Genomic DNA, 57,671 nt, shown 5'->3' with positions numbered 1-57,671 from the left:
GTGGTTGAGCGCGGCGCCTGCCGTGACGTGTTCGACTCGCCTCAACACCCCTATACCAAGGAGCTGTTGGCGGCGGCATTTGTGCAGTAAACCCTGATTCACTCAGGCGCCACGTCGTTGATCCAGCGCTTGAGTGAACTCACCCATCACCTCCACAACCTGCTGCGCGCCTCGATGAATATCCAGAATGACAGTGCCGGCCTGGTTAGCCAGTTTCACGCCCTGCTCTGCCTTGAGCGTGCTCGATTGCATGCTGCTCACCGCTTGCCTGGCCAATTCACGGTTCTTGGCGACAACCTGAGTAATGGCCACGGTTGATTGACTTGTCCGTCGCGCCAGGTTGCGCACCTCATCGGCCACCACCGCAAAACCGCGTCCCTGCTCCCCAGCGCGAGCCGCTTCGATGGCTGCATTGAGGGCAAGCAGATTGGTCTGTTCGGCGATGCCGCGGATGGCGTCGACGATGCTGCCGATTTCCTCGGACTGCGCACTCAGGGCCGCTATCCCGGCAGACACCTGCAGAAGTTCATCAGCGATGCTTTGCACCACCGTAACGGTTTGCTGAACCACACACGTGCCCAGCCGGGTTTGCTCATCGGTCTGCCGGGACGTTTCGAAAGCAAGTCCGGCCGCTCTTGATTCGCTTTGGCGCTGCTCGACTTCGCGAGTGCTGTCGGTGGCGAACTTGACCACTCCGTACAAACGCCCCTGGGCATCGTAGAGAGGATTGTAGGTCGCCTGCAGCCAGACAGTCGCGCCTCGATTGTCGACGCGTTCGAAAAGGCCGCTCTTGTACTCTCCGCGATTGAGCCCGGCCCAGAAGCCACGATAGGCTTCGCTCTGGACCTCGCTTGGCTTGCAGAAAATCCGGTGGTGCTGGCCCCGAATCTCTTGCAGGCGGTACCCCATGACGCTCATGAAGTTGCCATTGGCATTGACGACCTGGCCGCTCAGATCAAATTCGATAACCGCCATGGAGCGGTCGATCGCTTGCATAAAGCTGGTTTCGGCCTGGGCGCGCAACACCCGCTCGTTGATATCGCGAACGAACATGATGATGCGCTGCACCCTTGCATGCTGATCGAGCACGGGGACACAGCTCGCTTGCACCCACAGCCAGCTTCCATCACGCCGCAAATGCAGAAACTGGCTGTCGACAGAAGAGCCCTGACCCAGCTGCTGCCATAACGCTGAGCACTCGGCGCTGCGTGAATAGGCCGGCTCACAAAACATCGAATAATGCTGGCCGAGGGTTTCGCTGAGTGAATACCCCATCATGTGCAAAAAAGCCGGGCTGACCTCGAGTACCTCACCCGTCGGAGTGAACTCGATGATCGCCATGGCCTGATGCAAAGCCGTCCGTTCGGCTTCAAGGATGGCCTGTCTGGCCTGGGTTTCGTGCAAGGCGTCCTGATGCTTGCGAGTACGAATGAACATGGATGGCGCTCCCGGTGGCTTTGAATGCGTGGCCGTCACAACACGAAGGCAGAGATGCCCATCGCTAGATAGCCGCCATTAAGCCACTACTGCGGGAATACTTGTACAGATTTTTAATTATGTATAACTATCAACAACCATTCCGATCTCTATGACACCACCCAAGCCAATCAGCACCAGCCCATTTTCCAATGCTTGCTGTCGCGTAGCTCACGCCAGTCGAGCAGCGCCACACGACCGCTATACACAGCCTCAAGCTCAACCTTAACGGGCGTTCCCTGCTCATCACAGAGCAGCTGGGTGACGAGAAAATGCTTTTCCCGATCGGTTGGCTCGCAGGCCGTCCATTTGGAGAGCTTGAGCTTGTGTGGATTGATTTTATTCATAAATGCGCTCATAAAAATGTACAGACTTAAAACAACTGTACAACTTTATCGATCTGCCCACTACTGAGCAGATCCGCCGACGCTCAGGGTTTGACCTCAACGCTCGCCATGGCAAAGAATGCCGGCGGAGTATTGCCGGGGCAGCCCCTCCCGGCATAATGCCGCTCTTTGGCAACCCCTTTGATCGGAGGATGCCGGCAAATCCCACCTTCTGGAAATGCCCGATGAACCCCACCGAAAGCCTCAAGGATTACAAGCGCGTGCGCACGCTGGCGATCCGTTCGTTGTTCGAGATCATCGAGCAGTCCAGCGAAGGCACGGTGATTGTCGACCGTGACGCGAACATCGTCTGGATGAACGAACGTTATGCCCGGCGCTTCGGCCTGAACTCGGCACAAGAAGCCATCGGCCGAGCGTGCGAGAGCGTGATCCCCGGCAGCCTGCTGCGCGAGGTGGTGCGCACGGGCCGGCCTATTCTGCTGGACATGCAGGACACGCCCAAGGAGCCGCTGGTGGTGATGCGCCTGCCGATCCACGACAGCGCGGGCGCGGTGATCGGCGCCATCGGTTTTGCCTTGTTCGATGAACTTCGCAGCCTGTCGCCGATGCTCAAGCGCTACCTGAGCATGCAGGAAGAACTGGCCTCCACCCGCTCGCTGTTGCGGGCACGGCAGACCCGCTACAACTTCGCCCATTTCATCGGCACCAGTCGCGCCAGCCTGGAGGTCAAGCGTCGTGCCCGGCGCAGCGCCAGCGCCGATTCACCGGTGCTGCTGCTCGGTGAAACCGGGACCGGCAAGGAACTGTTGGCCCAAGCGATCCACGGTGCTTCGCCGAGGGCGCACAAGGCGTTCGTCAGCATCAACAGCGCGGCAATCCCGGAGGCCCTGCTGGAAGCCGAGTTCTTCGGCACCGCCCCGGGGGCCTTCACCGGCGCCGACCGCAAAGGCCGCGCTGGCAAACTGCAGATCGCTCAGGGCGGCACATTGTTCCTGGACGAAATTGGCGACATGCCGCTGCCGCTGCAAAGCAAACTGCTGCGGGTCTTGCAGGAAAAAGAATACGAACCGGTGGGCTCCAACGAGGTGCTGCAAAGCGACGTGCGGATCATCGCTGCCACGTCCATGGATCTGGAAGCGGCGATCAAACGCGGAGAGTTTCGCGCCGACCTGTATTACCGCCTCAACGTGTTACCGATCCAGGTCCCGCCGCTGCGCGAACGCCTGGATGATTTGCCGGCCCTGAGCGAGGCGATCCTCGAAGAACTGCGCAGCCAGCACGAACTGGACCGCGACGCACTCGAACTGCTGGCGCAGCACGCCTGGCCGGGCAACATCCGGGAGCTGCGCAATGTGCTGGAACGAACCGCGCTGCTCAGTGACGACCTGCTACTCACTGCCGCCGATATTCGAGCGGCCATTGGGACTTTCACGCCGGTCGCCCGTACGTTGAATCCAGATCAGGCACCGCTGCCGCAAGAAACCTTCAGCCAGGCGCGGGCACGATTCGACCGCCATTTGATTGAAACCACCCTGGCGCAATGCGGCGGCAAGGTGACCGAAGCGGCCGAGCGATTGGGGCTGGGAAGATCGACCTTGTACAAGAAGATGGTGGCGCTGGGGATTGCAGAGTCTCAATAAAGAGACTTACATCTCTATTTTGAGATAAAACAAGATCGCAGCCTTCGGCAGCTCCTACGCGGCATTTGCAAGCCTCTGTAGGAGCTGCCGAAGGCTGCGATCTTTTTAGTGTCTCAACTAAGAGAAAATTTTCATTATCTTTTTAAAAAAATATAAATAATTTCTTATATTTCAATAGCTTATACATCTGGCACAAAACTCGCTAAAGCCTCTCCCACCGTTTCACCACAAAAATAACAATCCAGGAGACACACCATGAGTGTGATCATTGCCTTGGCAGCCCTCACGCTGCTGATGGTCGCCGCCTACCGTGGCTACAGCGTTATCCTTTTTGCCCCCATCGCCGCCCTCGGCGCCGTCCTGCTCACTGATCCTTCCGCCGTCGCGCCTGCCTTCACCGGGGTGTTCATGGAGAAGATGGTCGGCTTCATCAAACTGTATTTCCCGGTGTTCCTGCTCGGCGCGGTGTTCGGCAAGCTGATCGAGCTGTCGGGCTTCTCCCGCTCTATCGTCGCGGCAGCGATTCGCCTATTGGGCACGCGCCAGGCCATGTTGGTGATCGTACTGGTCTGCGCTTTGCTGACCTATGGCGGCGTGTCGCTGTTCGTCGTGGTGTTCGCGGTGTATCCGTTCGCCGCCGAGATGTTCCGCCAGAGCAATATTCCCAAGCGGCTGATCCCGGCCACCATTGCCCTTGGCGCGTTCTCGTTCACCATGGACGCCCTGCCCGGTACGCCACAGATCCAGAACATCATCCCCAGCACCTTCTTCAACACCACCGCCTGGGCCGCGCCATGGCTGGGTGTGATCGGCACGATCTTCGTGTTCAGCTTCGGCATGCTGTTCCTGCAACGCCAGCGCAACAAGGCCCAGCGCGTCGGCGAAGGCTACGGCACCGAGCTGCGCAACGAGCCGGAGACCGCCGAAGACATCAAGCTGCCCAATCCCTGGCTCGCCATTTCACCGCTCTTGGCGGTCGGGATCATGAACCTGCTGTTCACCCAGTGGATTCCCCAGTGGTACGGCAAGACCCACAGCCTGGCATTGCCGGGCATGACTGCACCGGTGACCAGCGACATCGCCAAGCTCACCGCGATCTGGGCGGTGCAGGCCGCGCTGCTGGTGGGCATTGTGCTGGTGCTGCTGTTCGCCTTCAGCACCATTCGCAGCAAGCTGGCCGAAGGCAGCAAGAGCGCGGTGGGCGGTGCGCTGCTGGCGGCAATGAACACCGCCTCGGAATATGGTTTCGGTGCGGTCATCGCGTCCTTGCCGGGTTTTCTGGTGCTGGCCGACTGGCTCAAGAACATCCCCAATCCGCTGGTCAATGAAGCTGTGACCGTGACCCTGCTGGCGGGCATCACCGGCTCTGCTTCGGGCGGCATGAGCATCGCCCTGGCGGCGATGTCCGAAACGTTCATCAGCGCCGCCAATGCTGCCAACATTCCCTTGGAAGTGCTGCACCGGGTCGCGTCCATGGCCAGCGGAGGCATGGACACCCTGCCCCACAACGGCGCGGTGATCACCCTGCTGGCGGTGACCGGCCTGACCCACCGTGAAGCCTACAAAGACATTTTCTGTATTACGCTGATCAAGACCCTCGCGGTTTTCGTGGTGATCGGTGTGTTCTACGCCACTGGCATTGTGTGAGGTTCGTATGACAACAACTTTATCCGGCAAGACCGCCCTGGTGACCGGCTCCACCAGCGGCATTGGCCTGGGCATCGCCCTGAGCCTGGCCAAGGCCGGCGCCAACCTGATCCTCAACGGCTTCGGCGATGCCTCGGCGGTGATCGCCGAGGTGAAACAGTTTGGCGGCATGGTCGGCCATCATCCCGCCGATGTCAGCGACCCGGCGCAGATCGCCGACATGCTCGCCTACGCCGAGCGGGAGTTCGGCGGCGTGGACATCCTGGTGAACAATGCGGGTATCCAGCACGTGGCCGCCGTGGAAGATTTTCCGGTGGAGCGCTGGGACTCGATCATCGCCATCAACCTGTCCTCGGTGTTCCATGCCACGCGCTTGAGCCTGCCGGGCATGCGCACCAAGGGCTGGGGGCGGATCATCAACGTCGCCTCGGTGCACGGCCAGGTCGGCTCGGTGGGCAAGGCGGCCTATGTCGCGGCCAAGCACGGGGTGATTGGCCTGACCAAAGTGGTCGGCCTGGAAACCGCCACCAGCAACGTGACGTGCAACGCCATCTGCCCTGGCTGGGTGCTGACACCGCTGGTGCAGAAACAGATCGACGACCGCATTGCCACGGGCGTCGATCCGCAACAGGCGCAGCATGACCTGCTGGCCGAGAAGCAGCCTTCCCTGGAGTTCGTCACCCCGCCGCAACTGGGGGAACTGGTGCTGTTCCTGTGCAGCGAAGCCGGTAGCCAGGTACGCGGCGCGGCGTGGAATATTGATGGTGGGTGGTTGGCTCAGTGAATTTTTTGCGATCCCTTGTGGCGAGGGGATTTATCCCCGACTTGTGGGAGCAAGGCTTGCCCGCGATGAACGAAAACGCGGTTTAGCTGTTAAACCTCGGCGCGGCCATCGCGGGCAAGCCTTGCTCCCACAGATAAATCCCCTCGCCACAAGATTGGGTCGTTCTATAGTTTATTTGTACATAAAAACAAGAGGCACCCCATGTCCGACATCCTCTGGCAACCCACCCCCGATCGCATCGCCCAGTCACGCATGGACGCCTTCCGCCGGTTCATCAACGAGCGGCATCAACAGCAACTGAGCGATTATCCCGCCCTGCACGCCTGGAGCATCGACCAGCGTGAAGCCTTCTGGCAGGCCATCGTCGACTTCTTCGAGATCCGTTTTCAGCAGGCGCCCCGCGAAGTGCTGGTGGAAGGTGAGCAGATGCCCAGTGCCCAGTGGTTCCCAAGCGCAACCTTGAACTTTGCCGAACACCTGCTGCGCCGTCGTGACGAGGCCGTGGCTGTGGTGGCGATCGATGAGCACGGTGATCAGGAACAGTTGACCTGGGCCGAACTCGCCGCCCATGTCGCCGGCCTGCAAAAGAGCCTGCAAGCGGCGGGGGTGAGCAAGGGCGACCGGGTCGCGGCGTGCATGCCCAACACCTGGCAGACGCTGGTGGGCATGCTCGCCACCACCAGCCTGGGGGCGATCTGGTCGTGCTCCTCGCCTGACTTCGGCACCCAAGGCGTCATCGACCGGTTCGGCCAGATCGAGCCCAAGGTGCTGATCACCTGCGCCGGTTACCGCTACGCCGGCAAGGTCATCGACCAGCGAGCCAAGGTCAACGAAATCCTCGAACGCCTGCCTTCGCTGCAGCAACTGATCATCCTGCCCTACGCATGCCCTAACGCCCACGTCGAAGACTTCAAGACAGCGGCCAGCATCGCGTTGTGGAGCGACTTCTACCGCTGCGGCGGCGAACCGGCGTTCGTCGACGTGCCGTTCGATCATCCGCTGTACATCCTCTATTCCAGTGGCACCACCGGCGTGCCGAAGTGCATCGTCCACAGCACCGGCGGGGTGTTGCTGCAACACCTCAAGGAGCATGGCCTGCATGTGGACCTTGGCCCGGAAGATCGGCTGTTCTACTACACCACGTGTGGCTGGATGATGTGGAACTGGCTGGTGTCGGCCCTCGCCGTGGGCAGTGCGGTGGTGCTCTACGACGGCTCACCGTTTCACCCTGGCCCCGAGCGCCTGCTGGACCTGATCGACCAGCAGCGCATCAGCGTATTCGGCACCAGCCCCAAATACCTGGCGGCCCTGGAAAACCAGGGTTTGAAACCGCGACACACCCACGACTTAGGCAGCCTGAAAACCATCCTGTCCACCGGTTCGGCTCTGGCGCCCCACAGCTACGACTACGTGTACCGCGACTTCAAGCCCCAGGTGTGCCTGGCCTCGATGTCCGGTGGCACCGACATTGTGTCGTGCTTCGTCAATGGCAATCCGTTGTCCGCCGTTCGCCGCGGCGAGATGCAGGGCAAGAGCCTGGGCATGGCGGTGCAGGTCTGGAACGAGGCAGGCCAAGCGGTCATCGGTGAGAAAGGTGAACTGGTCTGCACCCGGCACTTCCCCGCCATGCCCATTGGCCTGTGGAATGATCCGCAGCAGGAAAAACTGAGGGCCTCCTACTTCAGCCAGTTCCCCGGTGTGTGGGCCCAGGGGGACTACGCCGAGGAACTGCCTCACGGCGGTTTCTTGATCCACGGGCGTTCGGATGCCGTGCTCAACCCCGGTGGTGTGCGCATCGGCACGGCGGAAATCTATCGACAGGTGGAAAAGGTCGAGCAGGTGCTGGACAGCGTTGCCATCGGCCAGCAATGGCAAGGTGATGTGCGAGTGGTGCTGTTTGTACGCCTGCGCGACGGGGTGACCCTGGATGAGGCCCTGGAGCAGCAGATCCGCCAGGTGATCCGCGCCAATACCACCCCGCGCCATGTGCCGGCGAAGATCCTGGCAGTCCGCGACATCCCGCGGACCATCAGCGGCAAGGTGGTGGAATTGGCGGTGCGCAACGTGGTGCATGGCGAGGCGGTGAAAAACACCGATGCCCTGGCCAATCCCGAGGCGCTGGAGCAGTTCAGGGATCGGGTGGAGCTTACTACCTGACATTCAAAGCTTCGCTGGCCATGCGGGCCTCATCGCGAGCAGGCTCGCTCCCACATTGGTCGGTGATGAATACAGGATTTGCAAGCACCCTCGATTCCCTGTGGGAGCGAGCCTGCTCGCGATGAACGATAACGCGGTATGCCTGTAGAACCACCAATCCATCAATCCATCAACCCCCACTCCCCCGCCGCCGGATCGGGCGGCGGCGCGGCGTCGGACTCGGCATGCAACTTCAACCGCAACCGCAGGTTGTTCGCCGAGTCGGCGTTTTTCAGCGCTTCCTCCTCATCGATAGCGCCCTCCACCACCAGGTTGTACAGGGCATGATCGAAGGTTTGCATCCCCAGTTCTTCTGACTTTTCCATGATGCCCTTGAGCTCGCCGAACTCATTGCGGCGGATCAGGTCGGCCACCGTGGGCGAACCCAGCATGACCTCCACCGCGGCCCGGCGCTGGCCGGTACGCGTGCGCACCAGGCGTTGTGACACGAACGCCTTGAGGTTGTTGCCCAGATCATTGAGCAGTTGCGGCCGGCGTTCTTCCGGGAAGAAATTGATCACCCGGTCCAGCGCCTGGTTGGCATTGTGAGCATGCAGGGTGGAGATCACCAGATGCCCGGTGTCGGCGAAGGCCAGGGCATGCTCCATGGTTTCGCGATCACGAATTTCGCCGATCAGCACCACGTCCGGCGCCTGGCGCAAGGTGTTCTTCAGGGCGGCATGAAAGCTGCGGGTGTCGACACCGACTTCCCGTTGATTGATGATCGATTTCTTGTGTCGATGGATATACTCCACCGGGTCTTCGATGGTGATGATATGCCCGCTGCTGTTGCGATTACGGTAATCGATCAGCGCCGCCAGGGAGGTCGACTTGCCCGACCCTGTCGCACCGACGAACAGCATCAACCCCTGTTTCTGCATGATGGTGTCCAGCAACACATTCGGCAGTTTCAGGTCCTCGAACCGCGGGATGTCCAGCTTGACGTTACGGATCACCATGGACACGTCATTGCGCTGCTTGAAGATATTGACGCGAAACCGCCCGACCCCGGCCAGGGAGATGGCCAGGTTCATTTCCAGTTCCCGATCGAACTCAAGGCGCTGTTCGGCGTCCATCAAAGACTCGGCGAGCCCGGCGATGTCGCCCACCTTGAAGGGCTGGTTGCTCAAGGGTTTGAGCACCCCCTCGAAACGCGCGCACGGCGGCGCACCGGTGGACATGTAGAGGTCGGAGCCATCCTGGCTCGCCAGGATGCGTAACAAGGGATCGATTTCCATGGCCTGATTGACTTCCGCGAGACTTCAATGAAACAAGCTGACCCGATGAACAAACCTTTCAGACCAACCCGCGCTTACCTTCTTCAGAGGATAGTAGACACCGTGGCTGCGACACGATTTGCAGGGCTAGCGTGATGAACGCAACACCCGCCGGCATTGACATACAGAGCCTGTTCGCCCGACGCGACTGGGCCAACAGCCCGCTGGGCACTGCCCAAACCTGGCCCCAGAGCCTGCGTACCGCCCTGGATATCGTGCTCCACTCGCCGCTGCCGATGTCCCTGCTGTGGGGGCCACAGCTGATTCATTTCTACAACGACGCCTTTAGCCGTCTGACTGGCGACAAACACCCCCAGGCGTTCGGCCAACCGACCCATTCAGCATGGCCCGAACTCAAAGACGTGAGCGGGCCGATTTATCACAACGTGTTGCAAGGGCGCACGCACACCTGTCGCGATCAGCATTGGCGGGTGCCCTTCGCCGGCCGCCTTTGCGATGTCTGGCTGGACCTGACCTACAGCCCCGTGCACGACGAAGACGGCGCGGTGGCCGGGATTCTGGTCACTGCCATCGAGACCGGTGAACGGCGACGCCTGGCCCTGGAGTTCGAGCGACGCTCAGAGGCCAGCCTCAAGGCCCAGCAGGAAAGCGAGGAACGCCTGCAACTGGCCCTGGCCGCCGCCGACACACTCGGCACCTGGGATTGGGACATCAGCGAAGACCGTTTCGTTGCCGACGAGCACTTCGCGGCGCTGCATGGCGTCGACCCGAACCTGTCGCGTCAGTTGCCCATCAGCGCCTACCTTGAAGGCGTGCATCCGCAAGACCGGGCCATGGTCACCCGCAGCATCAAGCATTGCATCACCCACGGCACCGAATATGCCGAGGAATATCGTCTCCTGCGGCCTGATGGCGAACTGCGCTGGGTGTTCGTCCGTGGTCGTTGCTACAAGGATCGCCACGGCCGGCCCAAACGCTTCCTCGGCGCGGCCCTGGACCTGACCGAACGCAAGCGTACCGAGCAGGCCCTGCGCCAGAGCCAGACCGAACTGCAGCTGATCATCAATGCCATGCCGATCCTCATCAGCTATGTGGACCGGGAAGAACGTTTTCGCCTCAACAACAGCGCCTATCTGGACTGGTATGGCCTGACACCCCAGGAGCTTTACGGCAAGACCATTCGCGAAGTGCTCGGCGACTCAGCCTACGCCGCCCGCGCCGAGCAGATCGCCGGCGCCCTGGCAGGCAAGCCGTGCAGCTTCACCGCGCAGTCGGATCATCGCGACGGCCGCCCCCGCCATGCCTTGATCAACTACCTGCCGCGCCATGGGGCCGACGGCGCGGTGAACGGTTTCTACATCTTTGTGATCGACGAGACCGAGCGCAAGAAAACCGAAGAGGCCCTGCGCAACCTCAACGAAACGCTCGAAGAACGCGTCATCGCCCGCACCCAGCAGCTGGCTGAAGCCAACCACCGCCTGCAAAACGAGATGTTCGAACGCGAACGTGCCGAGGAGGCGCTGCGCCACGCTCAGAAAATGGAGGCCGTGGGCCAACTCACCGGCGGCATTGCCCATGACTTCAACAACATGCTCACCGGCATTCTCGGCAGCCTCGACCTGATGCAGCGCTACATTGCCAGCGGCCGCACCGCCGAGATCGGTCGTTTTACCGAAGCGGCGGTCGCCTCGGCCAACCGTGCGGCGTCCTTGACGCACCGCCTGCTGGCGTTTTCCCGACGCCAGTCGCTGGACCGCAAACCGCTGGACCCCAATGACCTGGTACGTTCACTTGAAGACTTGCTGAGCCGAACCACCGGCGATCACATCGTGCTGCGCCTGCAGTTGGCCGATGAACTGTGGCCGGTCAGCACCGATGCCAGCCAGTTGGAAAACGCCCTGCTCAATCTGGTGATCAACGCTCGGGACGCGATGCCAGAAGGTGGCGAGTTGACTATCGAAACCGCCAACGTCTACCTCGACCGTGATGACCTCAATGCCTTGGAACCGGTCAAGGCCGGTGATTACGTGATGATTGCCGTCAGCGACAACGGCAGCGGCATGACTCCTTCCGTGCTGGCCAAGGCCTTTGATCCGTTCTTCACCACCAAACCCATCGGCCAGGGCACCGGCCTGGGCCTGTCGATGATCTACGGGTTTGCCCAACAGTCGGGTGGGCTGCTGAGCCTGGACAGTGTGCCGGACCAGGGCACGCGGGTGCAGTTGTACCTGCCGCGGCTGTACGTCGCGTCTGTCCAGCAGACTGCGGTGCCGGTAGCGCAGAATGCGCCGGCCGCAATCGCCGGGGAAACCGTATTGCTGGTCGAAGACGAACCGGCCGTGCGCATGCTGGTGCTCGATCTGCTCGACTCCCTGGGTTACACCGCCCTTGAAGCCCAGGACGCCAAGGCCGCCCTTGCGCTACTGGATTCCAGCCGGCGCATCGACTTGCTGGTGACCGATGTCGGCCTGCCAGGCATGAATGGCCGGCAACTGGCAGAAATAGCCCGTCAGCATCGGCCCGATCTGAAGGTGCTGTTCATGACCGGTTATGCGCAAAAAGCCGCCGAGCGCCAGGGCTTTCTCGAGCAGGGCATGGACATGGTTGCCAAGCCGTTCACCCTTGATCTGCTGGCGAACAAGATTCGGACGATGATCAACCATGGCGCCTGACTTGAGGCATAATCGCCGGCCCGTCGCACCGTTCAGGTCACTGCTGCAATGAAAGCCCAAGCCCGCCATATCCTGGTGAAAACCGCCGAAGAAGCCGAACAGCTCAAGCAACGCATCGCCAAGGGCGAAGCCTTCGATGTACTGGCCAAGAAATACTCCACCTGCCCCTCGGGCAAACGCGGCGGTGACCTGGGTGAAGTGCGGCCCGGGCAGATGGTCGGTGCAATCGATGCCGTGATCTTCAAAAAGCCTCTGCGGGTGGTGCATGGGCCGATCAAGAGCAAGTTCGGGTATCACCTGGTGCAGGTGTTTTACCGGGACTGACCCTGAGCCTGGCTCTTGTGGGAGCGAGCCTGCTCGCGATGGCGGCGGCACAGTCAATATTTCTGCAAGCTGACCCACCGCTATCGCGAGCAGGCTCGCTCCCACAGGTTTTGTGCCCAGCTATTACTTGGGCATCAACGCCCCCGGCACCTGGATCACCCGGCTCGCGAGAAGGTGCCCAGCCTCGGCGGCCTCCACCGGGCTGCCACCCAGCAAACGGCTTGCCAGGTAAGCGGCACTGAATGAGTCCCCCGCCGCCGTCGTGTCCACTACCCGCTCCACCCGCCGGGCAGGAATCTGGAAAGACTCCCCATCACAACAGATCAGACAGGGTTCGGCACCGCGCTTGAGCACGACTTCCGAAGTGCCTAGCTGCGCGTACGCGGCGAACACTTCATCGCTGTCGGCATAACCGAACAGCGCCTGTTCGTCATCCACCGTCAGCAGCGCCAGTTCCACGTAAGGCAATACACTGCGATAGGCCGCACGGGCAGCCTCCACCGAAACCCACAGCCTTGGCCGGTAGTTATTGTCGAACACCACCTCTGCCCCGCGCCGGCGGGCCTGGATCAGGGTTTCGATGAGTTTGCTGCGGCCTTGCTCGCCGAGCACGGCCAGGGTGATGCCGCTGAAGTACAGCACGTCATAGTCCGGCAGCGCCGCCAGGATCGGTGCGGCGGCCGGGGTGGTGAAGCAATCACGCACCGCCGCCTCGTTGCGCCAGTACAAAAACCGCCGCTCGCCCGCCGCGTCGGTCTGGATGCAATACAAACCCGGCAAGCGGCCGGGCAGGCGCTGAACCCTGTCCAGGCCGATATTTTCAGCCGCCCAGCTCTGGCACATGGCATCGCTGAAACTGTCGTCACCCAGGGCAGTCACGTAATCCACCGCGCCCTTGTCGCCGAGGGCGCGGGACAAATACACAGCGGTGTTCAGGGTGTCGCCGCCGAAGCTTTGTTGCAGGCTGCCATCGGCGCGTTGCTGCAGTTCGATCATGCACTCGCCGATCAGGGCAATGCGGGGTTTCGGGTTGGGGTAGCTCATGGGCGATCCTGATATTTCGATAGTGTCTGCCAGGCCGCTATCGCGAGCAGGCTCGCTCCCACAGGGGATATTGGTGAACATAAATCCTGTGTTCACCACCGCCCCCACTGTGGGAGCGAGCCTGCTCGCGATAGCCGCGACTCGGTTTCAAGGCTAGAAACACGTCTCCATGCACTCGACCACCCGCAACTGCTCATCCACCAGACACGCCACCCGCCACTTGTCGAAGGTCAGGCACGGATGCGACGTGCCGAACGAGATGATGTCGCCAACCCGCAACGCCACCCCCGGCGCCACGCTCATGAACGCATGCTGGTCCATCACCGCCGTCACCTTGCAACCGCTCAGCGCTTGCCCCGCTACCGAGTCCGAACCGGGCTCGTAACGCTTGAGCGGCACCGGCAGTCCGGCATCAAAGGCCACGTCGCGTTTACCCAGGGCGATCACCGCAAAGCCAGGCTCGGGGAGCGATTGCACGTGGGCCCAAACCTCCAGGGCCGGGCGCAGGCCTTCGTGCAGGTCGCTGCGCCGTTCCAGCACGCAGCACTGGGCCTCTTTGTAGATGCCATGGTCATGGGCCACATAACTGCCGGGGCGCAACACACTGAGGAAACGTCCGTGGGCGTTCCGCGCCTCGAAGGACTCGGCAATCAGATCGTACCAGGCTGAACCCGAGGCGGTGATGATCGGCTTGTCGATGGCGAACGCACCGTTGTCCTGCAGTTGCACCGCCAGCCCCACCAGGGACGCGGCAAACGCGCGGATGCCACTGATGGCGTGGTCACCATGGATCACGCCTTCGTAGCCTTCGATACCGGTCAGCGCCAGCGCCGGTTGCGCCCCGATCGCCTCGGCCAGGGCCAGCACCTCGGCCTCGCTCCGGCAGCCACATCGGCCGCCGACCACACCGTATTCGATCATCACGTTCAACTTCGCCCCGCGAGAGGCGAAGAACGCCCCCAGGTCAGCCACGTTGTCGGGATGGTCGACCATGCAATGGAATTCGAACGCTGGATCTGTCAGCAAATCCGCGATCAGCGCCATGTTTGGCGTGCCCACCAATTGGTTGGCCATCAGCACCCGGCGCACGCCATGGGCGTAAGCGGCACGGGTCTGCACCGCGGTGGCCAGGGTCAGTCCCCAAGCGCCGGCCTCCAGTTGGCGGCGAAACAGCGCCGGGGTCATGCTGGTCTTGCCGTGGGGCGCCAGTTCGGCGCCGCTGTCCGTAACGAACTTTTGCATCCAGCCAATGTTGTGCTCCAACGCTTGGCGATGCAAAACCAGCGCCGGCAGGCTGATATCCTGCAGCAGGTGATCGCCCGCTTGGGCGGCCCCCTTCTCCACGCCAGCGTTATGAATGGCAGAAGACATGTTCGAACTCCTCACACAGCCGTGGCTGTCTATTCATTGATGCGACGGGCCAGGTTGTTGGCGCTTTCGATCAGCACCCGGCGGTAGTCGGCGTAGTTGTTCTTGGCGTCGGCCCGTGGGGCGACGATGCACAGGGTCGCGATGGCCACGCCATTGGCGTCTTTGACCGGCGCGGCGAAGCAGTGGGTGAAGGTGTCGGCCACACTGTCGAAGGAGAAAAATCCATCGAGGCCGGCCTGCCGGATCTCTGCGAGAAATCGCTCCAGAGGCAAGCGCTCGCCGTCCGGCAGGATGAAGTCGTCGGGGTCGATCAGGTCGATGATCTGCTGGTCACTCAGATGCGCCAGCAGCAGGCGTCCGGATGCGGTCCAGGGAATCGGCGCGTTCTCGCCGATGTCCGAGGAAATGCGAAAATGCCGCTCCCCTTCCTTCATCAGCGCCACCGTGTATTTGCGCCCGTTGAGCAGGCACATCTGCGCGGTTTCCCGGGTTTGGCTGACAATTTCCTGCAAGGCGTGATCGGCCTCGCGACTCAGGTCGAAATGCCGCAGGTGCGCCTGCCCGAGAAAGTACAACTGGCGACCCAGATAGACGTGACCGTCCTTGCCCACCGGCTCCAGGATGCGTCGCTCCAGCAGCGACGCCACCAGTTCGTAGACCGTGGACTTGGGGCTGCCGATGCCGCTGGCGATGTCATTGGGGCGCAACGGCTGGCCGATTTCCTTGAGGAAATCGAGGATATCGAACGCCCGGTCCAACCCTCGGGCCCGGCGCTTGATGGTGTCTTCGGTCATTTATTGCATTCCCGTTCATTGGTCGTAGGCGCTGTCGAGTGTAACGAGGCTGGGATCTTTCCCCAGTCAATTGAGCCTTGAGCGAAAGCCCGACAGATCAAGATCAAAAGATCGCAGCCTTCGGCAGCTCCTACAACGGTTCAAGCCTTTTTCTTGTAGGCGATGCAATCGATCTCGACCTTGCAATCAACCATCATATTGGCCTGCACACAAGCCCGGGCCGGGGCATGTTCGGGGCTGAAGTATTCGCCAAATACTTTGTTGAAACTCCAGAAGTCCCGCGGGTCCTCCAGCCACACACCGCAGCGCACCACATCTTCAAGGCCATAACCGGCCTCTTCAAGAATCGCGATCAGGTTCTTCATGGTCTGGTGGGTCTGCTCGACGATCCCGCCGACAATAATCTCGCCGTTCACCGCCGGCACCTGACCGGACACGTGCAGCCAGCCGTCGGCCTCCACGGCCCGGGCGAAGGGTCGTGGCTGGCCGCCGCCTGCGGTGCTGCCGGTGCCGTAGCGCGTAATGCTCATGGGTGTTTCTCCTTGCTTGTAGCCATCAAAGGTTCAATAGAATTAAAAACGGGTGTTCTTGAGAAATTCAGCCAGCCGCGGCGACTGCGGCCGTTCGAACAGTTCCTTCGGCGGGCCCTGCTCTTCGATGCGGCCCTGGTTCATGAACACGATCTTGTCGGACACCTCGAAGGCAAAGCGCATTTCGTGGGTCACCAGCAGCATGGTCATGCCATCTTCGGCCAGCCCCTTGATCACGTTCAGCACTTCGCCCACCAGTTCCGGGTCCAGGGCCGAGGTCACTTCGTCGAACAGCATCAGGCTGGGGTTCATGGCAATCGCCCGGGCGATTGCCACACGCTGCTGCTGGCCGCCGGACAACTGACCGGGAAAATGATCGCGCCGCTCCAGCAGGCCAACCCGCTCCAGCCATTTCTCGGCCAGGGCCACGGCTTGGTCCTTGGGCAGTTTTTTCACCTTGAGCAGGCCCAGGGTGACGTTCTGCAACGCCGTCAAATGAGGGAACAGGTTGAATTGCTGGAAGGCCATGCCGGTCATGGCCCGGTGCCGGGCGATGACTTTTTCCGGGTGGCGCACACGCTTGCCGCCCACCTCGTCATAGCCGATGGCCTCGCCATCGAGCACGATCTGCCCGCCCTGGAATTCTTCGAGCATGTTCACGCAACGCAGCAGCGTGGTTTTGCCCGAGCCACTGGAGCCGATCAGGGTGACGACATTGCCGCGCTGCATGCTCAGGTCCACGCCCTTGAGCACTTCCACCGGGCCGTATTGTTTGCGCAGACCGCGAATATCCAGCAGCGGTTGGGTGTTGGAGAGCCCCGTATGGGAGAGATTCGAAACGTCAGTCATGGCAAAGCCACCCGCTTTTCAATGTGCCGCCCGAGCAATTCGATGGCGTAGTTGATGATGAAAAAGAGAAAACCGGCGAACAGGTAAAACTCCAGGGTCATGAAGGTCCGGGCGATGATCTGCTGAGTGCTGAGCAGCAGTTCGGCAACGCCGATCACCGACAACAGGGTCGAAGCCTTGACGATTTCGGTGGAGGAATTGACCCAGGTCGGCAAGATCTGCCGCAGCGCCTGGGGCAACAGCACGTAACCCAGCGCCTGGAAGAACGTCAGGCCGATGGCCTGGCTTGCCTCCATCTGCCCACGGGGCAAGGCCTGCAAGGCACCGCGCACGATCTCGGCCACATGGGAGCCGCAAAACAGTGTCAAGCCCAAGGCGCCGGCCTCGAATGCGCCGATCTGCCAGCCCAGGGCCGGGGCCATGTAGAAGCAGGCCAGCACCAACACGAACACCGGGGTGCCGCGAATCACGTCGACGTAGAAACGAAACGGCGCGCGCATCCAGAAGCGGCCGTAAGTCAGCACCAGCCCGGCGAACAGGCCGATCAGCGTGCCTAACAAAATCGCCAGCACCGAGCACTGCACGCTGGTCAGGAACCCGGCCCACAGCGTCTCCCGGGCGACCCACAACTCATGTAACCAACTGGGGGATTCGTACATGGAACACTCCTAACGGCGGATCGCCAGGCGCTGCTCGAAATAGCGCAACAGCATGGCAATGAGGTAACAGGCCGCGACATACAGGGCCGTGGTCACCAGCCAGGTCTCAATGACCCGGTAGCTTTCCACGTTGATCTTGCGGGCGTAGTAGGTCAGCTCCGGCACGGCAATCGCCGCCGCCAATGAGGTGTCCTTGAACAGCGAAATGAAGTTATTCGACAAGGCAGGCAACACGTTGCGCAGCATCACCGGCACGGTGACGTAGGCCTTGACTTGCCACTCGCCCAAACCGATGGCCAGCCCCGCTTCACGCTGGCCCTTGTGAATGCTCAGCAGCCCGCCACGGAACACTTCGGTCAGATAGGCTCCGGCGTACAGCGAGAGCGTGATGACGAATGAGGGGATTTTGTCCAGGCGAATACCCAGGCTTGGTAACGCGAAGTAGATCAGCAGGATCAGCACCAGGATCGGCGTATTGCGGATCACCGTGACATAGACCGAGGCCAGCACCCGCAACGCGCGGTGCTTGCTCAGCAGCGCGAAGGCCATCAGCAGGCCGATCACGCAACCGATGGCGATGGACACCAGCGCCAGGGAAAGCCCCAGGCCGAGCCCCGCCAGCAAGGTGTCGAAATCGCGCCAGACGGCGGCAAAGTTCAACTGATAATTCATGGTCGACAGTACCTTCAACGGGGCGCCTTCAAAGGACGCCCCGGGCTCACGGGATCATTTGAACTCGACGGGGAAACCAATGGCCGGCGACGGCAGCTCGACGCCAAACCATTGCTTGAACGATGCCGCATAGGTGGGGAATTCCACACCGGTCATGGCTTCATGCAGGGTGGTATTGACGAAGTTCAACCAGTCCTGGTCGCCGCGCTTGACCGCGCAGGCGTAGGTTTGTGGACTCCAGGCATAGGCCGGGCTGCGATAGCGACCGGGGTTCTGCACCATCAGGTATTTGACCGAAGACTGGTCGGTAGCGGCGGCGTCGGCGCGGCCGGAGTTCACCGCCTGGTACATCAGATCGACGCTGTCGTATTGGTCGACCTTGGCGTTGGGCAGTGCCTGATGCACCAGCTCTTCAGCGTAGACGTTCTGCAACACGGCCACGGTGACGTCATCGCCGGCGGCCTTGAGGTCTTCGATTTCCTTGTACTTGCTGTTGGCTGGCAGGAGCAGGCCCACCCCTTCACGGTAGTACGGCAGGGTAAACGCCACTTGTTGGGCGCGACTGGCGGTGACGGTGATGAACTGGCAGCTCATGTCGACCTTGTCGGTCAACAGGTTCGGAATGCGCGCATCGGACGACTGCACCACAAACTCGACCTTTTCCGGGTCATTGAACAGGCCCTTGGCGACCATTCGCGCGATGTCGATATCAAACCCCTGCAACTTGCCATCCGCTCCCTGGAAGTGCCACGGCGCATTGGTGCTGCCCGTGCCGACGATCAATTTGCCGCGCTGCAGCACGCTATCAAGCTTGCTGTCCGCCGCTTGAGCGACACCCATGGCAGCCGTCGTGGCCGCGAAGATAAAAACACACGCTTTGAACAAGGAAGGTCGGCGATGCATGGCAAGCACTCCTGAGTCAGTTTATTCCGCTATACCGGAACTTAGTATGTAACAACGGAATAGACAGCAGAAAGTGTGCCACAGGCTGGCGGCGGGGAGGTAAGAAAAATGGAAAGCCAATGAAATCAGAAAGATGGCAGGCGCAGAGGGATCAACAGGGGCGCCGGCACATGCCCCGGGACTGCTACTGTTGGCTACAGCCGCCGGGTAGCAAGGCCCCATACAGGGTGCCGACGATACTTTTTCGCACCAAAACGGAGCCGCTGAACTGTCAACTCTGACAGTAGCGATGCCCGGCCGTGTTGCTTATGGTTGCGAGTACCCGTGTCGATGAAGGGAAGCGAGCCATGAGTTCATTCATCACTCACATCGCCTCAGCCAAGGACTATCGCAAGGCGCTCAAGACCTGGCGCCCGGTGGTCTTCTATTTCGGCCACCCGCACTGCTACGCCTGTAGCTGGGCCGAGCCGCTGTTTTGCAGGGTGGCCGAGACGTTCAAGGATCGGGCGGTGATCTACAAATTGAGTACCGACGAATCACCCCGGCACCCGGACGTCACCGGGACACCCACTGTGCTGTTCTATAAGGATGGCAAATTACGCCGCAAGCTCAAGGGCGTCGGCGATCAGGGCTCGCTGACCTGGAACTTTGCCGAACACATCGGCCGAACCAAACCCAGGCGGCCGCCTCGTTCGCCGCGTCGTGACTTGCACTGGTTACGTCAGCGACTGCGAACCGTGTGCACCACCCGCCGGGCAAGGAAGCTCGTAAGGTTGCGAGCAACGCTTCGATAACGGCGTGGTTATCTTGCACTAGCAGACAAGTATTCTGTGGGAGCGAGCCTGCTCGCGATGACGGAGTCTCAGTCAGTGTTGATGTTGAATGACCTGACGCTATCGCGAGCAGGCTCGCTCCCACAATTGGTCGGCGATGTTCCAGGAAATGCAAATCATCGCTCTATTTGCGTTTGTAACTTTTGTTTCCACCAGGTGTGAGGCAATAGACCCGCCCCGGGGTCGACGCCTGCACCTAGCGTCCGCAAAACCTCACTCTGGACAACTTCCGCAAATCCCCCTCGCGGTAATAGTCGTCCGTCCAGCTGTCATCCACAGCTAGCGGCTTGACCTGCTTGAGCGCCAGTTTTTTTGCGAAATAGCGAAAGCGGTAATGCTCATAGAAGCGCAGCAACTCAAGCCCGTAGCGGTCGGCCAGGTCGGTGTCGCCCTGGATGATGAGGTAGTTCTCGTCGTTGCCGCTGCTGGCCGCGGCGCTCAGGTTGTGGCTGCCGCTGATGATGGTCGGCATGTCGCTGGTGAAGTCGGTGACGACCGCTTTGGTGTGCACCAGCAGATTGCCTTTCTGACCTTTCATGGTTTCCCTGAGCCAGCCCTCCAGGCCGGTATTGAGCAACGCGGTGGCGGCGAATTCGGCGGTGCGGTCAGCATGAAAGCCAGTGATGCGGCTGGTGGTGTTCTGCAGGCCGTAACGCAGCACGTCGTCGTTGGGTTGGCCGAGCAAGGCATCGAGGATCCGGTCGGGCAAGGCGAAGGCGGTGACGAACAGCAGGTCCTTGCGAGCGCCATTGATGATATCGACGAAACGATCCAGATCGCCCTCTCCGGTACGCGGTGAGAACCCGGTGAACAATGGCTCCTCGGGAGCCATGGGGTTGTTCCGATTGATCCACTGACGCGTGGCCCCCACGTCCTCGGGTGCGGCCCAGATCTGCTCGAACACCTGGCGATAGCTGTCGCTGACCCGCGGGTCGTCGAGCACATGAATAACGTTGGCCTGGCGGTAGACGCCATTGGCGGTGAAATTGGTACTGCCGCACAGCACGGCCTCGGGGTGTAATGAGCCGGTGTCGTCGACCTTGCTCAGCACGATGAACTTGTCGTGGAAAATATTGTGCGTGACACGCCCACGCTTGTTGGCCGCCGGCAGTGCTGCGAGGCTGGCTTCGTTGCGCAATGTGCCATCGTCTCCCGGCTCGGCGTGGTACAGCACTCGGACCCGCGCGCCCCGTGCGAACGCTGCGTTCACAGACGCGACGATCACCGGCAGTTCATATTCATAAATCGCAACGTCCAGGGCCCAGCTGGCGTTCAGGGCCCGGTCGATGAAACCGGTCAAGCGTCCCAGCAGACCATTTTCCAGCCAGCGGCGCGGCGCGTCGGGCCAGTCATCGATGGACAGGTTTTTGTTGGCGTCGATCAACGCGTCCAACTCGGGGAATTTGCGCTGGAAGGCCTGGCTGGCCGCCACGGCACGGTTGAAGATGACCCCCTGGTTGCTTGGCTGACCATCGTCACTGGTCACCGACACCTCAAGTGATTCCCCCAGTTGCGGCGCGTCAGGGCTGCCATAGGCCAAGTGCACGCGGTAGTGAATGGCCACGCCGGGGTTGATGGCGTAGTCGGCCCAGCGAAACTTCTGCAGCGGTGCTTTATCGCTCGGCGTGGCACGAAACTGCGGGAACGTGTGAACCTTGTCGGGGAAGGTCAGGCTGTTGAACAGGAACAGCCAGGGTTTGGCGCCGTGCTGCTTCTCGATGGCAAAGCCGAGCAACCCTTTGCGCCGGGGTTCAGCCAGGTCCATGGCGAGCAATACACCGTTGGTGCCAGCATAGGCCTTGACCCGAAAATCGTCCTGGGCGTTGGTGACGAGTACGCGCATGGTTCACTCCTGTGAGGGACTGCCTGAGCATAGAGCAGTGATGCTTATTGAGCGTGCGGATCTGACACCAAGGCGATGCTATCGCGAGCAGGCTCGCTCCCACAGGGGATTCATCGATCCGTGTGTTCACCACAGAACAAATGTGGGAGCGAGCCTGCTCGCGATGAGGCCCTGTCAGTCAGCGAACATCCGAGCCCGGTAGCCCTTCATCAATATGCCGATACAGCGCCCCCAACTGCCCCGCCAATTGCCGGGCCCGGCCCAGGCGAATCGGTCCGCGCTCGATGTCGATCAACAGGCATGGGCAATCCAGGGGCGGCAGTGTCAGTTGCTCTTTGACTCGCCCATCGGTCATCAGCAACAGCCGCTGTTGCTCTGTCGGGTAGCGCTTGCGCCGGGCGGCCAACCAGCGTCCGGCCTCGTTCAGCGCCGCCAGCAACGGCGTGCCACCGCCGGCGCCCAACCCGTCAAGCCAGTCCCGTAGCCCGGCCGAGGCCTTGAGCCCTTGCACCTTCCAGGCCGGTGCGCTGCCGCTGGCCGTCAGCAGCGCCAGCCGGGCGCGTTGGCGGTAGGCGTCATCGAACAGTTGCGCCAGCAGGCCTTTGCCATCGCTCAAGGCTTGATGACGACGAGTCGAGGCCGAGGCGTCGACGATGACCAGCCACAGCTCATGGGGCGAACGATGGCGTTGCTGAAAACGCAGGTCTTCGCGCAGGCGTGGACGGCCAACGAGCAAGGTGCCCGGCCAGTTCACCGCCCCGCTGGCCGCCGCTTTGCTGCGGCCCTGGCGCCCCTGATCCAAGCGTCCCGCACGGGGTCTGGCATTCACCCCCGCGGGCGAACGGGGGCGAATGCCTAGGGCTTTTTTGGCCAACTCGGCACGTCACGCCGAGGACCGGTGGGCAATGCCCGGGCCGGCAGGTCACCCCACTGGCCCTGACCATCGTCAGGCCTGGCGGTTTGATCGGCGGTGGCTGGCGGCGCCTGGGACGGCGCAGGGGCCGAAGGTTCGCGCCGGCGATGACGCAAGGCAAACTCGGCGACCGCATCAATGTCTTCAACGGCAATGGCCTCCGCCCCGCGCCACGCAGCATGGGCGCGGGCGGCCCGCAGCCAGACCAGGTCGGCGCGCAAGCCATCGACCCCGGCAGCAAAACAACGCTCGGTGATCTGCGCCAACGCTTGGTCATCCAGAGGAATCTGCATCAACCGGTCGCGAGCCTGCTGGCAGCGTTCGCGCAGTTGCTGTTGGGTCGGTTCCCACTGCGCGCAGAACGCTGCCGGATCGCTGTCGAAATCCAGCCGCCGACGAATGATCTGCCCGCGCTCCACCGGTGCGGTGTGACCGTCCAAGACCACGTTCAGGCCGAAACGGTCGAGCAACTGCGGACGCAATTCACCCTCTTCCGGGTTCATGGTGCCGATCAATACAAAACGCGCCGGATGCCGGTGTGAGAGACCGTCGCGCTCGATCAGGTTGGTGCCGCTGGCGGCCACGTCCAACAACAGGTCCACCAGATGATCAGGCAGCAGGTTCACTTCATCGACGTACAACACGCCACCGTCGGCCTTGGCCAGCACGCCCGGAGAGAACTGCGCGCGCCCTTCCCCCAGGGCCACGTCCAGATCCAGGGTGCCCACCAAACGTTCCTCGGTGGCGCCCAGGGGCAAGGTGACGAACTGACCACTGGCCAGCAGATCCGCCAGGCCCCGGGCCAGCGTGGATTTGGCCATGCCGCGCGGGCCTTCAATCAGCACTCCGCCGATTTTCGGATCGATCGCGGCCAGGCACAGGGCCAGTTTCAGGTCATCGGCCCCGACCACGGCGCAGAGCGGGAAATGAGGGATGTCGGTCATGGTCGATTCTCAAAGGTGGTCGGTAAGGTCGGTTTGGAGAAAGTCTTTGTGGCGAGGGGATTTATCCCCGCTGGATCGCGAAGCGATCCCCCGCAGCTCGGGTGTGTCAGTTCTACCGGGTTGATCTTGTGGGGCCGCTTCGCAGCCCAGCGGGGATAAATCCCCTCGCCACAAGTTCTGCGCATGGCCGGCTGGCTAGACAATCAGCCATCCTCCTCGATGTCCAACAACAAGTTCTCCAGCGCCTCACGATACTCCCCAGGCTCCTGCCACATCCCTCGCTGCTGCGCTTCGAGCATGCGCTCGGTCATGTCGCGCAAGGCATCGGGGTTGTGCTGGCGGACGAAATCCCGAGTGTCCGGGTCCAGCAGATAAGCCTCGGCCAGCAAGGCGTACTGGTGATCGTCGATCAACTGCGTGGTGGCGTCGAAGGCGAACAGGTTGTCCACCGTCGCCGCCAGTTCAAACGCACCTTTATAGCCGTGGCGCTTGACCCCGTCGATCCACTTCGGATTGGCCGCCCGGGAACGAATCACGCGGTTGAGCTCTTCTTTCAACGTGCGGATTTTGGGCAAGTCCGGCTGGCTGTGATCGCCGTGGTAACTGGCCGCCGTTTCGCCCCCAAGGGTCTCCACCGCCGCCAACATACCGCCCTGGAACTGGTAGTAATCGTTGGAATCGAGCAGGTCGTGTTCGCGATTGTCCTGGTTCTGCAACACCGCCTGCACCTGGCTCAAGCGCCGGGAAAACTGCTCCCGGGCGGCAGTGCCTTCATCGCCGGCGCCGTAGGCGTAGCCGCCCCAACTCAGGTAGACCTGCGCCAGGTCTTCGCGGCTCTGCCACAAACGACCGTCGATAGCGCCCTGCACACCCGCGCCGTAGGCGCCGGGCTTGGCGCCGAAAATCCTCCAGCCGGCCTGACGGGCCGCGACCTCGGGTTCAAGGCCCGATTCCAACAAGGCCTGGCGCTCGCTGCGCACCTTCGCCGCCAAAGGATTCATGTCGTCCGGTTCGTCGAGGGCGGCGACGGCCTGCACCGCCGCATCGAACAGGCGGATCAGATTGGCAAAGGCGTCCCGGAAGAACCCGGAGACCCGCAGCGTGACATCGACCCGCGGCCGGTCCAGCAGAGTCAACGGCAGAATCTCGAAATCGTCGACTCGCTGGCTGCCCGTGGCCCACACCGGACGCACGCCCATCAACGCCATGGCCTGGGCAATGTCGTCGCCGCCGGTGCGCATGGTGGCGGTGCCCCACACCGACAGACCGAGCTGGCGCAGGTGATCACCGTGATCCTGCAAGTGCCGTTCGAGGATCAGGTTCGCCGACTGAAAACCGATACGCCACGCAGTGGTGGTGGGCAGGTTGCGCACGTCCACCGAGAAGAAATTGCGCCCGGTGGGCAGCACATCCAGGCGTCCGCGACTGGGCGCACCGCTGGGGCCGGCCGGCACGAAGCGCCCGCTCAAGGCATCGAGCAAACCGCGCATTTCCGCCGGACCGCAGGCGTCCAGACGCGGCGCCACGACGCCGCGCAGGTTTTCAATAATGCTGTTCACCGTCTCCCAACCCGGTGCCTGAAGTTGCTCGACCACCCCTTCCAGCGCCTGCTCGATCAATTGCCCGGCGAACAATTCCAAACGCTCCCGAGTATCGCCAGCGGTACGCCAAGGTTCGCCGCTGATCCGACGCAAGGCGTCAGGACAAGCGCCGGTCCAGGGTTCGGCCAGCGCACAATCCAGCGGATCGAAACCCAACGCGAAGGCCTTGGCCAGCGCCCGCAGCAAACTGGACTGCGCGCCCTTGCCATCGCCCCGGGGAATGCGCAGCAACGCCAGCAAGGTGTCGATACGCAACCGTTGTGTGGGTGACTCGCCGAAAATGTGCAGGCCGTCGCGGATCTGCGACTCCTTCAGATCGCACAAGTAGGTGTCCAGCCGCGGCAGCCAGATTGCCACGTCAGCGTCGCCGTCCAGTTGCAACTCGCGGTCGATGTGGGTTTCGCGCACCAGATTCAGAATGTCTCGCTGCAATTCCCGGGCGCGGCGGGGGTCGAGCAGTTGCGCTTCGTAGTATTCGTCAGCCAACAGTTCAAGGTTACGCAGCGGCCCATAGGTTTCGGCCCGGGTCAGCGGCGGCATCAAGTGATCGATAATCACGGCTTGGGTGCGACGCTTGGCCTGGGCGCCCTCGCCCGGGTCATTGACGATGAACGGATAGATGTTCGGCAACGGTCCCAGCAGCGCATCCGGCCAGCAGTTTTCCGACAGCCCGACGCCCTTGCCCGGCAGCCATTCGAGGTTGCCGTGCTTGCCGACATGAATCAGCGCGTGGACGCCGTAGGTGTGACGCAGCCAGAAATAAAACGCCAGGTAGCCATGGGGCGGCACCAGGTCCGGGTCGTGGTAAACGGCACTCGGGTCGACTTGGTAACCCCGGGCCGGCTGGATACCGACAAACGTCAGGCCCAGGCGCACACCCGCGATCATCAGCCGGCCATCGCGGAACATCGGATCCTGTTCGGGCGCGCCCCAGCGCTCCAGCACTGCTTGGCGATTGGCCTCGGGCAGCGCGTCGAACATGGCCTGGTAGGCATCGAGGGCCAGGCTCTGGTGACATGGACGCAGGTCGAGGCTGTCCAGATCATTGCTGACCCCACCGAGCAATTGCTGGATCAGCGCAGTGCCGCTCCCCGGCAGTTCGGCCGGCAGCGGGTAGCCCTCGGCCTGCATGGCCCGCAAGATATTCACCGCCGCGGCCGGGGTGTCCAGGCCGACGCCGTTACCGATGCGCCCATCCCGGGTCGGGTAGTTGGCGAGGATCAGCGCCACGCGCTTCTGCGAATTGGGCAGGCACGCCAGGGTGGTCCAGCGCCGCGCCAACTCAGCGACAAAATCCATGCGCTCGGGCGCGGCCCGGTAGCAGACCACATCGCTCTGGCTACGCTCGCTGCGCCAGGCCAGGTCCTTGAAACTGATGGGGCGACTGATAATCCGCCCGTCCAGTTCCGGCAGGGCAATGTGCATCGCCAGATCCCGCGGGCCCAGGCCTTGCTCACTGGCGCGCCAGCCGGGCTCGTTGTCCTGGGCGCAGATCGCCTGGATCACTGGGATATTGCGGCGAAACGGTCGCATGTGTGGCGCTTCGGGGCTCGATTGGGCGAAGCCGGTGGTGTTGAGGATCACGCCTGCCGCCACCTCATCCAGCCAGTCTTCGACCAAGACCAGGCAACCGGGCTCCTTGAGGCTCGCCACGGCAATGGGCAAGGGATTGAGCCCCGCCGCGTGCAGGCGCTGGCAAAACACGTCGATGAACGCCGTGTTCGCCGCTTGCAAGTGAGAGCGATAAAACAGGACCGCCGCCACCGGCTGCTCGGCCCGCCAGTCGCTTTGCCAATCGCTCAGGGTGGCGTTGGTTGTTTGCGGATGGTAGATCGCCGTACGCGGCAGGGCTTGGGGTTCGCTCCAAGGATAGTCGCGACCGAACCATTGGCTGGCCAGGTTACGGAACAGATCCAGGGCATTGCCCAAACCTCCCTGGCGCAGGAACTGCCAGAGCCGGTCCCGATCCTCATTGGGCACGTTGCTCAGGTCGCTGAGCTCCGGGTCCGGTCGATCGTCTCCCGGCACCAGGATCAGCTTCACCCCACGCCCGGTCAGTTCCATCAGACGTTCTATGCCATAGCGCCAATAACCGATGCCACCATGCAGGGAGAGCAGGATGACCTTGGCGTGACGCAACACGTCGTCGAAATACAGATCCACCGAGGCGTGGTTCTGCACCTGCATCGGGTTGGCGAGGCGAAACTGCGGATAGTCGTCGGGCAACTGCCGCGCCGCTTCGGCCAGCAACGCCAGGCTAGAGTCGCCGCTGCACAGGATCACCAGCTCGGCGGGGGTTTGTCCGAGATCGGCAATGTTGTCGTCCGCCACGAATCCGCCGGGCTGGGTCCTGAGCAGGTGCATGGCTTAGACGCTGAGGGCGGCGCGCAATTGCGCTTCGAGCAGCTTGGCATCCAGCGCCTGGCCGATCAGCACCAGGCGGGTCACCCGAGCTTCATCGGCGCCCCACTGGCGGTCGAAATGTTTGTCGAAGCGCGTGCCCACGCCCTGGATCAGCAAACGCATCGGCTTGCCGGGAATCGCCGCGAACCCCTTGACCCGCAGCACGCCGTGCTGGACCACCAGTTGAGTCAGTGCGTCCAGCAGCAGGCTTTCGTCGGCCTGGGGCAGTTCGATGGAAATGGAGTCGAACGCGTCATGATCATGGTCATCATCGTCGCCGTCATGGTGATGATCGTGATGGCTGTGGCGGCTGTCGATGTGCTCCTCGGAGCCGGCGCCCAGGCCGATCAGCACTTCCAGGGGCAGGCGACCGCTACTGGCTTCGATGACCTTGACCGCCGGCGGCAGCTCCTCGGCCACTTCCAGGCGCACCTTGGCCAGGTCTTCAGGGCTGATCAGGTCGGCTTTGTTGAGGATCACCAGGTCGGCGCTCGCCAGTTGATCGGCGAACAGCTCGTGCAGCGGTGATTCATGGTCCAGATTCGGGTCAAGTTTGCGCTGGGCATCGACCTGGTCCGGGAACGCAGCGAACGTGCCGGCGGCTACGGCCGGGCTGTCGACCACGGTGATCACCGCATCGACGGTGCAGGCGCTGCGGATCTCCGGCCACTGGAAAGCCTGGACCAGCGGTTTGGGCAGGGCCAGGCCGGAAGTTTCGATGAGGATGTGATCGAGGTCACCGCGCCGCGCCACCAACTCGCGCATCACCGGGAAAAACTCTTCCTGCACGGTGCAGCACAGGCAACCGTTGGCCAATTCATAGACGCGACCGCTGGCTTCTTCTTCGGTGCAGCCGATCGAGCACTGCTTGAGGATCTCGCCGTCGATGCCCAGCTCGCCGAACTCATTGACGATCACGGCGATGCGGCGGCCCTGGGCGTTGTCGAGCATGTGCCGCAGCAAGGTGGTTTTACCCGAGCCGAGGAAACCGGTGACGATGGTGACAGGGAGTTTGGCCAGTGTTTTCATCGGATGCCCTTTGGCAAGGTGGCGGGCAAACGGGACGACAACCCGCACGCATAGGCGCACGCGGAAGATTTCGCCACCGGATCACCCCGCCCGGTTGTAGTGAGAATCTGTGTCGAGGCAGGTCTCCTGGCTGATGGCGGGCCAGTCATTCGACTGGCAGTGGCTGCGCCTTCCCGTGCACCCTTGGTAAAAGAGCATGCGCAGTGGCTTTGCAACAACATCACCGTTCACAGTTGCGGGGGCAGCCGCGGCTTGGACCGCGTTCCCTTCTTAGCTTCGGCCAATGCCGAAGAACCTCGAAGGCGCAAGGCTACGCAGGGTGTGGGAGCGGGTCAATGTCCGCAGGTGAGTTCTGGGGTGTCTTGCGGGCCCTATCGCGAGCAGGCTCGCTCCCACAGTAAATTTCGCCGTTCACAAAATTCATGTTCAACAAAGCTCAACTGTGGGAGCGAGCCTGCTCGCGATGGGCGCAACGGGTATCAGCCAATTGACGCCCAACCCCCGCCCATGCTCTCCTGTGCGCCTAGTTTTGGGTGCCCTTCACAGGGTGAAACGGGAAACCGGTGAATCGTGTGCTTTACTTCAAGGCCACGTCAGTCCGGTGCTGCCCCCGCAACGGTAAGCGAGAGAAGCGTCAGATCCACTGTGCCTCACGGCATGGGAAGGTGACGCTTGTCGGCCAGGCACAAGCCCTGCCCCTCGCGAGCCCGGAGACCGGCCCATGACTCATGCATCAACAAACCCGCGGTGGGCGGGCGCTGTTCGAACCTTGGCGGGCCTGCGCCCGGGGTTTCATTGCGCTCGCTTCACCCGATGACAAGACCATAGGGAAGCGCCATGTCGACCATCAGCAGCACCGCCCGTACCGCCAGCAGCTCCACGACCCTGAGCCAGCGCCTGAGCGCGGCGATCTTCGCCTCGATCCTCGGCGCGGGCCTGGTCTATTTCGCCGGTTTCTCCCACATCGAAGCGGTGCACAACGCGGCCCACGACACCCGCCACAGCGCCGCATTTCCGTGCCATTGAGACCTGACGACATGATCAAGCGTATCGCCCAAACTGCCGGTTTCAGCGGGTTGCTGGCCGCCCTGCTGCTGACCCTCCTCCAGAGTTTCTGGGTATCGCCGCTGATTCTGCAGGCCGAAACCTACGAAAGCGCACCGGCCACCGAGCTTCATGAGCACGCCCCTGGGGTTGCTCATGCCCATGACGGCGAAGCGTGGGAACCGGAAGACGGTTGGCAGCGAGTGCTCTCCACTACAGGCGGCAATCTGGTGGTCGCGGTGGGTTTCGCCCTGATGTTGGCCGGCTTGTACACCTTGCGTGCGCCGACTCGCACGTCCCAAGGCTTGCTCTGGGGGCTGGCCGGCTACGCCACCTTCGTTCTGGCACCGACCCTTGGCCTGCCACCGGAGTTGCCCGGTACGGCGGCGGCCGATCTGGCCCAGCGACAGATGTGGTGGATCGGCACGGCGGCCTCCACGGCGGTGGGCATCGCCCTGATGGTCTTCGGCAGGCATTGGTTGCTCAAACTGTTGGGCGTGGCCACCTTGCTGGTGCCCCATGTCATCGGTGCGCCGCAGCCTGAGGTCCACTCGATGCTGGCGCCCGAAGCACTTGAAAGCCAATTCAAGCTCGCCTCGCAAGTGACCAACGTCGCGTTCTGGCTGGCCTTGGGCCTGGTTAGCGCATGGTTGTTCCGTCGCGGCGACCAGGCTCACCACGACGCATGAGGGCTGGGCCGATCCTGGTGGTCGGCCTGGGCTGTCAGCGCGGCTGCCCGGCCAGCACATTGCGGGCATTGCTTGATCAGACCTTACTGGCGCATGGCATTGAGCTCTCCCGGGTTCGCGCCTTGGCCAGTATTGACCTCAAGCGTGACGAGCCGGGTCTGCTGGAACTGGCCGAGCAACTGAAGTTGCCGCTGACCTGCTTCAATGCCAGGCAGTTGTCCAGCTATCAGCAGCGGCTCAGTCACCGCTCTGAAATCGCGTTTGAGCACACCGGTTGCTATGGCGTCGCCGAAAGCGCCGCCCTGGCGCTGGCCGACCGGTTGGGCGCGGCGCCCGCGACGCTGCTGATTCCTCGCCAAAAGACCCCAAGCGCCACGCTGGCATTGGCGGTCACGTCGTAAACCCCGATAATTCGCGCCCTGGATCATGAGCGATCTTCATTCAAAGGGTCGCCCACTCACCTTTAGGAACCGGTCATGACCGTTTATTTCATTGGCGCCGGCCCTGGCGACCCGGAACTGATCACTGTCAAAGGCCAGCGACTGATCCGCAGCTGCGCGGTGATCATTTACGCCGGCTCCCTGGTGCCCACAGCCGTGCTGGAAGGCCACAGCGCCGAACAGGTGATCAACAGCGCCGAGCTGCACCTGGAGCAGATTATCGAGTTGATCAAGACCGCTCATTTCAAGGGCCAGGACGTGGCCAGGGTGCACTCCGGCGACCCGAGCCTGTACGGCGCCATTGGCGAGCAGATTCGCTGCCTGCGGGAACTGGACATCCCATTCGAGATCATCCCCGGTGTGACCGCGACCTCAGCCTGCGCCGCCCTGCTGGGCACCGAACTGACCTTGCCGGACGTGTCCCAAAGCCTGATCCTCACCCGCTACGCGGACAAAACCGCGATGCCCGCCGGCGAAGAACTGGGCAGCCTGGCGCAGCACGGGGCAACCATGGCGATTCACCTGGGCGTCAATCATCTGGAAAAAATCGTCAGCGAACTGCTGCCCCACTACGGCGCGGATTGCCCGATCGCGGTAATTCACCGGGCGACATGGCCGGATCAGGATTGGGTGGTGGGTACGCTGGCTGATATTGCCGAGAAGGTCCAGGCCAAGGGCTTTCGGCGCACGGCGCTGATCCTGGTGGGGCGTGTGCTGGGCAATGATGTGTTCAGTGACTCGTCGCTGTACCGCGCCGGGCATGCGCATCTCTACAGGCCCTGAAAAATACAACTTTGAGAGCGAGCTTGCTCGCGATAGCAGTGGGTCAGATAGCTGCTGATGTTGAATGTGACGCAGCCTTCGCGAGCAAGCCCGCTCCCACAGGGATTTGCGGCGATTAAAAACATCGAACATCACCGCGGACCCAATGTGGGAGCGGGCTTGCTCGCGAAAGCGGTGGGTCAGCTTGCGGGGATGTCGGATCCGCGCCCATAAAAAACGGCGCTCACGGGCGCCGTTTTTTGTATTCGCAGCGAACACCTATCAGTAGTAGGCGTTTTCTTTCTGCGTGTGGTCGGTCACGTCGCGCACGCCCTTGAGCTCCGGGATACGCTCGAGCAAGGTGCGCTCGATGCCTTCCTTCAAGGTCACGTCGGCCTGGCCGCAGCCCTGGCAACCGCCGCCGAACTGGAGCACGGCGATGCCGTCTTCCACCACGTCAATCAGCGAAACCTGGCCGCCGTGACTGGCCAGCCCCGGATTGATTTCGGTTTGCAGGTAATAATTGATGCGTTCGTTGACTGGGCTGTCGGCGTTGACCATCGGCACCTTGGCGTTCGGCGCCTTGATGGTCAGCTGGCCGCCCATGCGGTCGGTGGCGTAGTCGACCACCGCATCGTCCAGGAACGCTTCGCTGAACGAGTCGATGTACGCGGTGAAGCTCTTGAGCCCCAGCGCGGTGTCTTCAGGTTTCTCTTCCCCCGGCTTGCAGTAGGCAATGCAAGTTTCAGCGTACTGGGTGCCGGGCTGGGTGATGAAGATGCGGATCCCGATACCTGGGGTGTTCTGCTTGGACAGCAGGTCAGCCAGGTAATCGTGGGCGGCATCGGTAATGGTAATGGCGGTCATGGAAACTCCTCGCAGGCTTGTCGGCAGTTTACGCCAATCATCGCCCCGGACAAAGTCCTAGTATTTTTGTCGGGAAAGCGCCCGGATATCCTGGTCAGAGGTTCTGGTAACGGTTCATATCCAGCACGCCGGTCTCCAGTGGCTCCGTCTCCTGGATATACCGGCTCAGGTCGTGGAAGTACTGCCAGAACTGCGGATGACTGCGCCTGATCCCCCAACGCTCGACAATCCGCTCGAACGCCTGCCCGTCCCGGGCGCTTTCCATGGCGTCGACAAAGGCCGGAACCTGCTCGGCGGGGATGTTGAACATGAAGTTCGGATAGCTGCTGAGCACGCCCGGATAGACTGTCAAGGTGTCCAGCCCCGGCTGGTATCGCAGCGCCTCGCCCAGCAAAAATGCCACGTTACTGTGAGCGCGGTTGCGCAGCAGGCTGTAAACCTCACGGCGACCGCTGACAGTTTCGACGCGCAGCATGGTCGCTTCCGGCAACTGATGGATGACGCTCAGACCCGCCGCCGGTCGCGAAACCAGACGACTGAGGGCCTGTTCGGCGTTCTGCAGAGCCAGGTCGATGTTCGGGCGCGAGCAGTAGGCGCCGTCGCAACGGTTGATCGGATCGGGCCAAGCGTTCAAGTCGCCGTAACGGAGCAGCAATTGCCGGGCAAAGTCACGCTTGGGATCACGCTCGTCGAGTATGAGTGCCGTCGGTTTGTCGTCGTCGATAGCCTCGTAATCAAGCCACATCTTGAATTTTCCGCCCGACTGATACCAATCGTTGAGGTAGTCCTCACGGGAATCGGCTGGCATCAGGCGCAGGAAGTTCTGCTCCGCTCCGTTGCGAATCAGGTCGAAATACAGTCGCGTCTGGGCCTGGTGGGACACGTTGCCGAACACGTCGAAGTTCACCGCCAACTGATAATAAGTGCGTTCCAACAATGGAAAGTCGAACAGCCACATCGTCTGCGGCACTTCGCCAATCAGGCCCTTGGTGACCGAAGCACTGTCGAAATGCCGGAAAATGCTCAGCAAGGCGTTGTCGTTACCGGCCCACAGCGTCGACCAACTGGGCGCCGGCAGGTCGGCGTAATTGTCGCGACGCAAGGCTTCGTACTCGTTGCGCTTGTCCCGGTAGTCCAGCCACAGGCTCAGGACGCTGCCCACGTCGTCATTCTGCCCAGGCATCGCCAGCAACGGCGTGGCCTGGCCGCGATAGTTCGGGTCGGTGATGTACAGGTCATGTTCGGGGGCCTGGAACAACGCCCAGAAGTTGTCGCGAATCACGTCCGTGGCGATCTGGCCCCGGCAAACCGGGCCGCGGATAAACGTGCGTACGAAATATTCGGCGTTATCGAGCATGAACTGATAGCGGGCCTGGGCCGGGATCGCTTCGAAGGTGGAGAACGGATTGGCCCGGCGCTCCGGCCCGTACCCCGGCAACGCAGTGACCTGCCATCGGCCGCTGTAGAACAGGCTCTTGATCCGCGCCATCTTCGCCGCACTCAAGCCGTAGGTGATATGGGTTTTGTGCACGATCACCCCTTGCACCGGCCAGAGCCGGTAGTACACGCGGGTGCCGGGGTCATCGTTCGGGCGGCGGGTGTTGATCAGGTCGATAGGCTGGCCGGTAGGCGTGCGCGAACGTACCCACTGGAAGAAATGCCCCGGCTCGCCATCCTTGAAATAAATGTGCGCCAGAAACCAGTGTTCGAACAGCCACCGGCCCACCAGGCTTTCCCGGGCGCCGGGGGCGTTGAGCAGGTTTTCCCACTGCACCACCTGCAAGGCTTCAGCGGCGCTCGGCGCCAGCGCCTGCTGATCGATGGGTGCGCCCGCGGCCAGCCAGCGCTGCAAGGTCTGATATTGCTGGTCGGTCAGGCCAGTGACCGCCAGGGGCATGCCTTCCTTGGGATGCGTGGCGGCGTACTCATCGAATTGCCCCGGCATCGGGCAACTGTTGTCACGGTTCAGGCCCAGCACGATTTCCTCCGGCAGCTTGGCGTTAGGCTGCAGCGGCGTGCGATGCCCCAGCTCAAGCATGCGCGCCATCAGCGCGGCCTGACTGCCCTGGGCATCGAGCACGGAATAGAAACCCATGCGCTGCCACGCCTGCGGGCCAGAGGCGTCATAGAACAAGCGGGTCGGGTCAGCGGCCTGGCGCCGCTCGCCGTCGTACACCGACAGTTTGCTCGCACCGCGGGCTGCGCCTTCGCCACTGCCCAGATTCAACTGACAGGCGGAGTCGTAGCAGGCGTGGCAGGCCACGCATTTTTCCGTGAAGATCGGCTGAATGTCGCGAGTATAGGAGATCGCGGGAGCAGGTCCCCCGGCGGCTGCGCTAAAAGACAACGACAGCAACAGACTGCCGAATAAGACGCGGTACGGCATGTCTCGGGTCCCTAAGAGATAGTCCGGCGATTCTACCGGCCCGGCAACGCCTTGCAAACATGAGCGATATTCATGCAAAAGCCACCCATGATCAAATCCTGCACAGGTTTGCTATCATCCCCGCCTTCGTAATGGTCTTTTCCAGGTAGTCCTATGTCCGATCGCAGCGCTCGCCTTTATCTTCTCCAGCAAGCCCTCAAGGAACGCATTCTGATCCTCGACGGCGGCATGGGTACGATGATCCAGAGCTACAAGCTTGAGGAACAGGACTATCGCGGCAAGCGTTTCGCCGACTGGCCGAGCGACGTCAAGGGCAACAACGATTTGCTGGTACTGAGCCGCCCGGATGTGATCGGCGCCATCGAAAAAGCCTACCTGGATGCCGGTGCCGACATTCTGGAAACCAACACCTTCAACGCCACCCAGGTGTCCCAGGCCGACTACGGCATGCAGGCCCTGGCCTACGAGCTGAACCTGGAAGGCGCGCGCCTGGCCCGAAAGGTGGCCGACGCCAAGACCCTGGAAACCCCGGACAAGCCGCGCTTCGTCGCCGGCGTGCTGGGCCCGACCAGCCGTACCTGCTCGCTGTCGCCAGACGTGAACAACCCCGGCTATCGCAACGTGACCTTCGACGAGTTGGTGGAAAATTACACCGAGGCCACCAAGGGCCTGATCGAAGGCGGCGCCGACCTGATCCTCATCGAAACCATTTTCGACACGCTCAATGCCAAGGCAGCGATTTTCGCCGTGCAAGGGGTATACGAGGAATTAGGCGTCGAACTGCCGATCATGATCTCCGGCACTATCACCGACGCGTCAGGCCGCACCCTGTCCGGCCAGACCACCGAAGCCTTCTGGAACTCCGTCGCTCACGCCAAGCCGATTTCCGTTGGGTTGAACTGTGCCCTCGGTGCCAGCGAGCTGCGCCCGTATCTGGAAGAGTTGTCGAACAAGGCCAGCACTCACGTATCGGCGCACCCGAACGCCGGTCTGCCCAATGAATTCGGTGAGTACGACGAACTGCCGGTGGACACCGCCAAAGTCATCGAAGAGTTTGCCCAAAGCGGCTTCCTGAACATCGTCGGCGGCTGCTGCGGCACCACCCCGGCGCACATCGAAGCCATCGCCAAGGCCGTGGCCGGCTACGCACCGCGGCAGATTCCGGAGATCCCGCGGGCTTGCCGCCTGTCGGGCCTGGAACCGTTCACCATCGATCGAAGCTCCTTGTTCGTCAACGTCGGCGAGCGGACCAACATCACCGGCTCGGCCAAGTTCGCCCGGCTTATCCGCGAAGACAATTACACTGAAGCCCTGGAAGTGGCCCTGCAGCAGGTCGAGGCCGGCGCCCAGGTGATCGACATCAACATGGACGAGGGCATGCTCGATTCGAAGAAGGCCATGGTGACCTTCCTCAATCTGATTGCCGGTGAACCGGACATCTCTCGCGTTCCGATCATGATCGACTCCTCGAAATGGGAAGTGATCGAAGCGGGCCTCAAGTGCATCCAGGGCAAGGGCATCGTCAACTCCATCAGCATGAAGGAAGGCGTCGAGCAGTTCATTCATCACGCCAAGCTGTGCAAACGCTACGGCGCCGCCGTGGTGGTGATGGCCTTCGACGAAGCCGGCCAGGCCGACACCGAAGCGCGCAAGAAGGAAATCTGCAAGCGGTCCTACGACATCCTGGTCAATGAAGTCGGCTTCCCGCCGGAAGACATCATCTTCGATCCGAACATCTTCGCCGTCGCCACCGGTATCGAAGAGCACAACAACTATGCCGTGGATTTCATCAACGCCTGCGCCTACATCCGCGACGAACTGCCTTATGCGCTGACCTCCGGTGGTGTGTCCAACGTGTCCTTCTCGTTCCGGGGCAACAACCCGGTGCGCGAGGCGATTCATTCGGTGTTCCTGCTGTACGCGATCCGCTCGGGCCTGACCATGGGCATCGTCAACGCCGGCCAACTGGAGATCTACGACCAGATCCCGGTGGAACTGCGCGACGCTGTGGAAGACGTGATCCTCAACCGCACGCCTGAAGGCACCGACGCCCTGCTCGCCATTGCCGACAAGTACAAGGGCGACGGCAGCGTCAAGGAAGCGGAAACCGAAGAGTGGCGTGGCTGGGAAGTGAACAAGCGCCTGGAACACGCGCTGGTCAAGGGCATCACTACGCACATCGTCGAAGACACCGAAGAATCGCGGTTGTCGTTCGCCCGTCCGATCGAAGTCATCGAAGGCCCGTTGATGGCCGGCATGAACATCGTCGGCGACCTGTTCGGCGCCGGCAAAATGTTCCTGCCCCAAGTGGTGAAATCCGCCCGGGTGATGAAGCAGGCCGTGGCCCACCTGATTCCATTCATCGAGGCGGAAAAAGGCGACAAACCCGAAGCCAAGGGCAAGATCCTGATGGCCACGGTCAAGGGCGACGTCCATGACATTGGCAAGAACATCGTGGGTGTGGTTTTGGGTTGCAACGGCTATGACGTGGTCGACCTGGGCGTGATGGTGCCGGCAGAGAAGATCCTGCAGGTAGCCAAGGAGCAAAAGTGCGACATCATCGGGCTGTCCGGCCTGATCACTCCGTCCCTGGACGAGATGGTGCATGTGGCCCGCGAGATGCAGCGCCAGGATTTCCACCTGCCCCTGATGATCGGTGGCGCCACGACCTCCAAAGCTCATACGGCGGTGAAGATCGAACCCAAGTACAGCAACGACGCGGTGATCTACGTCACCGACGCCTCGCGCGCTGTGGGCGTGGCCACCCAGTTGCTGTCCAAGGAACTCAAGCCGGCCTTCGTCGAGAAAACCCGCCTGGAGTACATCGACGTTCGCGAGCGCACCGCCAACCGCAGCGCCCGTACCGAACGCCTGAGCTACCCCGCCGCCGTGGCGAAGAAGCCGCAGTTCGACTGGAGCAGCTACCAGCCGGTCAAGCCGACCTTTACCGGCGCCCGAGTGCTGGAGGATATCGACCTCAACGTCCTGGCCGAATACATCGACTGGACACCGTTCTTCATTTCCTGGGACCTGGCCGGCAAGTACCCGCGCATCCTCACCGACGAAGTGGTCGGCGAAGCGGCCACTGCACTGTACGCCGATGCCCGGGCGATGCTGCGCAAGCTCATCGACGAGAAACTCATCAGCGCCCGCGCCGTGTTCGGCTTCTGGCCGGCCAACCAGGTGCATGACGACGATCTGGAAGTCTATGGCGAGGATGGCAAGCCACTGGCCCGCTTGCATCACCTGCGCCAGCAGATCATCAAGACCGACGGCAAGCCGAACTTCTCCCTGGCCGACTTCGTCGCGCCCAAGGACAGCGGCGTGACCGACTACGTGGGCGGCTTCATCACCACCGCCGGCATCGGCGCCGAAGAAGTCGCCAAGGCCTACCAGGAAGCCGGCGACGACTACAACTCGATCATGGTCAAGGCTCTGGCCGACCGCTTGGCCGAGGCCTGTGCCGAATGGCTGCACCAGCAGGTGCGCAAGGAACATTGGGGCTACGCCAAGGACGAAAGCCTGGACAACGACGCCCTGATCAAAGAGCAGTACACCGGCATCCGCCCTGCCCCTGGTTACCCGGCCTGCCCGGATCACACCGAGAAGGCCACCTTGTTCCGCCTGCTCGACCCCGCGGCCAGCGAACTGAAGGCCGGGCGCAGCGGCGTATTCCTCACCGAGCATTACGCCATGTTCCCGGCGGCAGCCGTCAGCGGCTGGTATTTCGCCCATCCCCAGGCGCAATACTTTGCCGTGGGCAAGATCGACAAGGATCAGGTCCAGAGCTATACCGCGCGCAAAGGCCAGGACTTGAGCGTGACTGAGCGCTGGTTGGCGCCGAATTTGGGTTACGACAACTAGTAGGATTGCGTCGGACAAAAAGATCGCAGCCTGCGGCAGCTCCTACGGGTATTGGTGTACCCCTGTAGGTGCTGGCGAAGCCTGCGATCTTTTTTCGCGGGTTGTCTATGCTTGTTCCAAACCCATGGCAGACGAGGGATTTATGGACGATCCGATCGACAACAAGCCGCCGACCCTGTGGCAGATGATGCACAGCGTACTGGCTGCCGCTTTCGGCGTGCAGAGCGGCAAAAATCGCGCCCGTGACTTCACCCACGGCAAGCCGAGTCACTTCGTGGTATTGGGCATCGTCTTCACGGTGATCTTTGCCCTGACGCTGTTTGGCATCGTCAAGCTGGTGGTGCATCTGGCGGGGTTGTAAAAACATCGGCCAGCAATAAATAACCCTGTGGGAGCGAGCCTGCTCGCGATAGCGGCGTGTCAGTCGACATGATCATCGGCTGAACCACCGCTATCGCGAGCAGGCTCGCTCCCACATGGGTATTGGGTTCGACGAATGATTATTGGTGACTGACCCAGAACACCGCGGTGCCCACCACCAGGATAATCAGGAACAAAATGGCCCAGGCATCAACAGTACTGTCGCTTTTCCTTGCTTTGGTCGGATTGCTCATTGCATCGCCTCTTGTCGGTTTTGTAGGTGATTGCATAGGGACTCGACCACAGTTAAGACGATGATTGCCCGCACGACAAATGTGGGTTAGGCAATAATCAATCCCATTAGTCGATTTGGTTCTTTACATATACTCAAACATCACTTTTGCGCATAACTCAAAACAGGTATCTTGCACCGGCTCCTGTAGGAGTGCGCGGCCGTGCGCGTAGAATTGCCGAGGCAGAATCCGATTTCAGCGAGCCAACACGCAGCTGTTTCTGATCGGCCCAAGCCTGAGAACGAGACTTATATGTACGTATATGACGAGTACGATCAGCGGATCATCGAGGACCGCGTCAAGCAGTTCCGTGATCAGACCCGACGCTATCTGGCAGGCGAGCTGAGCGAAGAAGAATTCCGCCCTCTGCGTTTGCAGAATGGCCTGTATATCCAGCGCTTCGCCCCGATGCTGCGCGTAGCGGTGCCCTATGGCCAACTGACCTCGCGTCAGGTGCGCATGCTGGCCAAGATTGCCCGCGACTACGACAAAGGCTATGCCCACATCAGTACCCGCCAGAACGTCCAGTACAACTGGCCGGCCCTGGAAGATGTGCCTCAGATCCTGGCTGAATTGGCCACTGTCCAGATGCACGCGATCCAGACCAGCGGCAACTGCCTGCGCAACGTCACCACCGACCAGTTCGCCGGTGTCGCGGCCGATGAGTTGATCGATCCGCGCCCCTGGTGCGAGATCGTTCGCCAGTGGACCACCTTCCACCCGGAATTCGCCTACCTGCCGCGCAAGTTCAAGATCGCCATCAATGGCTCGACCTCGGACCGTGCGGCCATTGAAGTCCACGACATCGGCCTGGAGACGGTCTACAACGCCGCGGGCGAGCTGGGCTTCCGTGTGCTGGTGGGCGGCGGTCTGGGCCGTACGCCGGTGGTCGGCGCGTTCATCAACGAATTCTTGCCATGGCAGGACCTGCTGAGCTACCTCGACGCCATCCTGCGGGTGTACAACCGCTACGGCCGTCGTGACAACAAGTACAAGGCGCGGATCAAGATCCTGGTCAAGGCCCTTACGCCAGAAGTGTTCGCCGAAAAGGTCGAGGCCGAAATGGCTCACCTGCGCGGCGGCCAGACTACCCTGACCGAAGCCGAAGTCCATCGCGTGGCCAAGCATTTCGTCGACCCGGACTACAAGGCCCTGAGCAACCAGGACGCCGAGCTGGCCGCGCTCGACAAAGAACATCCAGGCTTCGCCCGCTGGCGCACCCGCAACACCCTGGCCCACAAGAAGCCGGGCTACGTCGCGGTGACCCTGTCCCTGAAGCCGACCGGCGTCGCGCCGGGCGACATCACCGACAAGCAACTGGACGCCGTGGCCGACCTGGCTGAGCGCTACAGCTTCGGTCAACTGCGCACCTCCCACGAACAGAACATCATCCTGGCGGACGTTGAACAGAGCCAATTGTTCACCTTGTGGGGCGAGTTGCGCGAGCAAGGCTTCGCCACCCCGAACATCGGCCTGCTGACCGACATCATCTGCTGCCCGGGCGGTGATTTCTGCTCCCTGGCCAACGCCAAGTCGATCCCTATCGCCGAGTCGATCCAGCGTCGTTTCGACGACCTGGATTATCTGTTCGACATCGGCGAGCTGGACCTGAACATTTCAGGTTGCATGAACGCCTGTGGTCACCACCACGTCGGCCACATCGGCATTCTGGGCGTGGACAAGAAAGGTGAGGAGTTCTACCAGGTCTCCCTGGGCGGCAGCGGCAGCCGCGACGCCAGCCTGGGCAAGATCCTCGGCCCGTCGTTTGCCCAGGACGACATGCCTGACGTGATCGAGAAGCTGATCGACGTGTACATCGAACAACGTACTGAAGACGAGCGTTTCATCGACACTTATCAACGTATCGGCATCGACCTCTTCAAGGAACGCGTCTATGCAGCGAATAATTAAGAACGACGAGGTTATCGACGAAACCTGGCACCTGCTGCCCAAGGACGCGACCCTCGATGGTATTTCCAACTGCGACGACCTGATCGTGCCCCTGGCCCTGTGGCGCGATCATGCTCACGCCCTCAAGGCCCGCGATGGCGGCCTGGGTGTGTGGCTGGACGCCGACGAAGAAGCGGAGGAAATCGGTGATGACGCCAATCAGTTCCAGGTCATCGCCCTGAACTTCCCGGCCTTCACCGACGGGCGCAGCTACTCCAACGCTCGCCTGCTGCGTGACCGCTATGGCTTCAAGGGCGAATTACGGGCGATTGGCGATGTGCTGCGCGACCAATTGTTCTACATGCGCCGTTGCGGTTTCGACGCCTTTGCCTTGCGCGCCGACAAGGACCCCTTTGAAGCCTTGGAAAGCCTCAAAGACTTCTCGGTGACCTACCAGGCCGCTACTGACGAACCGTTGCCGTTGTTTCGTCGTCGCTGAAACCTGATGCATGAAAAAGCCCTGATCCGGGTACTCCGGTTCAGGGCTTTTTTATTGATGGATGATTGGTGCGGAACCTAACCTTCAGTCCACCCGGAACCAAATGTGGGAGCGAGCCTGCTCGCGATAGCGATTCGCCTGAGTAGGTGATGTTGGATGTGCCACCGACATCGCGAGCAGGCTCGCTCCCACAGGGAGTAGCCGCTACCAGAACCGCTGCTGGGTCAGCCGGCTCCACCAGTTCAGCAGCACCCGGTCCACCGAACCGCTGGCCGCCATGCCAATGCGCTCCTGTAAACTTTTGCGTTCGGCGTAGTGCAGGTGGTACAGCTCGGCACTCTTGGCTCGTTCGGCCAGGTATTCATCGCTGGTCTTCAGCTCGTCCACCAGGCGTTTGTCCAGTGCCGCGACGCCCAGCCAGACTTCACCGGTCGCCACTTCATCAATGGCCAGTTGCGGACGGTAGTTGGACACGAAGTTCTTGAACAGCTCATGGGTGATGTCCAGGTCTTCCTGGAACTTCTCCCGCCCCTTCTCGGTGTTTTCGCCAAACACCGTCAACGTGCGCTTGTATTCACCGGCCGTCAGCACTTCAAAATCGATATCGTGCTTCTTCAGCAGACGGTTGACGTTGGGCAACTGGGCCACGACGCCGATGGAGCCAAGAATGGCAAAAGGCGCGCTGATGATCTTCTCTCCGATGCACGCCATCATGTAGCCGCCGCTGGCCGCGACCTTGTCGATGCACACCGTCAACGGCACGCCGGCCTGTCGGATCCGGGCCAGTTGCGAGGAGGCCAGGCCGTAGCTGTGGACCATGCCGCCACCGCTTTCCAGGCGCAACACCACTTCATCCTTAGGGGTCGCCAGGGTCAGCAATGCGGTGATTTCATGACGAAGGCTCTCGGTGGCCGAGGCTTTGATGTCACCGTCAAAATCCAGCACGAATACCCGAGACTTGGCCGCCGGTTTGTCCTTGGTTTTCTTTGCGGCCTTTTCAGCCTTGCCTTCGGTCTTGCGCAGGGCCTTGAGCTGGTCTTTATCCAGCAGCGTCTGCTCCAGGCGCTCACGCAGCCCCTTGTAGAAGTCGTTGAGTTTGCTCACCTGCAACTGGCCGGCTGACTTGCGCCGGCCTTTGCTGCGCAGGGCAGCAAAACTGGCCAGCACCACCAGGATGGCGATCACCAGCGTCACGGTCTTGGCCAGAAAACTGGCGTATTCGATGAAAAACTCCACGATGGCTCCTAATAAATTCAAAACGCCGCTCAAGGGCGGGCACTCAACACGTTCAGCATACCCATGCGCCTGCGCCGCGACCAGCCGTGAAACCTGTGGTTACCTTAACGGGAGCGCAGTTGAACAAAGCTGTAACGGGCATTTCAAACAAGCGTATGTTTTTTCATTGACAGCTCACCGCCATCCTCATAACCTCGCCAAACCTTCAACGTACCGGGATGACGCGGACGTGGGCAGTATCTATCTGATTCGACATGGCCAGGCCTCCTTTGGTGCGGACGACTACGATGTCCTTTCGCCAAACGGTGTACGCCAGGCGCAAGTGCTGGGCAGCCACCTGGCCGAACTGGGTGTCGTGTTCGATCGCTGCCTCTCGGGCGACCTGCGTCGTCAGCAGGATACCGCCACCGGTGCGCTGGGCCAGATGTCCGCCGCCGGGCTGCCGGTTCCCGGGCTGGAGATCGATTCGGCGTTCAATGAATTCGACGCCGACGCGGTGATCCGCGCCCTGTTGCCGGACATGCTCGCCCAGGAACCCGAAGCCCTGTACATCCTGCGCAACGCCGCACAGAACCGCGCCGAGTTCCAGCGCATCTTCGCGTTGATCATCGAACGCTGGCTCGGCGGCCAATACGACCCGCCCGGGCTGGAAAGCTGGCTGGGTTTCGTCGACCGCGTCCAGGCCGGCCTGCAGCGCATTCTGGAGCAAGCCGACAATTCTCAGAAAATCGCCGTATTCACCTCCGGCGGGACCATCACCGCCCTGCTCCACCTGATCACCCAGATGCCTGCGCGGCAGGCCTTTGAATTGAACTGGCAAATCGTCAACACCTCGCTCAACCACTTGAAATTCAGGGGCCGCGAGGTGGCCCTGGCTTCCTTCAACAGTCATGCCCACCTGCAACTGCTGAAGGCCCCGGATCTCATCACCTTTCGCTGAGTCCGGATTACTGTAGACCCTTGCTGTATAACCCAAATAAGGATCGAAACCATGACCTCCGTAGCCGACGCCGTACAATCCATGAAAGCCAAGTTCAACCCTGCCGCCGCTGCCGGCCTGGATCTGGTATTTGGTTTCAACATCACCGACGAAGACAAGCACTACGCCCTGATCGTCAAGGATGGCACCTGTGAGCTGCAAGAAGGCGAAAATGAAAACGCCAACTGCACGCTGATCATGGACAGCGAAACCCTCAAGGGCATCGTCAGCGGCGATACCGATGGCATGCAAGCATTCATGGGCGGCAAACTGCAGGCCGAAGGCGACATGATGCTCGCGATGAAATTGTCCGAGCTGTTCCCAGGTTGAGACTACTCGCCTTCTCCGGGCGCCCTGGCTGCAAACGAATCCCGCCTCTGTGGCGGGATTTGTGTTTTTACTTGAGCATTTCCACTGACCGGCCCATCGCTATCGCGAGCAGGCTGGTTGGCTGGCTGGCTCCCACAATTGCTCCGGTTTCAAGATTGAGCGTCGCCCCAGATCCCTTGTGGGAGCGAGCCTGCTCGCGATAGCGCCGGCACCTCCAGCAAAGGGCCCCTGCGATTATTCGCAGGTATCGTACAATCCCCGCTTTTCTCGCATCGGCCTGACCATGGACATTGACCTTGCCCGCACCTTTCTGGAAATCGTCCGCCACGGCAGCCTCGCCGCCGCAGCCGACAAGCTGCACGTCACCCAGACGGCTATCACAGCGCGGGTGCAGAAGCTTGAAAGCCAGCTTGGCTGTGTGCTGTTTGTGCGCAACCGTGCCGGCGCGCGCCTGACCGCCGACGGTGAAACCTTCGTGGTGTATGCCAACCAACTGGTGCAGACCTGGGAAGCGGCCCGCCGGGACCTTCCCTTACCCGAAGGCTTTCGCAACGTTTTGCACCTCGGTGGTGAAGTCAGCCTGTGCAATCCCTTAATGCTCGCCTGGGCTGAGGAACTGCGCCAGAAAATCCCCGGCCATGCCCTGCGCATGGACATCCGCGATGGCGAAAAACTGCTGCAACAACTGGAGCTAGGCCTGCTGGATGCCGCCGTGGTATATCAGCCCGAATACTGGCCGAGGCTGCAAGTGGAACAGTTACTGGAAGAGAAACTGATCCTGGTGCGCCTGGCCACCTGTCCCGAGCCCTACGTGTACATCGACTGGAGTGCAGACTTCCGTCGTCAGCACGACACCGCGCTGCCGGACAAGGCCAAGGCGGCCGTGACGTTCAACCTCGGCCCCCTGGCCCTGCAGTACATTCTGGAGAACGGCGGCAGCGGCTACTTCCGCACCCGGGTCGTGCAGAGTTACCTGGACAGCGGCATTCTGGAGCGAGTGCCCAAGGCGCCGGAATTCAACTACCCGACTTACCTCGTCTACTCCCGGGATCGGGATTCGGCGGCGTTGCAGCAAGCCTTCGAAGTGCTGCGTCAGATCGTCACCGCCGGCAGCGACTGGTCCCAGCGCTGGAACCCGCTGACCTGACGGATCGCGGTGGATGTGTGGCGAGAGGGCCCTTCACGAAACAAAGGGCTCCTCACAAACAACCCAGCCTTATGGCTCTTCCTGCAAGTACCCTGCGATCTTATCTTTGACCTGCAATCGTTTCTCCTTGAGCGCCTTCAGGGCAACATCGGACAGTGCGGCGGACGACGGCTTCTCGGCGTCGACCACCTCGGCATCAAGTTGGGAGTATTTTTGAAGTAACGAGTCGAGCCTTGGATTCTCGCTGCGTTTTTGCTGGATGTGGTCTTTTGTGCAGTTGAGATCCTGGCACAAATCGTGGATCACCGGCATGGAACACCTCCTTTGGCAGAACGATGGCAGACGCCTTCTACGGCGTTCGTCGACCATCAGAATGGCCTCGCCGACGGGGTTCTGTCGACCGCCAATCCGACCAGCGGTGACCGTTCGTCGTACCGGCCCGCTGTGCAATCAAACCTTTGTCCGCCCGCCGCTCTCCATTGAACAGGACGACACAAGTCCCTTGTACAACCTGTGTGGAGACTTACCTATGGACGGATTTACCCTGCGTCAACTCGGCCTGGCAGTTGCCTTGAGCACCAGCATGGGCATGGCTTGGGCCGCAACTTCCAACGACTTCGTCGACAACGCGGCGGCCGGCGGTATCGCAGAAATCGAAACCAGCAAACTGGCCCTGGAAAAAAGCAGCTCGGCGGACGTCAAGGACTTCGCCAACATGATGATTTCCGACCACACCAAAGCCAACGAGGAGTTAATCTCGCTGGCGAAAAAACACGACATCGAAGTGCCGGACGAACCCACGCTGGTGAAAAAGGCCAAGGCCAAGATTCTTGACATGCGCGATGAGTCGTTTGATGCGGCCTACGCCAACAACCAGGTGATGGCCCACGAAGAAACCATCGCCCTGTTCAAGAAAGAAGCCGAGACCGTCACGGACGACAAGAAGCCCGGCAACACCGAGCTGAAGGCGTTCGCGCAAAAAATGCTTCCAGACTTGGAAAAACATCTGGAAATGGCCAAGAAACTCCAGGCCGCTCATCCAAGTAAATAAAGCTTGAAAACGGAAAGCCCGACCATCGAGTCGGGCTTTTCATGGGCTGCTAACCGCCATCCGTATCGATATCAGCGTCAGTGCTCTCCCCGGATTCCGGGCGGTCTGGATCCGGTTTGAAACCAGGACTGAAGGTGTTGTCGTTATCCTGGTGGTGATTCTTTTGATCGACTTCGCTGTCGGCGCTTTGGGCTTTGCCTGCTCCAGCCGGGCTGACTGGCTGGGTGCCAGCGGGCTCAGGGGCAACCTGAGGATCGATCGCCGGATCATTGCGCGGTGACGGGGCCTGCGTCTGGCCTTGTTGCTGGGTGTTTGCAGGATCTTGGTTCATAGGCACCTCATTCATGACAGGCCGGATTGATGACCGGTCATGGTCATTTGAAGGTGGCATGGCGGCTTCGGTTCCATTTGTTTAACGCACCGCGATCAACTGCCCAACACAGTCCTCACCATGGTGATCAAGGCATCCGGGCCGTAAGGTTTGCTCAGCAGATGGGTATCGGGGCTCAATTGGTGGTTGCGGGAAATGATGTCCCGAGTGTGGCCCGAGGTAAACAGTACGGGCATAGGCGGAGTCTGTACCCTGGCCCAGGCCGCCAGGTCGGAGCTCTTGATCAGGCCAGGCATGACCACATCGGTAAAAATCAGATCCACCGAGGCACCTTCGAGCAAAAGCGCCATGGCCGCATCAGCATTGGCGGCCGTGAGGGTTCGATAACCGGACTGCTCCAGCAGCTCCACCGAGGCGCTGCGCACCTCTTCGTTATCTTCCACCACCAGAATCGTCTCTTGCCCACCGGCCAGAAGCGGGCCGTGGGGCACCTCTTCACCCGTTTCAGGTTGCCGACTGCGGGGGAAATACATTTGCGCCCGCGTGCCCTCTCCCACGTCACTGGTAATCTCGATATGCCCGCCACTTTGTTTGACGAACCCGAACACCATACTCAACCCAAGCCCGGTGCCCTGGCCGTCGGTCTTGGTGGTGAAAAACGGCTCGAACACATGATTCAGCACATCGGGAGGCATGCCCGCGCCGCGGTCGATCACCGACAGACGCACATAGTCACCGGCCGGAATGTCTTTACCGGCGCAGGACGATTCGTCGAGCACGATGTTTTCGCCGATCAGGCCGATGGTGCCCTCACCGCCCATGGCATCGCGGGCATTGATCGCCAGGTTCAGCAAAGCGTTTTCAAGCTGGTTGCGATCGACGTGGATGCACCAGGGCTCGGCGGGCAAGGCCACTTCGATCTGGATGGTTTCGCCCAAGGCCCGCTGCAGCAATTCGCCCAGGCCGTCGAAGATCCGCCGTGGGTTGTAGACCGCCGGTGACAAAGGCTGGCGGCGGGCAAACGCCAGCAATTGCGAGGACAGTTTGGCGCCCCGTTCCACCGCTTCGATGGAGGCACTGACCCGCCGCTGCACATTGACGTTGTCCGGTTCGTGGCGAGCCAACAGGTGCAGGTTGCCGGCGATCACCTGCAGCAAGTTGTTGAAGTCATGAGCCACACCGCCGGTGAGTCCGCCAATGGCTTCGAGTTTCTGCGACTGGCGCAACTGTTCTTCGGCTGTCAACCGCGCATGCACTTCCTCGGCGACACGTTGCTCCAGATCACGGGTGAACTTAAGCAGTGATGCTTCAGCCGCCTTGCGTTCGTGGATATCAATCAGCACACCGGGAAAACGCAAGGGCGTGCCCAACGTATCGAACTCACATCGCCCGCTCGCCAGCACCCACAGGTAATCACCGCCCAGGCGGCGCACCCGATACTCAGCGTTGTAAGGAGTCCCGGTGCGCAAGGTCAGTTCGACCCGCCGGTTCACTTCCTCAAGGTCATCGGGGTGGATGTTCTGGCGGGCAATCTCGACAGGCAATGCATCCAGGGGTGTGTCCGGCGGGTAATTGAACGTGCGGGAAAAGCGCTCATCGCCGGAAAGTGTGTCGTTCTGGATGTCCCAGACAAACGATCCCAGCAAGGGCCCGGCCGAGAGGGCCAACTGAATGCGCTCGTTGACGGCGCGGTAGCTGCGTTCCGCCTCCTGGCGGGCACGCTCGGTCAGCACAAGCTCGGTGGTTTCCACGACGATCGCCAACACGCCGCCCGGTGACTGATCATCGTCGGGCACCGGGCTGTAGTAAAGATCCATCCATACATCTTCAGGTTTGCCATTGCGTAGCAATACCAGCTCTTTGCTGCGATAGGACAAGGTGCCGCCGGCCAGGCAGACATCCAGGACGTGACGATTGAATTCGGCCACTTCTGGCCAACCCAACTCTACCGCGCAGCCCAGCAGGTATGGATGGCGCCCGCCGGCGAACTCGGCGTAGGCATCGTTGTAGACCATGAAACCCTGACGCCCCCACAACATGACCATCGGCAAAGGCGAAGCCAGCAGCATCTGGACGGCGCTGCGCAGGCTGGCGGACCAGTGCTCGATGGCGCCCAGTTCGGTCTGGCTCCAATCAAACGCGCGGATACGCCCGGCCATTTCACCACCCCAACCGGGGCATCCATGATTCTGGGATAAGAACTGCATGAGTCGATTCTGAACCTCGAAAATGCCAGCAGGGAATCGGCCTACCACAAGTCCCTTGTGCTCAGAGCTTCGAGCGCTGGGTTGGCGTTTGGTTTCATGGTGGGGTCATGCTGCAAACCTGCTCGGACTAGGGGCATGCTTGCTGTGTGGCGGCTGGGTTCAGCGGAAATCGCGGCTATGCACCTGGATACCCGCCAGCAACTCGGTCAGGTCGCTCAAGCGGCCGGCGATCAGATGACGAACTTCACCGACACTTTCCCAACGTCCGTCGACCCTGAGCAATTGCGAACCCACCAACGCTTTGCGTTGGCGCTCGGCCAGGTCGCGCCAGACCACCACATTGAGGTTACCAAACTCATCTTCCAGGGTGACGAACGTCACGCCGCTGGCCGTGCCTGGCCGTTGGCGGCCGGTGACCAGCCCGGCCACGCTGACGTTGCGGCCATGTGCCACGTCCTGCAGCTCCCGTGAGCTGCGACAGCGCCGGGCGCGCAGTTCGGGGCGCAACAAGGCCAGCGGATGGGGGCCCAATGTGGTACCGACGCTGGCGTAATCGGCGAACAGGTTCTCCCCCACCGTAGGTTTTGGCAGATCCACGGGCGGTTCTTCCTGACTGGGTAAACCGGCGAACAAGCCCAGCTGTTTCTGCACCCCGGCCACTTCCCAGCGGGCGCGATGACGATCACCGGCCAAGCCCCGCAAGGCACCGGCGTCGGCCAGTTGCGCCTGGGCCCGGGCATCGAGTTGCGCGCGCTCGCCGAGGTCGGCCACGTCACTGAAAGGCCGATGCCGACGGGCCGCTTCGATACGCTGGGCATCGTCCTGGCGAAAGCCCTTGATCATGCGCAGGCCCAGGCGAAGCGCCGGTTGTCGGCCCTCCATGGGTTCAAGGCTGCAATCCCAGTCACTGGCACGCACGTCCACCGGGCGGATCTGCAACTGATGCCGGCGGGCATCCTGAAGGATCTGGTCCGGGCTGTAGAACCCCATGGGCCAGCTGTTGATCAGGGCACAGGCGAAGGCCGCCGGTTCATGGCATTTGAGCCAACTGCTGGCGTAGGTCAGCAAAGCGAAGCTGGCGGCGTGGGATTCAGGAAAACCGTAATTGCCGAAGCCTTTGATCTGCTCAAAGATCTGCGCGGCGAATTCGGCGGTATAGCCGTTTCTCGCCATCCCCGCCGCCAGGCGTTCCCGATGCGGTTCCAGGCCACCGTGGCGTTTCCAGGCGGCCATGGAGCGACGCAACTGGTCAGCTTCGCCGGGACTGTAATCCGCCGCAACGATGGCGATCTGCATGACCTGCTCCTGAAACAGAGGCACGCCCAAGGTTCGTTTGAGCACTTCTTCCAATGCTGTGGAGGGATAAGTCACCGCTTCTTCCTTGTTCTTACGCCGCAGATACGGATGCACCATCCCTCCCTGGATCGGCCCCGGTCGCACGATGGCCACTTCAATAACCAGGTCATAAAAAGACTCGGGTTTGAGCCTAGGCAACATCGCCATCTGCGCGCGCGACTCGATCTGGAACACGCCGATGGTGTCGGCGCGGGTGATCATTTCGTAGGTGGCCGCGTCGTCCTTGGGCAACGTCGCCAAGGTGTAGTGCTGGCCGCGGTACTGCGCGATCAGATCAAAACAGCGACGAATTGCACTGAGCATACCCAGGGCCAGGATATCCACCTTGAGCAACCCGACCGCGTCCAGGTCGTCCTTGTCCCACTGGATGATGGTGCGCTCGGCCATGGCGGCGTTTTCCACCGGCACCAGGGTGTCCAGGGGCTGTTCGGAAATCACGAAGCCGCCAGGGTGCTGGGATAGATGCCGGGGAAAACCGATCAGTTGTCGGGTCAGGCTCAGGATCCGGCGCAACACCGGGCTGTCCGGGTCGAAACCACCTTCGCGCAGGCGCTCCACGGGCGGTGCCTCGTCACTCCAGCGCCCACAACAGTCGGCCAGCGCGTTGACCTGATCCGGGGGCAGGCCCAAGGCCTTGGCGACGTCGCGCACCGCGCCGGCACCATGGTAGCTGCTGACCACCGCCGTCAATGCCGCACGATGGCGACCGTAGCGCTGGAACACGTACTGCAGCACTTCTTCACGACGCTCGTGTTCAAAATCGACGTCAATGTCCGGCGGCTCGTTGCGCTCCCTGGACAGGAATCGCTCGAACAGCATGCTGGTCTGGCTCGGGTCGATTTCGGTGATACCCAAGGCGTAGCACACCGCTGAGTTGGCCGCCGAACCACGGCCCTGGCAGAGAATATGCCGCTCGCGGGCGAAGCTGACGATGTCCTGCACGGTCAGGAAATAGCTGTCGTAGCCCAGATCGGCGATCAGGGCCAGCTCCTTGTCGATCTGCTGGCGGACCTTGTCCTGCAGACCTTTTTCCCATCGCTGACGCATGCCGCGCTCGGTCAACTCCCGCAGCCAGGACGCCGGATCATGCCCCTCAGGCACCAGTTCACGTGGGTATTGATAACGCAGTTGGCCAAGGTCGAAGGTACAGCGCCGGGCGATGTTCAACGTTTCGTCGAGCAAGGCGCGCGGGTAGATGTCGGCCAGGGCCTGGAGACTGCGCAGATGGCGCTCGCCGTTGGGGTGCAGGCGCTGGCCGGCCTCGGCCACCGTGACGTGGTACCGGATGGCGGTCATGGTGTCCTGCAGGGCACGCCGGCCACGTGCGTGCATGTGCACGTCCCCCGTGGCGACGGCCGCAACGTTCAACCGTTGCGCCAGCGCCAGCAAGTCCGCCAGCCGACGCCGGTCGTCCTGCCCGCAATGCAACTGGATCGACAGCCACAAGCGCTCGGCAAATATCTGCCGCAGCCAGCGCCCCTGACCTTCGGGATCGCTGTCACCGGGCACCCACAACGCAAGTAACCCCGGCAAGGGCTCGTCGAAGTCTTCGCGCACGATGCGATAGCGACCTTTCTCGCTGCGTCGACGGGCGCGGGTGATCAGCCGGCACAGGGCTTGATAGCCTTGCAGATTCTCCACCAGCAGCACCAGTTTCGGACCGTTCTCGATCTGGATCTCACTGCCAATGATCAAGTGCAGGCCCAGTTCCCTGGCAGCCTGCCAGGCTCGGACAATCCCGGCCAGGGTGCACTCATCGGTGATTGCCAGGGCCTTGTAACCCTGTTGTTGCGCACGACGGCACAGCTCCAGGGCGCTGGAGGCACCGCGCTGAAAACTGAAGTTCGACAGGCAATGCAGCTCGGCATAGTCGATGTTCATGCGAACCAGCCTTGCAGCCACAACGGCCCGCCCTCGCCCACCGGTCGATAGGCCCAGCCCCGTTGGCCCGCGCGGGTTTCAATCAGATAGTAATCACGGCGTACGTCGGCGCCGTCCCACCAGCCGGACTCGATGCGCTCCGGGCCCATGAGGATTCGCGTCTGGCCCTCCTGCAAGGCCTGGGGTTCGTCCAGCAGCCAGCCGGGACGCCGGACGCCCTCGCGCACCGGACATGCCTGGGGCTGGCGTTCAGAGGTCATCTGCCAGGCACATTCAGGCCGATGGTCATCGCGAAACCCCAGGCCCTGCACTGCGTCGTCCCCCAGCCGGGCCCGCAGCCGCTCGCGCAATTGCTCCCAAGGCAAGGACTGCTGAGGACGCTCGTCGAACAGCTCCAGGCGTTGGGGCACGAAACTGGGCAGGTCTTCGGCACACAAACGAAAGCCACGTACCGGCGCCTCGACCTGCACCTGCTCCAGCCGACCACGGGCCAGCTCGAAAAGCATCGCAGGATCCCGCTCGGCGCTGAGCAGGCCGACCTTGATCAGCGTGTCAGGCAACCCGGCGTGTTCCAGGTGCAGGTCAAAGCGTTGCACGCCGCTGTCGCGACCGCACAGGAAAGCCGAGAGATCACCGGTCAATCGGCGCAACGGAAACAACAACGCCTGGTGGGATTGCACGTCGTAGTTGAGTTCGATGCGCACATCAAAACGATCCGGCGGCAGGTAAAACGACAGCGCCAGGGTGCGGCTGCCCGTCAGCGCGTCAAGATGCTTGAGCACCTGGGCTTCAAAACGCCGCGCCAGGGTGTGTCGGGGCAAGGCCTGGACCTGACTCAACTGACGCAGCCCCATGCGTGACAGTGCCGTGGCGACGTCGGGCTCCAGACCGATGCGGTCCACCGGCATCTGCCCCAGGCAGGCTTGCAGGGTTTCAATATCGGGCACCACCAGGGCGTCGTAGGCATTGGCCAGCACCCGCGCTGCCACCGGGTTCGGGGCGGCGACAATGCGATGCCGGAATCCCAGTTGCGTCAGCTCGGCCCGCAGGCGTTTTTCGAACGCCGGCCAGGGGCCGAACAGGCCCAGGCTCGACTCGATCTCGAATACCACCGTGCGTGGGTAATGCACGCTGACCTGGGAGCTGAAACGGTAGGCCCAGGCCGCCAGAAACTGCTGCCAGTATTGGATCTGCGCCGCGTCGTATTCGGCCGTGGCAAACCCTTTGCTCAGGGCTTGGGCGGCCGTCATGGTCTGGCCGGGACGCAAGCCCAGGGCCCGTGCCGGCTCATTGACCGCCTGCAGCACCCGGCGCTGGGCCGGGCCGGTCAGCAGCGCCAACGGCTCGCCAGGATCGGGACGCTGACGCAGCGCAGCGTCCAGCGCCAATTGCGGGAAGAGAATGCAGACCCAGCGCATCGCAACCTCAATGCTCTGTCTGTGGCGTGAGCGTGGCGAAGGCAATGGGCGTTGAACGGGCCAGCCCGCCTCGACACTTGAGCACCCGCAATTGTCCTGGCCGGCCATCGATGGCGATGCGCAGGGCCGCCGGTGACGGGTTGATGGCTTCTTGGATCGAGCGCCAGGCGAACGCCAGGGTCTGGCCGGTTTCCGCCGCCACTTGCAAGCGGCGCAAAGCCCGGTCGTCAGCCTGGCGGGGCCAGCACAACACCGCGCCGCAACTGCCCGAACGCAGGCACTGTTCGGCGGCCCACAAGGCATCGCGCTCATCGGCCCGGATTACTGACAGCTGGCGCAGGTCCACCCCGGCGTTCTGCCAGGCCTGGGGATAGGGCACGAACGGCGGCGCCACCAGCACAATCCGCTCCCCCGCCGTCGTCAGCCGCGCCAGGGTCGGCCAGACCAGTTGCAACTCACCCACGCCCGGCGCGGCAACGAGCAGTTCGGTCAGCGCCGCTTCCGGCCAGCCACCGCTGGGCAACGCTGCGTCCAATGCCGCATGACCGGTGGGTTGCGGGCTGGCGGCCGGTGGCGCGGGTCGGCCTTTCCAGACCTGGCCACCGTTGAACAGCGTGTCCAGCGCAACGACAGCGCCCATCAGCCTTGCCTCAGCAAGCCACAGAACACGCCTTCGATGGCCAGGTCCTGGTCGGCTTCGACAATGATCGGCTGGTAGGCCGGGTTGCGCGGCAGCAAACGTACCCGCTCGCCGATTCGCTCGAAGCGCTTGATGGTGACTTCACCGTCCAGGCGCGCCACGACGATCTGGCCATTGAAGGCTTGGGGCGTACGCTGCACGCCCACCAGGTCGCCGTCGAGAATGCCATCCTCGATCATCGAGTCACCCTGGACCCGTAGCAGGTAATCCGGCGCCTTGGTGAACATCGCCGGGTCAAGCATCAGACGGCTGTGGACCTCTGCATCAGCACCGATCGGCAGACCGGCGGCCACTCGCCCCAGCACCGGTACGTCCAGTAGCTCGGGACGCGGCGGCTGGTTCAGCAAGCGGATACCCCGGGCCTGGTGCGGATTGACTTCGATGAAACCGGCTTCGGTCAACGCCAACACATGCTTGCGCGCCACGCTGCGGGAGGCGAAACCGAACGCCTCGCTGATTTCAGCGAGGCTGGGGGGCTGGCCCTGCTCGGCGATGCGTTCGCGAATGAAGGTCAGGATGGCGGTACGGCGGGGAGTGAGAGTGGTCATGGAGTACATTTGTACTCTTGTCGGTTTTTTCTGACAAGCACCGCCAGTCAGTCAACCATAGGAAGCCGACCAGTGACCGTCCCGGCTAAGCCGGTGTCGACCCCTCGGTACGAAACGCGCTGGGGCTCATCCCGGTCCAGCGCCGGAACGCCCGGCGGAAACTGCGCACATCGCTGTAGCCGACCTCTTCGGTGATCCGTTCGATGGACCAGTCGGGATTGGCCAGCAGGTTCAGGGTCCGGCCACGACGCACCTGTTCAAGCAAGGCCTCGAAGGTCAGGCTGTGCTCGGTCAAGCGCCGACGCAGGGTGCGGCTGCTCATGTTGAGGTCGCTGGCGATTTTCTCGATGTGGCTGCCACGGGTCAGGTCCCGGGCAATCGCCCGCTCCACCGCCTGGATCAGATCGATCTTGCGATGGACCTCAGTGGCCTCCTGTTCCAGCAAGGCCAGGGCCTGACGCAGGGCCAGCGGGTGATGATTGGGCAGGCGTACGCCGAGCCAGGAGGCATCGATCAGCATGCGATTGTGACGACAACCGAAACGCACATCCGGCCCCAGGACCCGTTGGTATTGCTGGGCATAAGACGGTGCAACGTGCATGAACTCCACGGCCTGGGGCCTGAAGTCAGGACCTGCCAACGCTCTGCCGTACACCATCAGGCTGGCGAAGAATTCTTCGACCGCAAACACCTGGACCTCGGCAAAAGGCAGGCGGCAAGTCGCCTCGACCATGATCCGGTCACTGGCCTCTTCAACACTCGAGACCGCGATACCGCCGGTGGTGTGTTGATAGCGAATCCCCAGGGCAAAGGCATCGCGCAGGGTTTCGCACAGCGACAATACGTGGCCCAGCAGGCCCAAGGTACCCAATACATTGCGATCGCCAACCCACAAGCCCAGGCCCCGATCAGGCAACAGCTTGAGCGCCCGCTGGATCATGACCACGGCCTGGCGATAGGAAATCCGCTGGGCAGGATCCTGCAGATCGTCGAGCCCGAAACCAAGGCCGCGACACAGGCTGGCGGCATCGAAACCCTGGTCTGCCACCACGTCGGCCAAGGTTTGCAAAAGAAACGGCGACACCAGCGCCAGTTCATAGGTCGGGTCGATGACTTTCATCTGCATGGGCGGGTTCCGGGGTACGTTAGGTGGCGTTTTTGTAACCGGTTGTTTCATAAACGTTAGCATGACCCAGCGCATAGAGGGGCACAAAAATCTGGCCGCCCATGTCCCCTGTGTGGCCGCCAATACCCTGCCCCGCCGGCGGCGAACGGCTTATTTGTATGGCTCGGACCTTTGGTGCATCTCCAACAATAATAATGAGCCCCCACATGAACCCGACCCGCACGACATTCGCCTTGCAACTGACCCTCGGCCTGGCCTGTGCCCTGCCGGCCCTGGCCACCGAAACCGGAGTCGACAACATCGGCACCGGCACCGACGGTTTCTTCGTGTTGCCGCTGGACGTCGACAACCTTCCAGACCACATGTTCGCGTTCAACCTTTACTACAACCATTACAAGGCCAGGAAATTCAACATCAGTTCGTTGGGCGGCGAAGTCCCGGATGTCGAGATCGAATCCACAGCGGTGGTCCCCCGGATCGATTACCTGAGCCCATTGCGGGTGGCCGGTGGACGCCTGGGCATCTACGTTGGCCAGCCCTGGATCAAACAGGAAATCTCGGTGTTCGGCCTGCAGGACACTCGCGAAGGCATGGGCGACACCACCATCTCGCCGATCGTGCTGTGGGACATGGGCAAAAACCTGACCCTGGCCGCTGCGCTGGAAATCACCGTGCCGACCGGCGAATACAGCACCGACCGCCTGGCCAACACCAGCACCAATTTCTACACCTACAAGCCGCTGTTTTCCTTCACCTGGTTGCCCACGGAAAACACCGAGGTGTCGGTGAAAACCACTTACAGCTTCAATCGCGAGAACAAGGACACCGACTACCGCTCAGGGCAGATCTTTCACTTCGATTATTCCGCCAGTTATCGGCTGACGGATAACGTGATGCTGGGGCTCAACGGTTACTACCTCAAGCAGACCACCGACGACAAACAATACGGCCGCACCGTGCAGTTCGCCGGTCAGGATGTGGATGACGGCGTGCGCGGCCAGGTGTTCGCCATCGGTCCGGCGCTGCACCTGACCTTTCTCAAATATGCCAGCGCCGAGATCCGCTGGGCCAAGGAATTCAACGTTGAGAATCGTCCGGAAGGCGAAATGTTCTGGGCCAAGATCAGTATTCCGTTTGCGTTGTGAACATCTGATCGAATCCCTTGTGGGAGCGAGCCTGCTCGCGATAGCGGTGGGTCAGCCTGCATTGATGCTGAATGTACCGCCGTCATCGCGAGCAGGCTCGCTTGTATGGTAGGACTTGAAGGGAGGAGGAGGGACAAGGCTCGATTCTGACTGTTAGGCGCAGTACAGACCGTGGGAGATTTCGCCCCTCCTCCTTTCACCCAAGCGCCGATAAAGAATGCATCTGGCCTAAACCGACGATAGGAACAAGCCTGCGCCTCTGGGTGAACCCTTCAAGTGTTCAAACCTTAGCCCGGAGAATTTTCAATGGCAATGCCGGTTTCTGTCACAAAGCCGATTGTGGGCGTGGATGTCGCCAAGAACGAGTTGGTGATCTATCACGCCGAACTTGATGTACTGGAGGCGATTCC

48 protein-coding genes, 1 pseudogene and 2 riboswitches (1 of these 51 running past the window's edge) are annotated in these 57,671 nt (G+C 61.7%); of the genes and pseudogenes, 22 read left to right on the top strand and 27 right to left on the bottom strand.

The window, feature by feature from the left end; translation table 11 throughout:
• A protein-coding gene (locus BMY45_RS07230) for an ABC transporter ATP-binding protein (protein WP_092396101.1) crosses the window boundary here: on the top strand, positions 1-90 show its final stretch. It extends 1,485 nt beyond the left edge of the window; 90 of the gene's 1,575 nt are visible here — the last part of the coding sequence; the start codon falls outside the window, past its left edge; it ends in the stop codon at positions 88-90.
• A 12-nt stretch (positions 91-102) separates the two neighbouring features.
• Here BMY45_RS07230 and BMY45_RS07225 read toward each other — a convergent pair whose 3' ends face one another.
• Both BMY45_RS07225 and BMY45_RS07220 read right to left on the bottom strand, forming a co-directional pair.
• Positions 103-1,437 (bottom strand): methyl-accepting chemotaxis protein, encoded by a 1,335-nt coding sequence (locus tag BMY45_RS07225; protein ID WP_092396099.1) that lies wholly within the window; start codon positions 1,435-1,437, stop codon positions 103-105.
• Between the two features lie 170 nt (positions 1,438-1,607).
• The gene (locus BMY45_RS07220; protein ID WP_092396097.1) at positions 1,608-1,823 is read right to left on the bottom strand and encodes a TIGR02450 family Trp-rich protein; all 216 of its coding nucleotides are present in this window, start codon (positions 1,821-1,823) and stop codon (positions 1,608-1,610) included.
• Between the two features lie 224 nt (positions 1,824-2,047).
• On the opposite strand from BMY45_RS07220, the gene BMY45_RS07215 reads away from it, so the two are divergent.
• The 4 genes from BMY45_RS07215 to BMY45_RS07200 all read left to right on the top strand — a co-directional run bounded on the left by BMY45_RS07215 (position 2,048) and on the right by BMY45_RS07200 (position 8,051).
• On the top strand, positions 2,048-3,463 hold the full coding sequence (locus tag BMY45_RS07215; RefSeq protein ID WP_092396095.1) for a sigma-54 interaction domain-containing protein: 1,416 nt from the start codon (positions 2,048-2,050) through the stop codon (positions 3,461-3,463).
• Positions 3,464-3,718: 255 nt separating this feature from the next.
• Positions 3,719-5,110, top strand: a complete 1,392-nt coding sequence (locus BMY45_RS07210) for a GntP family permease (protein ID WP_092396093.1) — start codon at positions 3,719-3,721, stop codon at positions 5,108-5,110.
• 7 nt (positions 5,111-5,117) lie between these two features.
• Entirely contained in the window at positions 5,118-5,894 is a 777-nt protein-coding gene (gene hbdH, locus BMY45_RS07205; protein WP_092396091.1) for a 3-hydroxybutyrate dehydrogenase, read from the top strand.
• 201 nt (positions 5,895-6,095) lie between these two features.
• Positions 6,096-8,051 (top strand): acetoacetate--CoA ligase, encoded by a 1,956-nt coding sequence (locus tag BMY45_RS07200; RefSeq protein ID WP_092396089.1) that lies wholly within the window; start codon positions 6,096-6,098, stop codon positions 8,049-8,051.
• 161 nt (positions 8,052-8,212) lie between these two features.
• Here BMY45_RS07200 and BMY45_RS07195 read toward each other — a convergent pair whose 3' ends face one another.
• On the bottom strand, positions 8,213-9,328 hold the full coding sequence (locus BMY45_RS07195) for a PilT/PilU family type 4a pilus ATPase (protein WP_092396087.1): 1,116 nt from the start codon (positions 9,326-9,328) through the stop codon (positions 8,213-8,215).
• A gap of 134 nt (positions 9,329-9,462) precedes the next feature.
• On the opposite strand from BMY45_RS07195, the gene BMY45_RS07190 reads away from it, so the two are divergent.
• On the top strand, positions 9,463-12,000 hold the full coding sequence (locus tag BMY45_RS07190) for a PAS domain-containing protein (RefSeq protein WP_092396085.1): 2,538 nt from the start codon (positions 9,463-9,465) through the stop codon (positions 11,998-12,000).
• A 48-nt stretch (positions 12,001-12,048) separates the two neighbouring features.
• On the top strand, positions 12,049-12,324 hold the full coding sequence (locus BMY45_RS07185) for a peptidylprolyl isomerase (protein ID WP_019690952.1): 276 nt from the start codon (positions 12,049-12,051) through the stop codon (positions 12,322-12,324).
• A gap of 123 nt (positions 12,325-12,447) precedes the next feature.
• On the opposite strand, the gene BMY45_RS07180 is transcribed toward BMY45_RS07185, so the two are convergent.
• From BMY45_RS07180 to BMY45_RS07145, 8 genes are all read right to left on the bottom strand, one after another.
• Entirely contained in the window at positions 12,448-13,368 is a 921-nt protein-coding gene (locus BMY45_RS07180) for a sugar kinase (RefSeq protein ID WP_092396083.1), read from the bottom strand.
• A 153-nt stretch (positions 13,369-13,521) separates the two neighbouring features.
• Entirely contained in the window at positions 13,522-14,739 is a 1,218-nt protein-coding gene (locus BMY45_RS07175; RefSeq protein ID WP_092396081.1) for an amino acid deaminase, read from the bottom strand.
• A gap of 29 nt (positions 14,740-14,768) precedes the next feature.
• Entirely contained in the window at positions 14,769-15,533 is a 765-nt protein-coding gene (locus BMY45_RS07170; RefSeq protein ID WP_092396079.1) for an IclR family transcriptional regulator, read from the bottom strand.
• 140 nt (positions 15,534-15,673) lie between these two features.
• Positions 15,674-16,063 carry a RidA family protein gene (locus BMY45_RS07165; protein ID WP_047227837.1) on the bottom strand — a complete coding sequence of 130 codons (390 nt, stop codon included), beginning with the start codon at positions 16,061-16,063 and terminating at the stop codon, positions 15,674-15,676.
• A gap of 42 nt (positions 16,064-16,105) precedes the next feature.
• Positions 16,106-16,912, bottom strand: a complete 807-nt coding sequence (locus BMY45_RS07160; protein WP_092396077.1) for an amino acid ABC transporter ATP-binding protein — start codon at positions 16,910-16,912, stop codon at positions 16,106-16,108.
• The gene (locus BMY45_RS07155; protein ID WP_047227835.1) at positions 16,909-17,571 is read right to left on the bottom strand and encodes an amino acid ABC transporter permease; all 663 of its coding nucleotides are present in this window, start codon (positions 17,569-17,571) and stop codon (positions 16,909-16,911) included. The genes BMY45_RS07160 and BMY45_RS07155 overlap by 4 nt, the downstream gene beginning before the upstream one ends.
• A gap of 9 nt (positions 17,572-17,580) precedes the next feature.
• A complete protein-coding gene (locus BMY45_RS07150; protein WP_092396075.1) occupies positions 17,581-18,243 on the bottom strand; it encodes an amino acid ABC transporter permease in 663 nt (220 codons plus the stop codon).
• A 54-nt stretch (positions 18,244-18,297) separates the two neighbouring features.
• On the bottom strand, positions 18,298-19,146 hold the full coding sequence (locus BMY45_RS07145) for a transporter substrate-binding domain-containing protein (protein ID WP_092396073.1): 849 nt from the start codon (positions 19,144-19,146) through the stop codon (positions 18,298-18,300).
• Between the two features lie 347 nt (positions 19,147-19,493).
• Here BMY45_RS07145 and BMY45_RS07140 point away from each other — a divergent pair, with 347 nt between their 5' ends.
• Positions 19,494-19,940 (top strand): thioredoxin family protein, encoded by a 447-nt coding sequence (locus BMY45_RS07140; protein WP_092396071.1) that lies wholly within the window; start codon positions 19,494-19,496, stop codon positions 19,938-19,940.
• Positions 19,941-20,175: 235 nt separating this feature from the next.
• Here the strand turns inward: BMY45_RS07140 and BMY45_RS07135 are convergent, their stop codons facing one another.
• The 5 genes from BMY45_RS07135 to cobW all read right to left on the bottom strand — a co-directional run bounded on the left by BMY45_RS07135 (position 20,176) and on the right by cobW (position 28,712).
• A complete protein-coding gene (locus tag BMY45_RS07135) occupies positions 20,176-21,822 on the bottom strand; it encodes a phospholipase D-like domain-containing protein (RefSeq protein ID WP_092396069.1) in 1,647 nt (548 codons plus the stop codon).
• A 178-nt stretch (positions 21,823-22,000) separates the two neighbouring features.
• The gene (locus tag BMY45_RS07130; RefSeq protein WP_256573629.1) at positions 22,001-22,651 is read right to left on the bottom strand and encodes a vWA domain-containing protein; all 651 of its coding nucleotides are present in this window, start codon (positions 22,649-22,651) and stop codon (positions 22,001-22,003) included.
• Positions 22,652-22,677: 26 nt separating this feature from the next.
• Positions 22,678-23,679, bottom strand: a complete 1,002-nt coding sequence (locus tag BMY45_RS07125; RefSeq protein ID WP_092396067.1) for a magnesium chelatase ATPase subunit I — start codon at positions 23,677-23,679, stop codon at positions 22,678-22,680.
• Between the two features lie 203 nt (positions 23,680-23,882).
• Positions 23,883-27,644, bottom strand: a complete 3,762-nt coding sequence (gene cobN / locus BMY45_RS07120; protein WP_092396065.1) for a cobaltochelatase subunit CobN — start codon at positions 27,642-27,644, stop codon at positions 23,883-23,885.
• Between the two features lie 3 nt (positions 27,645-27,647).
• Positions 27,648-28,712: a cobalamin biosynthesis protein CobW gene (cobW, locus tag BMY45_RS07115; protein ID WP_092396063.1), complete on the bottom strand. Its 1,065-nt coding sequence runs from the start codon at positions 28,710-28,712 to the stop codon at positions 27,648-27,650.
• Positions 28,713-28,810: 98 nt separating this feature from the next.
• Positions 28,811-29,026: riboswitch (cobalamin riboswitch) on the bottom strand.
• 200 nt (positions 29,027-29,226) lie between these two features.
• A riboswitch (cobalamin riboswitch) is annotated at positions 29,227-29,450 on the top strand.
• 99 nt (positions 29,451-29,549) lie between these two features.
• Between cobW and BMY45_RS07110 the strand changes: the two genes are divergently transcribed.
• The 4 genes from BMY45_RS07110 (at position 29,550) to cobM (ending at position 31,668) form a co-directional block, all read left to right on the top strand.
• Positions 29,550-29,738: a CbtB domain-containing protein gene (locus BMY45_RS07110; protein ID WP_047227828.1), complete on the top strand. Its 189-nt coding sequence runs from the start codon at positions 29,550-29,552 to the stop codon at positions 29,736-29,738.
• A gap of 11 nt (positions 29,739-29,749) precedes the next feature.
• Entirely contained in the window at positions 29,750-30,445 is a 696-nt protein-coding gene (locus tag BMY45_RS07105; RefSeq protein ID WP_092396061.1) for a CbtA family protein, read from the top strand.
• Entirely contained in the window at positions 30,442-30,846 is a 405-nt protein-coding gene (locus tag BMY45_RS07100; RefSeq protein WP_092396059.1) for a cobalamin biosynthesis protein, read from the top strand. Before BMY45_RS07105 ends, BMY45_RS07100 begins: the two co-directional genes overlap by 4 nt.
• Positions 30,847-30,921: 75 nt before the next feature.
• A complete protein-coding gene (cobM, locus tag BMY45_RS07095; protein WP_092396057.1) occupies positions 30,922-31,668 on the top strand; it encodes a precorrin-4 C(11)-methyltransferase in 747 nt (248 codons plus the stop codon).
• Between the two features lie 261 nt (positions 31,669-31,929).
• Here cobM and nfuA read toward each other — a convergent pair whose 3' ends face one another.
• Both nfuA and BMY45_RS07085 read right to left on the bottom strand, forming a co-directional pair.
• Positions 31,930-32,514: a Fe-S biogenesis protein NfuA gene (gene nfuA, locus BMY45_RS07090; protein WP_003182850.1), complete on the bottom strand. Its 585-nt coding sequence runs from the start codon at positions 32,512-32,514 to the stop codon at positions 31,930-31,932.
• A gap of 94 nt (positions 32,515-32,608) precedes the next feature.
• Positions 32,609-34,900, bottom strand: coding sequence for a fatty acid cis/trans isomerase (locus BMY45_RS07085; protein WP_092396055.1), 2,292 nt, complete (start codon positions 34,898-34,900; stop codon positions 32,609-32,611).
• Positions 34,901-35,053: 153 nt separating this feature from the next.
• Between BMY45_RS07085 and metH the strand changes: the two genes are divergently transcribed.
• The 4 genes from metH (at position 35,054) to BMY45_RS07065 (ending at position 41,806) form a co-directional block, all read left to right on the top strand.
• Entirely contained in the window at positions 35,054-38,764 is a 3,711-nt protein-coding gene (metH, locus tag BMY45_RS07080; RefSeq protein ID WP_092396053.1) for a methionine synthase, read from the top strand.
• 142 nt (positions 38,765-38,906) lie between these two features.
• Positions 38,907-39,125: a DUF2970 domain-containing protein gene (locus BMY45_RS07075; protein ID WP_092396051.1), complete on the top strand. Its 219-nt coding sequence runs from the start codon at positions 38,907-38,909 to the stop codon at positions 39,123-39,125.
• A gap of 544 nt (positions 39,126-39,669) precedes the next feature.
• Positions 39,670-41,328: a nitrite/sulfite reductase gene (locus BMY45_RS07070; RefSeq protein ID WP_047227821.1), complete on the top strand. Its 1,659-nt coding sequence runs from the start codon at positions 39,670-39,672 to the stop codon at positions 41,326-41,328.
• Positions 41,312-41,806 carry a DUF934 domain-containing protein gene (locus BMY45_RS07065; protein WP_092396049.1) on the top strand — a complete coding sequence of 165 codons (495 nt, stop codon included), beginning with the start codon at positions 41,312-41,314 and terminating at the stop codon, positions 41,804-41,806. The genes BMY45_RS07070 and BMY45_RS07065 overlap by 17 nt, the downstream gene beginning before the upstream one ends.
• A 204-nt stretch (positions 41,807-42,010) precedes the next feature.
• On the opposite strand, the gene sohB is transcribed toward BMY45_RS07065, so the two are convergent.
• On the bottom strand, positions 42,011-43,042 hold the full coding sequence (gene sohB, locus BMY45_RS07060; RefSeq protein WP_092396047.1) for a protease SohB: 1,032 nt from the start codon (positions 43,040-43,042) through the stop codon (positions 42,011-42,013).
• A 229-nt stretch (positions 43,043-43,271) separates the two neighbouring features.
• Here sohB and BMY45_RS07055 point away from each other — a divergent pair, with 229 nt between their 5' ends.
• The 3 genes from BMY45_RS07055 to BMY45_RS07045 all read left to right on the top strand — a co-directional run bounded on the left by BMY45_RS07055 (position 43,272) and on the right by BMY45_RS07045 (position 45,498).
• Entirely contained in the window at positions 43,272-43,982 is a 711-nt protein-coding gene (locus tag BMY45_RS07055) for a histidine phosphatase family protein (RefSeq protein ID WP_092396045.1), read from the top strand.
• Between the two features lie 51 nt (positions 43,983-44,033).
• Positions 44,034-44,351 (top strand): SCP2 sterol-binding domain-containing protein, encoded by a 318-nt coding sequence (locus tag BMY45_RS07050; protein WP_092396043.1) that lies wholly within the window; start codon positions 44,034-44,036, stop codon positions 44,349-44,351.
• A 283-nt stretch (positions 44,352-44,634) separates the two neighbouring features.
• Positions 44,635-45,498: a LysR family transcriptional regulator gene (locus BMY45_RS07045; RefSeq protein WP_092396041.1), complete on the top strand. Its 864-nt coding sequence runs from the start codon at positions 44,635-44,637 to the stop codon at positions 45,496-45,498.
• A 69-nt stretch (positions 45,499-45,567) separates the two neighbouring features.
• Here BMY45_RS07045 and BMY45_RS07040 read toward each other — a convergent pair whose 3' ends face one another.
• Positions 45,568-45,810 carry an HP1242/YdcH family protein gene (locus tag BMY45_RS07040; RefSeq protein WP_092396039.1) on the bottom strand — a complete coding sequence of 81 codons (243 nt, stop codon included), beginning with the start codon at positions 45,808-45,810 and terminating at the stop codon, positions 45,568-45,570.
• 217 nt (positions 45,811-46,027) lie between these two features.
• Between BMY45_RS07040 and BMY45_RS07035 the strand changes: the two genes are divergently transcribed.
• On the top strand, positions 46,028-46,549 hold the full coding sequence (locus BMY45_RS07035; RefSeq protein WP_092396037.1) for a DUF4142 domain-containing protein: 522 nt from the start codon (positions 46,028-46,030) through the stop codon (positions 46,547-46,549).
• Between the two features lie 49 nt (positions 46,550-46,598).
• Here BMY45_RS07035 and BMY45_RS07030 read toward each other — a convergent pair whose 3' ends face one another.
• The 7 genes from BMY45_RS07030 to BMY45_RS07000 form a co-directional block, all read right to left on the bottom strand.
• Positions 46,599-46,880: a hypothetical protein gene (locus BMY45_RS07030; protein ID WP_092396034.1), complete on the bottom strand. Its 282-nt coding sequence runs from the start codon at positions 46,878-46,880 to the stop codon at positions 46,599-46,601.
• 95 nt (positions 46,881-46,975) lie between these two features.
• The gene (locus tag BMY45_RS07025; RefSeq protein WP_092396032.1) at positions 46,976-49,087 is read right to left on the bottom strand and encodes a hybrid sensor histidine kinase/response regulator; all 2,112 of its coding nucleotides are present in this window, start codon (positions 49,085-49,087) and stop codon (positions 46,976-46,978) included.
• Positions 49,088-49,246: 159 nt separating this feature from the next.
• Positions 49,247-52,324, bottom strand: a complete 3,078-nt coding sequence (locus BMY45_RS07020) for an error-prone DNA polymerase (RefSeq protein ID WP_092396030.1) — start codon at positions 52,322-52,324, stop codon at positions 49,247-49,249.
• Complete coding sequence (locus BMY45_RS07015) at positions 52,321-53,742, bottom strand: Y-family DNA polymerase (RefSeq protein ID WP_092396028.1); 1,422 nt, start codon at positions 53,740-53,742, stop codon at positions 52,321-52,323. The genes BMY45_RS07020 and BMY45_RS07015 overlap by 4 nt, the downstream gene beginning before the upstream one ends.
• Positions 53,743-53,749: 7 nt before the next feature.
• Positions 53,750-54,382, bottom strand: coding sequence for a translesion DNA synthesis-associated protein ImuA (gene imuA / locus BMY45_RS07010; RefSeq protein WP_092396026.1), 633 nt, complete (start codon positions 54,380-54,382; stop codon positions 53,750-53,752).
• Entirely contained in the window at positions 54,382-54,999 is a 618-nt protein-coding gene (lexA, locus tag BMY45_RS07005) for a transcriptional repressor LexA (RefSeq protein WP_092396024.1), read from the bottom strand. Before lexA ends, imuA begins: the two co-directional genes overlap by 1 nt.
• 76 nt (positions 55,000-55,075) lie before the next feature.
• Positions 55,076-56,116 carry an AraC family transcriptional regulator gene (locus BMY45_RS07000; protein ID WP_092396022.1) on the bottom strand — a complete coding sequence of 347 codons (1,041 nt, stop codon included), beginning with the start codon at positions 56,114-56,116 and terminating at the stop codon, positions 55,076-55,078.
• Positions 56,117-56,322: 206 nt separating this feature from the next.
• On the opposite strand from BMY45_RS07000, the gene BMY45_RS06990 reads away from it, so the two are divergent.
• On the top strand, positions 56,323-57,261 hold the full coding sequence (locus BMY45_RS06990) for a SphA family protein (RefSeq protein ID WP_092396018.1): 939 nt from the start codon (positions 56,323-56,325) through the stop codon (positions 57,259-57,261).
• 306 nt (positions 57,262-57,567) lie between these two features.
• Positions 57,568-57,671, top strand: a pseudogene (locus tag BMY45_RS28340) (IS110 family transposase); the annotation flags it as partial.

The organism is Pseudomonas sp. NFACC39-1 (assembly GCF_900110355.1).
GTDB lineage: Bacteria > Pseudomonadota > Gammaproteobacteria > Pseudomonadales > Pseudomonadaceae > Aquipseudomonas > Aquipseudomonas tehranensis.
Note: the sequence above shows the minus strand (reverse complement) of the source record. Positions and strands in the feature narration are given on the sequence as shown.

Excerpts from the sequence above, each read along its gene's own strand:
- BMY45_RS07225 (WP_092396099.1), bottom strand. The coding sequence starts at position 1,437 with ATGTTCATTCGTACTCGCAAGCATCAGGACGCCTTGCACGAAACCCAG.
- BMY45_RS07145 (WP_092396073.1), bottom strand. The coding sequence starts at position 19,146 with ATGCATCGCCGACCTTCCTTGTTCAAAGCGTGTGTTTTTATCTTCGCG.
- BMY45_RS07140 (WP_092396071.1), top strand. The coding sequence starts at position 19,494 with ATGAGTTCATTCATCACTCACATCGCCTCAGCCAAGGACTATCGCAAG.
- imuA (WP_092396026.1), bottom strand. The coding sequence starts at position 54,382 with ATGGGCGCTGTCGTTGCGCTGGACACGCTGTTCAACGGTGGCCAGGTC.
- cobW (WP_092396063.1), bottom strand. The coding sequence starts at position 28,712 with ATGAAAACACTGGCCAAACTCCCTGTCACCATCGTCACCGGTTTCCTC.
- BMY45_RS07150 (WP_092396075.1), bottom strand. The coding sequence starts at position 18,243 with ATGAATTATCAGTTGAACTTTGCCGCCGTCTGGCGCGATTTCGACACC.
- BMY45_RS07190 (WP_092396085.1), top strand. The coding sequence starts at position 9,463 with ATGAACGCAACACCCGCCGGCATTGACATACAGAGCCTGTTCGCCCGA.
- BMY45_RS06990 (WP_092396018.1), top strand. The coding sequence starts at position 56,323 with ATGAACCCGACCCGCACGACATTCGCCTTGCAACTGACCCTCGGCCTG.
- BMY45_RS07180 (WP_092396083.1), bottom strand. The coding sequence starts at position 13,368 with ATGAGCTACCCCAACCCGAAACCCCGCATTGCCCTGATCGGCGAGTGC.
- BMY45_RS07110 (WP_047227828.1), top strand. The coding sequence starts at position 29,550 with ATGTCGACCATCAGCAGCACCGCCCGTACCGCCAGCAGCTCCACGACC.
- BMY45_RS07085 (WP_092396055.1), bottom strand. The coding sequence starts at position 34,900 with ATGCCGTACCGCGTCTTATTCGGCAGTCTGTTGCTGTCGTTGTCTTTT.
- nfuA (WP_003182850.1), bottom strand. The coding sequence starts at position 32,514 with ATGACCGCCATTACCATTACCGATGCCGCCCACGATTACCTGGCTGAC.
- BMY45_RS07125 (WP_092396067.1), bottom strand. The coding sequence starts at position 23,679 with ATGACCGACATCCCTCATTTCCCGCTCTGCGCCGTGGTCGGGGCCGAT.
- BMY45_RS07025 (WP_092396032.1), bottom strand. The coding sequence starts at position 49,087 with ATGCAGTTCTTATCCCAGAATCATGGATGCCCCGGTTGGGGTGGTGAA.
- BMY45_RS07210 (WP_092396093.1), top strand. The coding sequence starts at position 3,719 with ATGAGTGTGATCATTGCCTTGGCAGCCCTCACGCTGCTGATGGTCGCC.
- BMY45_RS07020 (WP_092396030.1), bottom strand. The coding sequence starts at position 52,324 with ATGAACATCGACTATGCCGAGCTGCATTGCCTGTCGAACTTCAGTTTT.
- lexA (WP_092396024.1), bottom strand. The coding sequence starts at position 54,999 with ATGTACTCCATGACCACTCTCACTCCCCGCCGTACCGCCATCCTGACC.
- BMY45_RS07215 (WP_092396095.1), top strand. The coding sequence starts at position 2,048 with ATGAACCCCACCGAAAGCCTCAAGGATTACAAGCGCGTGCGCACGCTG.
- BMY45_RS07135 (WP_092396069.1), bottom strand. The coding sequence starts at position 21,822 with ATGCGCGTACTCGTCACCAACGCCCAGGACGATTTTCGGGTCAAGGCC.
- BMY45_RS07185 (WP_019690952.1), top strand. The coding sequence starts at position 12,049 with ATGAAAGCCCAAGCCCGCCATATCCTGGTGAAAACCGCCGAAGAAGCC.
- BMY45_RS07070 (WP_047227821.1), top strand. The coding sequence starts at position 39,670 with ATGTACGTATATGACGAGTACGATCAGCGGATCATCGAGGACCGCGTC.
- BMY45_RS07195 (WP_092396087.1), bottom strand. The coding sequence starts at position 9,328 with ATGGAAATCGATCCCTTGTTACGCATCCTGGCGAGCCAGGATGGCTCC.
- cobN (WP_092396065.1), bottom strand. The coding sequence starts at position 27,644 with ATGCACCTGCTCAGGACCCAGCCCGGCGGATTCGTGGCGGACGACAAC.
- BMY45_RS07040 (WP_092396039.1), bottom strand. The coding sequence starts at position 45,810 with ATGCCGGTGATCCACGATTTGTGCCAGGATCTCAACTGCACAAAAGAC.
- BMY45_RS07075 (WP_092396051.1), top strand. The coding sequence starts at position 38,907 with ATGGACGATCCGATCGACAACAAGCCGCCGACCCTGTGGCAGATGATG.
- BMY45_RS07155 (WP_047227835.1), bottom strand. The coding sequence starts at position 17,571 with ATGTACGAATCCCCCAGTTGGTTACATGAGTTGTGGGTCGCCCGGGAG.
- BMY45_RS07000 (WP_092396022.1), bottom strand. The coding sequence starts at position 56,116 with ATGCAGATGAAAGTCATCGACCCGACCTATGAACTGGCGCTGGTGTCG.
- BMY45_RS07035 (WP_092396037.1), top strand. The coding sequence starts at position 46,028 with ATGGACGGATTTACCCTGCGTCAACTCGGCCTGGCAGTTGCCTTGAGC.
- cobM (WP_092396057.1), top strand. The coding sequence starts at position 30,922 with ATGACCGTTTATTTCATTGGCGCCGGCCCTGGCGACCCGGAACTGATC.
- BMY45_RS07030 (WP_092396034.1), bottom strand. The coding sequence starts at position 46,880 with ATGAACCAAGATCCTGCAAACACCCAGCAACAAGGCCAGACGCAGGCC.
- BMY45_RS07105 (WP_092396061.1), top strand. The coding sequence starts at position 29,750 with ATGATCAAGCGTATCGCCCAAACTGCCGGTTTCAGCGGGTTGCTGGCC.
- BMY45_RS07170 (WP_092396079.1), bottom strand. The coding sequence starts at position 15,533 with ATGACCGAAGACACCATCAAGCGCCGGGCCCGAGGGTTGGACCGGGCG.
- BMY45_RS07100 (WP_092396059.1), top strand. The coding sequence starts at position 30,442 with ATGAGGGCTGGGCCGATCCTGGTGGTCGGCCTGGGCTGTCAGCGCGGC.
- hbdH (WP_092396091.1), top strand. The coding sequence starts at position 5,118 with ATGACAACAACTTTATCCGGCAAGACCGCCCTGGTGACCGGCTCCACC.
- BMY45_RS07045 (WP_092396041.1), top strand. The coding sequence starts at position 44,635 with ATGGACATTGACCTTGCCCGCACCTTTCTGGAAATCGTCCGCCACGGC.
- BMY45_RS07050 (WP_092396043.1), top strand. The coding sequence starts at position 44,034 with ATGACCTCCGTAGCCGACGCCGTACAATCCATGAAAGCCAAGTTCAAC.
- metH (WP_092396053.1), top strand. The coding sequence starts at position 35,054 with ATGTCCGATCGCAGCGCTCGCCTTTATCTTCTCCAGCAAGCCCTCAAG.
- BMY45_RS07160 (WP_092396077.1), bottom strand. The coding sequence starts at position 16,912 with ATGACTGACGTTTCGAATCTCTCCCATACGGGGCTCTCCAACACCCAA.
- BMY45_RS07065 (WP_092396049.1), top strand. The coding sequence starts at position 41,312 with ATGCAGCGAATAATTAAGAACGACGAGGTTATCGACGAAACCTGGCAC.
- BMY45_RS07165 (WP_047227837.1), bottom strand. The coding sequence starts at position 16,063 with ATGAGCATTACGCGCTACGGCACCGGCAGCACCGCAGGCGGCGGCCAG.
- BMY45_RS07175 (WP_092396081.1), bottom strand. The coding sequence starts at position 14,739 with ATGTCTTCTGCCATTCATAACGCTGGCGTGGAGAAGGGGGCCGCCCAA.
- BMY45_RS07220 (WP_092396097.1), bottom strand. The coding sequence starts at position 1,823 with ATGAATAAAATCAATCCACACAAGCTCAAGCTCTCCAAATGGACGGCC.
- BMY45_RS07015 (WP_092396028.1), bottom strand. The coding sequence starts at position 53,742 with ATGCGCTGGGTCTGCATTCTCTTCCCGCAATTGGCGCTGGACGCTGCG.
- BMY45_RS07200 (WP_092396089.1), top strand. The coding sequence starts at position 6,096 with ATGTCCGACATCCTCTGGCAACCCACCCCCGATCGCATCGCCCAGTCA.